The organism is Xenorhabdus budapestensis (assembly GCF_002632465.1).
In the GTDB taxonomy this organism is placed as follows: Bacteria; Pseudomonadota; Gammaproteobacteria; order Enterobacterales; family Enterobacteriaceae; genus Xenorhabdus; species Xenorhabdus budapestensis.
On the sequence record NZ_NIBS01000015.1, the window covers coordinates 1 to 57,671 of the forward strand.

The following is a 57,671-nucleotide window of genomic DNA, read 5'->3' on the forward strand; positions in this document are numbered from 1 at the left end:
TTACAATTTAACACGATTGCACACGGCCAATAATGATTTAACACCCGTGGAATATGAAATGGCCTTCGTAAAAGTGTCCGATTTTTCTTGAGCAGAACAGTTTCCAGCGCGGGAGTATCTGACGTTCAAAATATTCAGCCGCGAGATCTGATACTTTGATGGAGTTCTTTTCAGCTTCAATTTTTGCCAGTGCTTCAGCTTTGCGTTCCTGCTTTTCCCCAGCAACGTCATAGCCCAACGCAACACGGGCTGATAGCTCTCTGGTGAATTCTCTTGCTTTTGATAGTGATAGAGCAATGTATTAGCCTAGAGTTATCACTCTGGGCGTACCTGCGAACTTATACCTAAAACGCCATATAGGGTGTTTAAAGGTTTTTCGATAGCATAGATATAGCTCGTTACCGTCCGCTCTTCCCTCGAACCTTTCACCGGATTTTATCCATGCTCTGATCTCTTTGTCAGTGAGCTTCGGCATTTGTGCAATTTCCAATGTAAAAAAATGACCGTGTACCACTAAATGAGTTTCATGATCTCTAGTGGTACACGATAACCATGCGCTACTGTGATTCGTTCTGCAATACTCTGATAACAAAAAAGCCAGATATAACAATATATATCTGGCTTTGTGATTTTCTCTGAAATGCTAAGAAACGTTATTCAATATTTTGAATCTGTTCCCTCATCTGCTCAATCAATACTTTCAATTCAATCGCAGAATTTGTTACATCTGCATTAATTGATTTTGACGCCAATGTATTCGATTCGCGGTTAAATTCCTGCATCATAAAATCCAGCCGACGGCCGACGGCTTCTTTCTTTTTCAGAATATTGCGTGTTTCTTTGACATGGGCATCCAGACGATCCAGCTCTTCTGCCACATCAATACGCTGTGCCAATAGAATCAGCTCTTGCTCAAGACGGTTATTTTCCAACTGGATCTGGGCTTCTTCCAGCTTGGTTTGTAACCGTTCGCGTTGCCATTGTAGGATGGCTGGCATCTGTACACGGACTTTGCTGATTTCCTCAGTTACTGCATCCAAACGTTGCTCAATCAGTGCCTTAAGCGCCTGCCCTTCAGTTTCTCGGCTTTGGATAAAGGCATCCAGTGCCAGATCGAGCTCCGCAAGCAGTTGTGCGCTGATGGCATCCAGATCTTGCTCTTCGGCAGCTATCATACCCGGCCAGCGCAGAATATCTACGGGATTGATTTCTCCTTCATTGCTGTGTTGCTTAATCCAGCCTGCTGCTTCAACAAGTTGTTTGGCCAGATTTTCATTAAGAATCAGTGTGCCCTGAGTGCGGGTATCCAGTTCAAAACGCAGGTTACATTCCACTTTGCCGCGAGTCAGGCGGGAACGGATACGCTCGCGGATGACTGGCTCCAGACTTCTGAGTTGTTCTGGCAGACGAATATAAGTTTCCAGGTAACGTTGATTGACAGAGCGTAGTTCCCAGGCTGCATTTCCCCAATCTGCCTTGATGTCTCGCCGCGCAAAAGCGGTCATGCTACGGATCATAACTCATTCCCAATTTATAAAATGATGAATGATTATAACGCTCCATGCAGATGCAGGATAGGCATTCGCCGCGTTAGGCCGTATAATGCGCCCCCAATAAAGTATTAACAGCGGAGAGAACACTATGAGCCTAGTGGGAATGCGTCCGGCAGGAAGAGCGGCGGGGCAGGTTCGTCCTATTAAAATAACCCGTCATTACACTAAACACGCGGAAGGTTCGGTGCTGGTTGAGTTCGGGGATACCAAAGTGTTATGTAATGCCTCCGTTGAAGAAGGAATTCCACGTTTCCTGAAAGGTCAGGGGCAGGGTTGGATCACGGCAGAATATGGTATGTTGCCACGGGCGACAAATACCCGTAACGCCCGTGAAGCCGCTAGAGGCAAGCAAACTGGCCGTACTATGGAAATTCAGCGCCTGATTGCTCGTTCACTGCGTGCAGCAGTAGATTTGAAAAAACTGGGTGAATATACCATCACGTTAGATTGTGACGTTATTCAGGCAGATGGTGGCACTCGTACCGCAGCGATTTCCGGCGCATGTGTAGCTCTGGTGGATGCGTTGAATAAACTGGTTGCCGATGGAAAACTGAAAGAAAGCCCGTTGAAGTCAATGGTAGCCGCAGTTTCTGTTGGTATCGTTGATGGTGAAGGTCGCTGTGATTTAGAGTATGTAGAAGACTCTGCGGCTGAGACTGATATGAATGTCGTCATGATGGATGATGGCCGGATGATTGAAGTTCAGGGCACGGCAGAAGGTGAACCGTTTAGCCATGATGAATTGCTTTCATTACTCTCCCTTGCGAAAGAAGGATTGGCAACTATTTTTGCCGCGCAGCGGGATGCGCTAAAGCAATATTCTTCAAAAGAAGATTCTCTAAAACAAGATGAATTGAAAAAATAAATGGATCAGGCGGCCGAAGAGTCGCCTTTTTTATACCTGCGAGAATGGCGATAAGAATCATAATGATGTACAAGAGGAGAACCCTATGAAAGCCTATCAGCGCGAATTTATTGAACTGGCACTGGAAAAAAAGGTGCTGAAATTTGGCGGATTTACGCTGAAATCCGGTCGCCAGAGTCCATATTTTTTCAACGCAGGGCTGTTTAACACCGGACGTGATTTGGCGTTGATTGGCCGTTTTTATGCCGCGGCATTGAAGGATAGTGGTATTCCATGTGATTTGTTGTTTGGGCCAGCTTATAAAGGTATTCCAATCGCAACTACAACCGCAGTGGCGCTGGCGGAGCATCACAATATTGATATGCCTTATTGCTTTAACCGTAAAGAAACAAAAGATCATGGGGAAGGAGGAACACTGGTCGGCAGTCCATTACAAGGAAGAGTTGTGGTCGTTGATGATGTGATCACAGCAGGAACCGCTATTCGTGAATCAATGGAAATTATCAAACAACATGGTGCAACGTTGTCTGGAGTTATTTTATGTCTGGATCGTCAGGAGCGTGGACGGGAAACACTTTCGGCTATCCAAGAAGTTGAGCGTGATTATCACTGTAAAGTCTTCTCTATCATCACATTGAATGATTTAATTACCTATCTGCGTGAAAACCCAGAAATGCAGTCTCATTTAGAGGCTGTGGAAGCTTACCGCAGAGAATACGGTATCTGACAGTTCGTTCTGTTTGATTGCTCTGTAGAAATTACAGACTAAAAAAAATCCCTCGCCCAATGGTGGGCGGGGTGAGTAGTAGAAATGACATCCCGCAGATAATGTGGAAGGAATGTCATTACTGAGCGATTGGGTAGTCAACTCAGCTAGCCAAAGCATGTTAACACAAATTTATACAAAAAACGTTAGTGAAAAACGCATGTTATCATTTCTATATTCTGTAATGAAAAGATCCCCAGAATAAAAAATGTGCATAGCAGGTTTGGGAAATTTATTGTAGTTGGGTCAATATCAAGGGCCAGCGTACTTCAAATTCTTTCATTGGTCGATAGCGGAATTCAGAGCGAACAAAACGAGAGAGCATCCCTTCACAAAAAGCCAATAATTGTGATGCCAGTATGGTTTCGTCATAACTGAAACCCTGACTATCCCGTATTTTTTTCTCTTTTAAGATTTGGCGAAGCTGTACCTCAATACGCTCAAACAGTTGATTGATACGGTTTTGCAATCTGTCTTGTTCAAACATCAAGGCATGGCCTGTCATGATACGGGTTAAACCTGGATTTTTTTCTGCAAAGCCCAAAATGAGGATCAGAATTAACCGAATTCGAGGGATGGTCTCTTTTTCATCTTGCAAAATCAGGTTGATGCGAGAAATTAAAGAGTTTTCAATAAACTCAATCAGGCTATCAAACATCCGGGTTTTGCTCGGAAAATGACGATAAAGTGCAGCTTCAGAAACCCCAACGTTGGCGGCAAGTTTTGCAGTTGTAATACGCTGGCTGCCATCGCTGGATTCAAGCATATGTGCCAGTGCCTGCAAGATTTCTTCACGTCTGTTTTTCTTTTTTGTACGTTCTTTTTCTGCCATGTGTGGTAGTACCCCTGCTAAGACAGCAAAACAAATCCAGCTATACCCTTTATCTTCCAAGTGTTGGCTTGAAATTTATGGATATACATTTTGCCCATGCTGATGATGGGCAAAAATATAAAAGTTGGTTGATGGTATCAGACTTTATGAAAAGTTATTGACGACCGGAATGACCAAAACCACCTGCTCCGCGTTCTGTGCTCTCAAAATCTTCAACCAAATTAAATTCAGCCTGTACAACGGGCACAAAAACCATTTGGGCAATACGTTCGCCCGGTTTGATGGTGAATGTCTTATCACCACGGTTCCAAACAGAAATCATCAGTTGCCCTTGATAATCAGAGTCGATGAGCCCTACCAGATTACCTAGCACCACACCATGTTTATGACCCAGACCAGAGCGGGGAAGAATGATCGCAGCCAATTGTTCATCCGCGATATGGATAGCAATCCCCGTTGGCAGAAGTTCGGTTTGACCAGGTGCCAGTTCCACTACGTTATCCAGACAAGCACGTAAATCTAAACCCGCAGAACCAGGAGTAGCATAGGCCGGTAAAGGAAATTCTTGCCCGATGCGGGGATCAAGGATTTTAACGTCGATTTTTTTCATCATAGCGTTTGAATATCTCGTCTAATAAGCGGTGGCTGAGTTGTAATTTACCATTGTGCGGTAAATTAATGCTGCCATCGTGCCAGAATAGATGTAATGCATTAGTATCACTGTTGAAGCCATGTTCAGCCAGAGATACATCATTCGCGCAAATCAAGTCTAGATTCTTCTGCTTGAGTTTTCCGCGGGCGTATTCTTCCACATTCTGGGTTTCGGCTGCAAATCCAACGACAAAGGGACGATGTTTTTCCATTGCCGCAACATTCGCTACGATGTCAGGATTTTTGACTAATGTATAGGTGATTTCATCACCCTGTTTTTTGATTTTTTCAACTGATATTTGTTTGAAGCGATAATCAGAGACGGCAGCACAGCCGATGAAAATATGCTGTGAAGCTGCGATTGCCTGCACTTGCTTGTGCATTTCTAATGCGCTGGTTACGTCAATACGTTTGACATTTTGAGGAGTAGTCAGATTGACAGGGCCTGCAATCAGTGTGACTTCAGCTCCACGTTCTGCGGCTGCCTGTGCGATGGAGAAGCCCATTTTACCGGAGCTATGGTTGGTAATAAAACGGACAGGATCTAAGGCTTCACGGGTTGGCCCGGCTGTAATTATTATTTGCAGGCCTATTAAATCTCGAACAGGGTTAAAATATTGCGTTGCCAGTTCGACAATCGCCATGGGCTCAATCATTCTGCCCGGCCCTATGTCGCCACAGGCCTGACTTCCCTCATCTGGCCCCCAAATCAACACATTACGTTCTCTCAGTATCCTTAGGTTATGTTGGGTGGCTTGTGCACGGTACATTTGCTGGTTCATTGCAGGAACGACTGCCAGGGGGGCTGCTGAAGCTAAACAAATAGTTGTGACTAAATCATTTGCCATACCAGTAGCTAACCGAGCCAACAGATCTGCCGTCGCAGGGGCGAGAATAATCAAATCAGCCCATTTTGCCAGCTCAATATGCCCCATCGCTGCTTCTGCTGCCGGGTCTAAAAGATCGTCAGAAACCGGATGACCTGATACAGCTTGTAATGTCAATGGGGTGATAAAAGCCTCTGCTGCCGGAGTCATTACGACACGTACCTGGGCACCACGATCACGTAAACGCCGTACTAACTCTGCTGTTTTATAAGCAGCAATGCCTCCACTGATGCCGAGCACGATATGTTTACCAGAAAGCCCTTTGCCGGAAAGTTCTGCCATTCTGATTGTCCACCTGTAAGTTACAATTACTCAGGATTCTATCATAAGAAAATAGGGTGTTGAGAATATGGCGTTGAGAGTTCCCGTTTTGTCACTGAGAAATACTAAGTTTGCGAAGCGCTACGCAAACCATACGCACAGGACTGGCGGTGATTTTTTCATCATGGGATATTGATGATGTGGATATCGAAGCTATGGGGTGTCATCTTCATGGCGGTTAGCCAGCCAGCAAAAGATATTTAAGGGAGGAAGTAGAATGGATATCACAATAGTGGAAAAAGACGATGAATTGCATTCAGATCTTGCTCCCCGGGAGAAATTGCTGGCGTATGGTGCAATTACTCTGACGGATGCGGAGCTGTTGGCCATATTTTTACGTACAGGGGCTAGAGGTGTGCCTGTTGTGCAAATGGCGGAACATCTGCTGCAATCATTTGGCTCATTGTACCACTTGCTTTCTGCCGATTATGCTGATTTTTGTGCACATAAAGGAATGGGCGTGTGCAAATATGTTCAGTTACAGGCAGTTTCTGAATTGGCAAAGCGTTTTTTCTCCAGCCAATTTATTCATGAAGATGTTATGAGCAGCCCTGCCGCGACTCAAAGTTATTTGCAGGATTTATTGTCTTGGCAGGATCGGGAAGTTTTTGTCGTGCTGTTTTTGACAAATCAGAATAAAGTGATTTGTCATGATGAGATGTTCAAGGGAACGATAAACAAAGTTGAAGTTCATCCGCGTGAAATTGTAAGACAGGCGGTTAAAGTTAATGCAGCATCCATTATTCTTGCCCATAATCACCCTTCCGGTAATCCAGAACCTAGTTTGGCAGATAAACTGGTGACAGAAAAAATCATTGATGCGTGTAATTTAGTCGGTGTTAAGGTTTTGGATCATATTGTCATAGGCAAACAATATTGCGTCTCTTTTATGGAAAGAGGTTGGATTTAATGCGGTTTTTCCACGAACCAGTCAGATCTTAGTTGTTCGGGACTTGAGCATCAGCGAATGAGGGCGTATACTACGCCACCTTTGAGGATCTTGGGCTTGGCGAGAAGAGCCTATCTCAGTGAGTTTTTTGCTGAGAAAATGTGAGTCTTTTCAGTAACGTTCTTTATCAGTATAGAGTAAAGAAAATTTACTGAGATGGGCTCCTAAGCCTGACGAGGCGGCCATACCCAATACAAAGCTCGAGCTGATTTGATTTTTGGAGAATAGACATGTCCCGAGTCTGCCAAGTTACTGGCAAGCGTCCTGTGAGTGGTAACAACCGCTCTCACGCATTAAATGCGACCAAACGTCGTTTTCTGCCTAACCTGCACTCTCACCGTTTCTGGGTTGAGTCTGAGAAGCGTTTTGTAACTCTGCGTGTATCTGCTAAAGGTATGCGTGTGATTGACAAAAAGGGTATCGATACAGTTCTTGCTGAACTGCGTGCCCGTGGTGAGAAATACTAAGGAGCTGAAAAATGGCTAAAGGTATTCGCGATAAAATTAAACTGGTTTCTTCTGCTGGTACTGGTCACTTCTATACCACTACGAAGAACAAGCGTACTATGCCTGAAAAACTGGAAATGAAAAAATTTGATCCAGTTGTTCGTCAGCATGTAATGTACAAAGAAGCTAAAATCAAATAATTTTAGTGGATAAAAAACCCAGCTCTCGCTGGGTTTTTTTATGCCTGAAATACACCAATCTTTCCTTATCTTAAACCTGATTATCGGTTACCCGTGAACGTAACATGACGTTCAGTTATACTAACACTTTTTGATATATGAACCGTCAGGCGTGGCTCAGAAAATGACTAGAAAGACCTTGAATATCTTACATACGGAATCGTCACGTGGTTGGGGAGGGCAAGAGATTCGTATTCTGACGGAATCTCAGGGGATGATGCGTCGTGGGCATCATGTTGTTATCGTTTGTTGCCCAACTTCGACACTTTATCGTGAAGCTCACCATTATGGTGTTCCTGTCGTTGCGTTGCCAATTGAAAAAAAGCGTCTTCCATGCTTTATAGCAATGCGCCGTTGGTTAAAGGCTGAAGGCCATCGGTTTGATATCATTAATACCCACAGTTCTACTGATTCTTGGTTGGTGGCTGCGGCATGTTCCACATTAAGGGGGATGCCACCAATAGTCCGGACCCGCCATGTTTCCACTAATGTTTCAACCTCCATAGCGACCCGTTGGCTCTATTTGAAATCCTGCCAGCATATTGTGACGACAGGGGAGAAGTTACGCCAATATCTACATACTAATAATGGCTATCCGTTATCTCATATGACCTCTGTACCGACAGGTATCGACTTGACACGTTTTCACCCTGAAAATAAACAACAGTGCCGCCAGGGTATTGGAATTGCAGATAAACCGACGCTGGGTATTGTGGCGACAATGAGAACCTGGAAAGGGCATCGTTACCTGTTGGATAGCTGGAAAATACTTCATCAACGCTATCCTGATTGGCAATTACTGTTTGTAGGGGATGGCCCACAACAAAAAAATCTTGAACCTAGGGTTAAACAAGAAGGGCTGACGGATAGTGTCATTTTTCTTGGTAATCGTCAGGATGTTCCGGACTGTTTAAATGCGATGGATATTTTTGCGTTACCTTCGTTTGGAAATGAGGGGGTTCCACAAGGTATCATGCAGGCAATGGCGTGCGGATTACCAGTGGTCTCTACATCAGTGGGCGCTATTTCTGAAGCTGTGATTGACGGTGAAACTGGTTATGTTATTGAACCTAAATGTGTTGAACAGCTAACTGAAAAATTAGATCTGTTAATGAGAAATGCAGATATACGTTTGCAGATGGGAGATGCTTCACTTAAACGAGCCACACGCTTATTCGGTATGGATAATATGTTAGATAAAATGGAGTCTATTTTTGTTGTTAGTGACAGTTGTTAGTGACAGTTGTTAGTGACAGAAGGTATTGTTTTGTACCCATATTATCGCTTTATCTAAAATGGGACTAATATACTATAAGTGAAATAAGACAAGTGAAATAAAACTTTTGTTTGGCTTCTGCATGGAACAATCTGTATCAAGATATCTTAAGTAACTTTGATGTATGTTTCGTAAGCCAGTCTCTGAGTGGATAATTTTATAATTCATTATTATGCAACCTAAAAATATTTTGATTATCAATATTGCGCGTTTTGGCGACACGTTACTTGTAACACCAGTGATTCGGGCTTTAAAGTTAAACTGGCCAGAAGCCAATATTGATGTATTGGCGCATAAGAGAACAAAAGAGATCCTTGAGAATATTGATGAAATCAATTCAATAAATGCTTTTTCAAAAGGAAAAGCGAAGTGGGTTGGTTGGTTTTCTTGTCGTAGTTATGATTTGGCATTGGTATATAATCATGATAAATCTTTACTACAATATGCCAGACGAAAAGCAAATAGAGTTGTTTGCTTTTCTGATACATCCCGCAAAACCCCAAATGAATTGTTTGTAGAAAAACCCCAAAAACTTATGCAAGCTCAGCAGGAAAGGGCTTTGTTAGCTGATGCGTTAGGGATTGAAATTCATGACTGGCGGTTGCAGTATTGTGTGAGTCAAAATGAAGCAGAATATGCGAGTTCTTTTCTCCGGCATCATGGTTTGGAAGATAAACTAAGGATTGGCTTTCAATTACAGAGTTTTCCTGCGAAAGCTTACCGTGATTGGCCAGTAGAATCTTTTTATGAGTTAGCCCGGCGCATTTATGCTCATTATCCTGCTGCCCACATTTTACTGTTGGGTAGCCAGGATGGGGCAGCGGCGGCGGAAAGATTATCTGAAATGTTGGGAGTACAAAGATGTACATCTCTGGCGGGTAAAACGACAATGCGCCAAAATGCGGCGATTATGAGCCAACTTAATTTGTATGTCGGTGTGGATACCGGGACGACACATTTGGCAGGAGCATTGGGGATCCCAATGGTTGCCATGTACCATAGTTTTCATCCTGGTCGTTTTCTTGCTCCACAACAGCATGAGAGATTGGTTGTGATTGAACATCCGATAGATTATCAACAGGCGACTCGTCAAGACAACATGTCAGACATATCGGTGGAACAAGTCTGGCATTCAGTGAAAAATATACTGAAAATTCAATAAAAGGATAATGAAAACGATGAAAATAGGGTTTATTGATGTCACCGTTACCATGTCCTATGGTGGTATTCAAACGGCGGTCTGGGAGCTGGCTAAGGCTTTAACAGATGCAGGACATGAGATCCATATTTTCGGCGGAACAGGTGATATCAGACCTGAGTTAGGGGATCGGAATATCCGTGTTCATACTTTCCCATTTATCCCCAGAGAACGGGTAATCAATATTGGTCGTCGTTTTCAACGTATTGTTGAACGCTACTCATTTGCCCGTCATGCCTGTGAAACGGTTATTGCTGAAAATTTTGATTGGGTGATATTAACTAAGCCTTTTGATTTCTTCTGGCCCAGAATGATGCCAGCCAACTCCCATACTAAGTTTTGCTATATGAGTGGGGGGACCAGCTTTTTTAAAGGTGACAGAATATTAGGAAGAAAAATATCGGCATGGGTTGCTTGCAGCCATTTTAATGCCTGGCAGATCCAGCATCATTTCAAACAATTTCCAAGTGTTATCTATAATGGTGTAGATATTGATAAGTTTAAGCCTGCCAATTCTGATGTTCGGAGCAGATTGGGTATCCATGAAAATACGTTTCTACTGACTTTTGCTGGTAGGTTGGTCGGATGGAAAGGCATGAAAATCGCTATTGATGCGATGGACTTGTTACGTGATATAGATGTAAAACTGTTAATTATTGGAGCAGGTGAAGAACTAAAGCGACTTGAAAAAAAAGTTGCGGAATTGAAGTTAGAACAATCAATTATTTTTCATCCTCCTGTTGGTCATGATCAGTTACCTGAATTTTATGCTGCTGGAGATGCTGGGATCTTCCCGAGCATCGGTGACGAAGCATTCGGTATTACTATTGCGGAAGCAATGGCGTGTGAACGACCTGTTATTGCCAGTTATATTGGTGGTATACCTGAAGTGGTAGGCAATGAAAATCAGTCCGGCATTCTAGTGACACCTGGTAATGCAGCGGCTATTGCCGGAGCTGTAAATCAGCTCTTGTCCTTACCAGACAGAGGAAAAGAAATGGGTAAACATGCTCGCCAGAGAATTGAAACTATGTATACCTGGAAGCATTCGGCAGGCCGTTTATTGGATACTATAAAAAAGTCATGAAGATTGCTTATATTGATCCTTATCCTGTACCTGACTTTCGTGTTGCCTCACTGCAAATTTTACAGAATGTGGATGCTTTTGCCCGTCAGGGTCACCAAGTCTGTCTGATTACACCTGCAGGGCAAAATGGTGTTGAGGAAATCCTTGGCAGAAAGTTACCACCGTCTGTTGAATTGATCGCTCTACGTGATATGCGGCGTAAGTGGTATTTCCCAATCAATACGCAAAAATTATTTTATTTTCAGGTTTCCCGTTGGTTGCAGGAACATCAAGTCGATGCCATTTTTACTCGTAATATTAAAATGGCAAATTATCTCTTGCATAAGCATCCTGATATTCCACACTTTTTTGAAAGTCATGAAATTTTTTCTCAGTCTTTTAAAGAGTCCCATGACTTGAATAAACGTGCTAATAAACGCAAATATTCTAGGCTCAGAAAAATTGAACAACAGGTTTATTATCGTGCCCGGACTGTTTTTGTTTTGACTTCATTACTACGTGACGATATTTATACAGAATATGGGGTTAAAACTCCGATTATCGTTGCACCTGACGGTGTTGATTTGTTAGCAGTTGAAGCGACAAAGATGGTATCTTCAGGCAAGCAATATCAGAAAGGAGAAACAACACAGGTATTGTATCTAGGCAGTTTGCATCGCTGGAAAGGCGTACCTACTGCTATGAAGTCTATGTGTCACCTTAATAATGTTGTATTGAACATTGCCGGTGGAAATAGTACGCAGATTGAACAACTCAAATCTGTAGCTCAACAAATTGGCGTAAGTGATCGGGTTAATTTTCTGGGGTTTATCCATCCTAAAAACCGTTTCCAAATCATTGCAGATAATGATATTTGCATCCTGCCATTGACAAAAACCAGTATCGGCAGTCGTTATACTTCCCCTCTTAAACTTTTTGAATATATGGCGATGGGAAAACCCGTTGTTATTTCTGATCTTCCTTCTATTCGTGATGCGGTTGATGAAAACTCAGTCAGCTTTGCAGACAGTGAAAATTCGACAAGTTTCGCACAACAGATTCAGTTACTGATTGATAACCCGACTGAAATAATGGCTAAAGTAGAACACTCTCAGCGATTAGTCGCGGAACAATTCAATTGGGATCAACGGGCAAAGTTGATTATACAAGTGATGGAAAAAATCTGTTTTGATAAGTGAAAGTCAAATAGTGGGACACCAGCCCGTCTCATTTATTGGATACGGGCTGGTGGATTTGAAATTAGTGGTTTTTCTGTTCTATTCTGATTTCTTGTTGGGCGCTGTATAGGGCGATCATTAATCCCAATAAGATACCTATTTCATTAATATAAGCATTTTCAAACATTCCCCTGACGACGAAAATACCAATAAATGCGGTAAGAATAATGATACCCGCTTGTCGGATTATGCCACTATTTTGACGTATAATTTGGCTTCCGGTAAATATTGCTGAAAGTGTCATTAATAGTGAGGTTATTAGGCCCAGGACGCCACCAGCAAACCAAAGTGATAAAAATACATTATGTGGTCCAATGGAGGTTCTGTATGTCCAGTCGGGATAATCGGCAACACGACTATTATAGATTTGGTGATATACCTGATTACCGAAACCATAACCTTTGACAGGGTTTTCCATAATCAACTGCCACGCAGAGCCTTGGGTTCCATTGCTATAGCGGTGACTGCTATCAGTTTGGGTAAGTTTATGGAGCAGTAATTTTGTGTCAGGATTCGATGCCGCTGACCAATGAGTGATCCCGGCCAATAATCCCAGACATATTGCAGCAGCAATGGTGATTTTCCATTCTCTATTAATTGTAATAATAAATACTGTAGCTACTACAATGGCAACCCAGGCACCACGAGAAAGTGTTCCAAGTAATAAGAATAGGCTGATGGCTGAAGCGATAATCAGCAATAACCAACTCAGTAAAGAATGTTTTTTCCATAATGCCCAAGTACATAACAACACAGGAAAATAGAAAATAAATCCGTATGAAAACTCCCGATGATTATAATTAGTAAATGGCATTTCACCTGTTGAATCGTAATTGATAATGTATTTCGCGAGTTCGGTCAGTGAAATAGCTAACATACCAATAATAAAAGCAATCAGGATCATTTTTGCAATGTGTTGTTTACTTTCCTGATAGAGCACAATGGGAAGTGTGAAACTAAACAGCAGCAGGCCATTTAAGATAGGCTTATTCATCTCTTTGAAACTCAATGCAGGATCAATCGAAACTCCAATAGAGTAGAACATTGCCAGTATAAACAGCAAAATGGATAAAAAGAGAGAATTTCTCAGTGAGTTTACTACCTGACGAAAATCCGTTACCAGATAACACAGTGCTGTTATGCAGATAAGGATCATGACAAGATTTTTATATCTTGTAATATCTGGCAGATAAACAAGAATAATGTACAGTCCAATAATAGATAAGTTCCACAGGGACTTTTTATTTTCAATCATGTTTAGCCTATTTTTGATATCAAAAAGCATGGGGCCTATTCTCTCAACGATTTCGACTGGATTTGACTGTAAATAATACATGAAAACGGTATCGTAATCTGCTGAAATAGGGTGTTGTAGATAGTTTATTCAAGGAGTCCGTATGCCCGAATTACCAGAGGTTGAAACCAGTCGCAGGGGAATTGAGCCACATTTGGCTGGTAATGTGATTCAATATGTTGAGGTGAGGAATTCACGTTTGCGCTGGCCTGTTTCTGAACAGATCATGAAATTATCAGATCAGCCAGTGCTCAGTGTGCAGCGTCGGGCAAAGTATCTATTGCTCGAATTGGTTGATGGATGGATTATTGTTCATCTTGGGATGTCCGGTAGCTTACGCGTCTTATTGCATGAATCTCCTCCTGCAAAACATGATCATATCGACTTGGTGATGGCAGACGGTAAAATTCTCCGTTACACGGATCCACGGCGTTTTGGTGCCTGGCTATGGAGTGATGATCTTGAGAAGTGCTCTGTACTGGCTCATTTGGGTCCTGAGCCCCTGTCTGATGTATTTAACGGTTCATACCTTTATACTCTTTCGCGTAATAAGAAAACGGCTATTAAGCCTTGGTTGATGGATAACAAAGTGGTTGTTGGTGTTGGTAATATTTATGCTAATGAAGCTTTGTATGTTGCCCATATCTTACCTGAGCGCCCTGCTTATTCCCTGACACAGGAAGAGGTTTATCTATTAGCAGATACGATAAAGCAGATTTTACGTCGTTCTATTGAACAAGGGGGGACTACGCTGAAAGACTTTCTGCAATCTGATGGAAAACCGGGATATTTCGCGCAGGAATTATTTGTTTATGGTAAGAAAGGCGAGCTTTGTCCAATGTGTGGAGAAAAAATAGAGAGCATAAAATTAGGGCAACGCAGTACATTTTTTTGTCGGCAGTGTCAGCATTAATTGTATTTTTGGGGGGCTTAATTGCCCCCGACGAATATTATTTATCTAATTTTTTTAACATTGCCAGAGCAACAGGCTCCGGTAGGAATGATGAAACATCACCATCATGACGTGCAACGTCTTTGATTAAGGATGATGAGACAAAGGACAAGCTTTGAGAGGGCAATAGAAAGACGCTTTCCAACTCAGACATAAAATGTCGATTCATATTGGCAAGCTGCCATTCATATTCAAAATCAGAAACTGAACGCACCCCACGAATTAAGATCGTCGCCTGTTGTTTTTTAGCAAAATTAGCCATTAACTCACTGAATCCTGCAACCTCAACATTATCCAAATGAGCAGTGACTTCTTTTGCTAATGCGACACGTTCTTCAAGATTGAACATGGGGTTTTTTCTGTCACTACTGGCGATGGCAAGTAAAACATGATCAAACATATTTGCCGCACGGGTCACGATATCGAGATGACCATAGGTAATAGGATCAAAAGTACCGGGATAAATTGCTTTTTTTTTCATTTTTTTGACTCTCTGTTTGGGTCAACTCCCAGAGTGCTGCATATTTATTGAATGTGTATTGAGCATTGACAATCGCTAACATTAGCCCTTGTTTACCATCAAGGAAACCCGCTCTTAACAGCCATGTTTTGAAAAATGCTCCCAATGTATGGCCGATAATAGAAAAATAACGGGTTGTTTTACCCTGCTCATAGTGATGTTTGGCCCAATCTTTCGCGTAATTCAATTGTTTTTGCTGGAATTCCATAAGATTGCGGCAAGTTAAATGACGTAAATCGCCTTTCAATGTCACTATACGAGCACCTTGGGTATCCAGTGATTCATGAACCTGATTATCGTTATATTGATAACGTTCACGGCAATAGAGACGAATGACTTTATCAGGATACCAGCCGCTGTGCTTCATAAACCGATGCATGAATAAATTAAAGCGTGCGCAGGCATAGACTTTATTGTCGTCGGGATTTTCCAGAACTTGTTCAATTGAAGCCTTTAGCTCAGAAGTGACTCGTTCATCTGTATCAATCATGAAAATGTAATCACCACTGGCATAGGACTGTGCGAGTTGCCGCTGAGGGCCAAAACCATGCCATTGAGTATTAGTGTAAACTTTGGCTCCCATTTCTTTGGCTATTTGACAGGTTTCATCAGTACTACCAGAGTCCAGAACGATAATTTCATCTGCCCAGTTTACAGATAGCAGGCAATCACCAATCAAGTCGGCGGCATTTTTGGCAATCATGACGACGGACAGACGTTTTCTCGTACTCATCAATGGCTCCGTGGCGGGAGATAAGGTTCCAGTAATTTTAACAATCGTTGCAGTGCGCCCTGATTTTCGTGTAAGACTTCCGCGGCATGACGACCGTAATAAAGGCGGTAGTCTTCATCCGTCAGCAGGCTATTGACCGCGGAACTCAAAGATTGGCTATCTGTCACAGTAATAAGCCCATCAGCTTTATCCAGCTTGGCACAGATATCCTTAAAATTGAATGTATGCGGCCCCATAATGACAGGGATTGCATGAGCCGCGGCTTCCAGTGGATTATGACCTCCACGTTCGATTAAGCTGCCTCCGACAAAGGCTAAATCCGCAATACCGTACAGTAGCATCAGTTCGCCCATAGTATCACCTATTACGACCTGAATATTGGCATCGGGTATGGTGCCAGAACTTCTCAATACCGAGTTTAGCCCCGCTTCTTGAGTTAATTCTTCTGCTTTGGCAAAACGTTCAGGATGGCGGGGAACCAAAATCAGCAATAAATCGGGATGTTGTTTCAATAAATTTCGATGCGCATCCAGTATGATAGTTTCTTCACCATCATGGGTACTGGTTGCAATCCATACAGGCCGATGTGCAGCCCATTGACGACGCAGAGTTACCGCCTTAGCGGCCAATTCAGGTGTGACAGAAATATCGAATTTGAGACTGCCTGTGACAGCCAGTTGGGTACGTTTCAGCCCTAATTCAATAAAACGTTCGCCATCTTCCTGATTTTGTGCAGCGATCAATGTTATTTTATTTAAAATGGCTTTAATAAAACTGTTAATTTTCTGATACCCAGCGGCGGAACGGGTTGAAAGCCTTGCATTGGCAATAACCAGCGGGATACCACGTTGGTGCAATTGAGCTATCAAATTAGGCCATAACTCGGTTTCCATAATAATTACTAACTTGGGATTGACGTTATCAAGGAAACGACTCATAGAGCCAGGCAAATCATACGGCAGGTAAACGTGGTTAACGTCATCTCCTAGTGCGGAAAGCACCCTCTCGGAGCCAGTTGGTGTCATGGTTGTTACAGTAATTGGCAGAAAAGGATAGTGATGTCGTAAAATCCTGACGAGAGGAATCGCAGCTAATGTCTCTCCAACTGAAACCGAATGGAGTAATATCCCTCCAGGAGTAACTTTTTTGGCGCAAAAACCATAGCGTTCACTCCAGCGTTTACGGTACGCCGGAGATTTACGGCTACGCAATAATAAGCGCAACCAGACAATAGGTTGGATAAGGTAGAGAAGTACCTGATATAAGCGAAGCAACATTCTATCAAATTCACTGAAATAGATTGCGGCTATAGTATCACATTGGCTTGAAGAAAGTGTGCAAAAAGCGGATAGGTTGTTCGTATTCCCTTAAAAAGAGCATGCCTGCTTTATGATAAGTATTGGAAATCGAATGGGTACAAAAACTACTCAATGTAAAAAGATTCTGATCATTAAACTAAGACATCGTGGTGATGCGTTACTCATCACTCCCGTGATTAATACTCTGAAAGAAAATCTCCCTAGGCGGCAAAATCTGTTGTGGAGAGCTTGTCTGACGGATTTAGTGTCTATTAAGGGTGAGGGAGCTTTGCATGTCGTTGAGCAAAAATAGGGCAGATAACATTACCATAACTGGGTGTTCTTATTGACCATGCGAAACTATTTATTGGCGTTGATTCTGTTCCTATGCATTGGCTACTGCATTGAAAACGCCTTGTGTTGCGTTATTTGGGCTATCTAAGATGGTCTTTTGGTATCCATGGCAGGGCTATGGGGAAGTGATCTGGGCAAGAAATTACGGTAAATTATCGAACCCTGATGAAATTGATACTAAAACAGATAATCGCTATTTAAGTTTGATCCCGACAGATGTTGTGATTAAAACTGCTCGGAGATATTTATCATGAAACCTGTTCGTCTTGCCATTGTCCGACAAAAATATCGCCCTGATGGTGGCGCTGAACGTTTCATTTCCAGAGCTTTAGAAGCATTGGGTAATGAAAATCTACAATTAAATATTATTACCCGTTCTTGGCAGGGAAGTATAAATCCAAATTGGCATGTGCACTTGGCTAATCCTTTGAAATGGGGGCGCATTAGCCGTGAGAAGGGGTTTGCTGATGCATCCAAGGCTCTTTGGCAAAAGGAGCAATTCGATATCGTCCAAAGTCATGAACGAATAGCAGGATGTGATATTTACCGGGCTGGTGATGGTGTACATCAACGGTGGTTGCAGCAAAGGTCAAGAACTCTGCCAGCCTGGAAAAGTAAACTGCTTTTTGTCAGCCGTTACCACCGTTATGTCATGGATGCTGAGAAAAGAATGTATTTGTCTCCAGAGTTGAAGAAAGTTATCTGTAACTCAGAAATGGTCAAACGGGAAGTTATGGAAGATTTTGATCTACCAGAAGAGAAAATTTCTGTGATTTATAATTCTATTGACCGGTCACAGTTTTTTCCTGTCGGAGAAGATGAACGAGTAGTCTTGCGACAGCAATATGCCATCCCTGCACGGGCTAAATGTCTCGTATATGTTGGGTCGGGTTTTGAAAGAAAAGGACTGAAAGCTGCAATTGAAGCAGTTAGTAAGACGGAAGCGTATCTATTGGTGATCGGGCAGGATAAGGAAGAAAATAAATATCAGCAACTAGCTCATTCGCTTGGTTGCTACACTCGTATTAGGTTTCTAGGCGTACAAAAAAAGACACTGCCATTTTATCAAATGGCTGATGGATTATTGTTACCGACGTTATATGATCCTTTCCCGAATGTCATTCTGGAAGCAATGGCATGTCGCTTACCGATTATAACCAGTAAAACCTGTGGCGGAGCTGAGTTCATTGACTCAGGAGTAAATGGCTTTGTATGCGATGCCTTGGATATAAAGGGATTATCTGAGAGAATTTCCTTAATACCTTCAGATCATTTGACCAGTAAGATCGCTATGTCAGCAAAAGAAAAGATAACGGGTTATACTCCGGCTTATTTATCTCAGCAGCTTACTGAGCTGTATAGCAAGGTGCTTTCTTTATGAAAGGGCATATCCTGTTTATCATTGATGGATTGCCGGGTGGTGGTGCTGAAAATGTCGTAGTACGCTTATGTCGTGGATTGCAACAAAAAGGTTTTGATATCACATTGCTATCGTTGTCTGATAAATGCGAATATTCGATTCCTGAACATGTTGATTTGGTTATTGATGCTGATAAATATGCAGGTCCTTTTAGAAGACAGACTGAAATTTTTCGTAGAGCAAAGTCTATGGATAAGGTTTTGGAAAAAATATTGCGGCAAAAAGGAATTCCTGCGCTGGTAATATCCAATTTACACAAAACCGATCGTATAGTTGCAAAATCTAAGGTATTAGAAAATTTGAATGTGTGGTTTTGTATTCATGGTGTATTTTCTAAATCTTACCTCGAAAATAAAACAGGCCTGGCACGTTGGCTTAAAAAACATAAAATTCAGCGTGTTTATCAGGATCGTAATTTGATTTGTGTTTCTGATGCAGTTGGCTTGGATTTACAGGAAAATCTAGCTATTACTGCCAGAAGAATGGTCACTATTTACAACCCATTCGATATAACTGAAATTAAATTGAATTCATTAGAAAACAATCCATATTCAGGTCAAGATTATATTCTCCATCTTGGACGATTTCACGAGGTGAAACGCCATGATCGTTTGTTAGAAGCATTTGCCATGGCTGTTATTCCTTGCAACTTATTAATTGCAGGTCATGGCGATGAAAAAATGACTGATAAAATTAAACAGAAAATTGTGGAACTTGGTTTACAATCCAGAGTTAAACTAATTGGATTTTTAACAAATCCTTTACCTGTGATACGTGAAGCTAAAGCTGTTGTTTTGAGTTCAGATAGTGAAGGTTTAGGCAATGTATTAATTGAGGCTTTGATCTGCCAAACTCCAGTTGTCAGCACAAATTGCCCTGGTGGTATCGGTGAGATTATGATGGGGGAATTAGAACAATATAAATCTGAACTTACCTCAGAATCATTGGCAGAGAAAATGCGTTTGGTTTATCAGAATCCTCCTTTAATTACGGAAAACATGTATAAGAAATTTGATCTGGATGTTGTGGTCAGTGAATATTTATCGTTGATTGAACAGCAATAAATCTCAGAATGATTATGCCGTTGAAACCTGAATAGGCGACTTGTGAGTTATTATCTTATTAAGCAATTATTTACTCTTATTTTTGGGCACATATCTCATGACTCAACCAGCATTCATCATCACAATTGATACTGAAGGTGATAACCTTTGGCAAAATAGCGATAAAATTTCTACCGAAAATACTCAATATCTACCAAGATTTCAAAGCCTTTGTGAACGTTTTGGATTCAAACCCGTCTGGCTAACAAACTATGAAATGGCGATGGATGATAGTTATATCGAATTTGCTAAGGATATAATTGCCAGAAACACAGGTGAAATTGGTATGCATTTGCATGCTTGGAACAATCCACCTATTGTGTCTCTGACTGACGATGATATGCGCTATAAGCCTTATCTGATTGAATACCCTAAAAATCAGATGAAAGCAAAAATTGATTTAATGACAAATCTTCTTGAAGAAAAACTTCAGACCAAGATGCTGAGTCACCGTGCTGGTCGCTGGGCATTCAACGAATATTATGCTCAATTATTGGTTGAGTATGGTTATCAGGTAGATTGTTCAGTTACTCCAAAGATTAACTGGTGTTTTACCAAGGGAGATCCGAATGGAAATGGCGGAACAGATTATAGCCGTTTTCCATCTCATGCTTATTTTATGGATTTGCAGGATATTGCTAAAGAAGGTAACTCTTCTTTGTTGCAAGTGCCAATGAGTATTCAGTATAAGCATTCTCCGATCATGAATTTTATTAAACAAAAATATGATCATTTGCGAGGGAAGCAACGTTCTCCATCGGTTAATTGGTTACGCCCAAAGGGTGGAAATTTGGAGCAGATGAAAACTGTAGTCCGGCAAACTTTGGCATCTGGTAATGATTATGTTGAGTTCATGTTGCATTCATCAGAATTTATGCCTGGAGGAAGTCCAACTTTTCAGACGGAAGAAAAAATTGAGTTTCTTTATAAAGAGTTAGAAGGATTGTTTGGATTCTTGAAACCATTGGTTCATGGTATGACATTGTCGGAGTTTTATAACTATAAAAGTAATACATTTTTATAATTAATAGCCTAAATTATTATTGGAAATAAAAAATATTTTTTGTTTTTTATAAAGTAGTAAAAAATTTAGTTAATATTAAAAAGCCATTTTATGGAATAGGATATGGGAAAAATAAAATCATTTTTTTGGGGATGGAAAAAATGCAATTTCGAACAATATAAAGAAGCCCACGCTCTTTTTGGCGGTTGTGTATTAACACATCCCAACATTGTCTCTTTTTTGAATAGACATATTGAAGGTAACCAACTCTCCTTCTATTTTAAAGAAAAAGGGACTGCCGTTAAGGGAGCTTGCTTCTTTGTTAAAAACCAAAAATTAGTAGAAAAAATCCAAGGCACATATCCACTCCCTTATGATGAAGTGATTTTCCCTATCGCAACTGATGCGAAGTTATTTTTACCTATAAAATCAAAGAGATTATCTCCTATTCATAAAAATAATTTTATAAATGCCAGCTATAAGGTTCCTTTGAGTAAACGTCAAATCTGCCTGATTAAAGAAAATTTCTCCTACAAAACCCGTCGTAACCGCAAGAATGAGATAAATAAATTCACTCGTGCAGGCGGAGAAATTCGTCTTTCAAGTGAATTCAGTGCTGAAGAATTGGTTGATATTTACATCGATCTGTATCAAAAGCGCTGGGACTATAATCATTCGCCAAAAGAACGTCAGCGTTTGCTTGAAATATACACAGAACTTCGAGAACATATATTTGGTTATGTGTTACTTATTAATGGTTCACCGTGTGCGTACGATTTTGTATTACGTGCCGATAGTCCTAAATGGATCTCATTTGATGCTATTAATGGAGGATATAATCCTGAATATGCACATCTCAGTGTTGGTAGCATTTTGATGTGGGTTAATACCCAGGAAGCAAAAGTATTATGTCAGGCAGCAAACAAGACTATGCGTTACTCATTGGGGAATCCTACTCTTGAATATAAAAGCCGTTGGTGTGAGACATTTCCACTAGGCAAGGTTCTTATTTAATATATTTTGCAAGAACAGGATTACTTCTGCCGGAGTAATACTCTGCATCGTACTATCCACTGATTTCAAAGTATGCTGTTCTTTTCCATACCCACCAATCAAGCCAGGATCTGTCGGGCCAAACAGAGTAATATTTGGACGATCAAGGGCGGCAGTGAGATGACTTAATCCTGTATCAACAGATACTACAGCTTTCGTGCCAGCAAGAACCTGTGCGACTTCTGCTAATGTTAATTTTGGTAACACGTCAACATGAGGAAAACCGTTTGCCAGCCGTAACGCTCGCTGATATTCATGTTCTGCTCCCCAGGGTAATTTGATGCGCATACCCGTTGGTTGAATCTCTGTGATCAGTTGTCGCCAGTGGTTTTCTGACCAATGTTTTTCATCACGAGTGGTGGCATGCAGGAATACCAGATAATCATTTCCGCTTTCTGACTGTTGGTTCAGAAAGTGGCGGGCGATAGAATAATCACCTGATTCTATAGGTTTTGGATAACCGAGACTCTCTGCAAATAATGCGCGAATTCGTTCTACAGCATGTTGCTGTTTGCTCACAGAATGGCGTTGATTGTAGAAAAAGCTGGCCAGTGGCTCACGAATGCTTTTTTTGTCATAGCCATGTTTTGGTCCATGGGTTAAGCGTGTCACCAAAAAAGCACTTTTTAACAGTCCTTGAGCATCAATAATTGCATCATATTTTCGTTGCTGTAATTGTTCCCTGAAACGTGCGCGTTCTTCACGGATATCTTTCCTGAACCAATTTTTTCTCCAGCGACGAATAGCAACAGGGATAACATTTTCAACCGCATTGTGCCATGTGGGTATTTGGGCGAATCCCTCTTCAACGACCCAATCAAATTGAATACCCGGTATGTACTGCATGGCATCTGTCAGTGCAGGCAGGGTATGTAACACATCGCCCATTGAAGACGTTTTTACCAGTAAAACACGCATTAACTCTGGTTCTCCGTCTGTAAAAGTTTTTCCAATGAGGCTAAAACCTGCTCTGGTTGAATATCAATAAGACTCTGATGATAGCCACCCGCACTGTCACCGTTCCTGATCTTATGGTAACCCGTAATCAGACGGATCACTTCGGCTTTGTCTGACAGTGGTGGAGTGAAATCAGGGCTACTCGGCCCGTATAATGCTACCAGAGGGCGGTTCAGGGCTGCTGCGACATGCATCAAACCTGAGTCGTTTGTAACAATGGCATCACACGCTGCAATAATATTGACCGCCTGTTCAAGGGAGGTTTGGCCAGCGAGATTAAGACAATCTTTCCGCGCATCTTCACTCAGAAGTGCCCGGATATCTTCACCAGCTTCATTATCCTTAGCTGAACCAAATAACAGTATTTGGTAACCTTTTTGAGTGATTAACTGTTCAGCCAGTGCGGCGTAATGATAGTGTGGCCAGCGTTTAGCCGGGCCAAACTCTGCACCGGGGCAAAAACCGATAATTGGGCGATGATCGGCGATGTTAAAAGCTGTTGTTGATTCTGCAATATCTTCGTCACTAACAGCTAACTGAGGCCATAACAGTGGTTGGGGAAGATCTTCAGCACTGTGTACAGTTTTCCTGTCATAGGCGAGAGCAACATAGCGCTGAACCATGAGTGGAAAGACACTTTTATTCAAAATGTGGATATCATTCAGCAAACCATAGCGCATTTCACCACGCCAGCCTGTACGCAGAGGGATATTGGCGAAGAAAGGCACCAAAGCAGATTTGAAGGAGTTGGGGAGTACGTAAGCGCGATCATATTCACTTTCACGCAGTGCTATCCCAAGGTGGCGACGTTCACCAAGAGCAAGCGCTCCGTGTCCCAGCGGCATTGCCAGCGCCTGATTAACTTCTGGCATTTTCGTGAGTAATGGGCGGCACCATGCTGGTGCCATCACATCAATTTCTGCATTTGGGTACAAAGCCTTCAAGGTGCGGTAGAGGCTTTGAGACATCATCATGTCACCCACCCACGATGGGCCGATCACCAATATCTTCATAAAGGTCGATTAATTATCCTGGTTGAGCCATTGCATATATTCGGTAACACCTTCAGCAACGGTTTTGAATGAGTTGTCATAACCTGCTGCGCGAAGTTTTGTCAGATCAGCCTGAGTAAAGCTCTGATAGCGACCTTTTAGCTTTTCTGGAAATTCAATATATTCTACGGCAGGAGATTTTTCCTTATGGAATTCAATAACGGCGTCAGCAACGGCCTGGAAAGACTCAGCCCGGCCTGTACCGCAGTTAAAAATGCCGGAAACACTATTTTTCCAGAACCACAGGTTTACCGCTGCAACGTCACCAACATAAATAAAATCGCGTTGGAAATGTTCGCTGCCTGCAAATAATTTCGGGTTCTGGCCTTGGTTAATTTGGGTGTTCAAATGGTAGGCGACACTGGTCATACTGCCTTTATGTCCTTCACGTGGCCCGTATACATTGAAATAACGGAAGCCACAAATGTGAGAATCTGCGTGTGGTAAAATATCGCGAACATACTGATCAAAAAGGAATTTTGAGTATCCGTAAACATTGAGAGGTTTCTCATACTGGCGTTCTTCAATGAAATTATCACTGCGACCACCATAAGTTGCGGCAGAAGAGGCGTACAGGAATGGGATCTGACGATCAAGGCAGTAATGCAATACATCTTTAGAGTACTGATAGTTATTGTCCATCATATACTTGCCATCCCACTCAGTTGTGGATGAACAAGCACCTTCATGGAAAATAGCATCAATATCGCCTAGATCATCACCAGCAACGATACTGGCAATGAAATCTTCCTTATCCATATAATCGCTGATATCTAAATCAACCAGATTTACGAACTTTGTACCGTCTTTCAGATTATCAACAACCAGAATATCCTTATAACCTTCGTCATTCAGTGCCTTGACAATATTGCTGCCAATAAACCCTGCGCCGCCAGTGACAATAATCATTTGGCCCACCTCTAAATAGTCAGTTCACTTTATTTTAATGCGTATCATATCATTTAACCCTACTGACGACAGCAGCTGAAATAGGGGAATATCCTGAAATCCTGCTGTATCGCAGTTTCAAAGCCGTGATCAGCTTTACAAAGTTGATATTATCTTTCTGACTGTGTCGTCACTGGCAGGATCTATAAGTAAAATACACCATACCTTTCACTTATTCAGGTATTCAGGAGAGAAAAATGTCAGCGTCGTTTTATCAGAAAATTAATGAGCAGTTGGAACAAGCTCGTGCGGAAGGGTTATTCAAAAGTGAACGTATTATTACCTCTGCGCAAAATGCCGATATTTCTGTTGCTGATGGTAGCAACGTCATTAATTTCTGTGCCAATAACTACTTAGGGTTGGCTAATCACCCTGACCTGATCGCTGCTGCAAAAGCAGGAATGGATAGCCATGGCTTTGGTATGGCATCTGTGCGTTTTATTTGTGGTACGCAAGACTCCCATAAAGAATTAGAAAATAAAATAGCTGAATTTTTAGGCTTGGAAGATGCTATTCTGTACTCCTCATGTTTTGATGCTAATGGTGGTCTGTTTGAAACATTATTCGGCCCAGAAGACGCCATTATTTCGGATGCACTAAACCACGCTTCTATCATTGATGGTATTCGCCTGTGTAAAGCGAAACGTTATCGCTATGCCAACAATGATATGCAGGAATTAAGAGCACAGTTGGAGAAGGCAAAAGCAGAAGGTGCTCAGAATATCCTGATCGCAACTGATGGTGTGTTCTCAATGGATGGTGTCATTGCGGATCTGAAATCCATCTGTGATCTGGCGGATGAATTTGGTGCGCTGGTCATGGTTGATGATTCTCATGCGGTAGGGTTTGTTGGCAAGCACGGGCGTGGTACTCATGAATATTGTGATGTCATGGGGCGTGTTGACATCATCACTGGTACACTCGGTAAAGCATTAGGTGGGGCGTCTGGTGGTTATACCGCCGCACGTAAAGAAGTTGTGGAATGGCTGCGTCAGCGTTCACGCCCTTACTTGTTCTCCAATTCCCTGGCTCCGGCTATTGTTGCGGCATCCATCAAGGTGTTGGAGATGTTGAAAGATGGAGACGAATTGCGTGAACGTCTCTGGAGAAATGCTAACTTATTCCGTGAAAAAATGACGGCTGCTGGTTTTACACTGGCGGGTGCAGATCATGCCATTATTCCGGTTATGTTAGGGGATGCGAAGCTGGCGCAGGAATTCGCCTCTGAGCTGCTGAAAGAAGGCATTTATGTGATTGGCTTTTTCTACCCTGTGGTTCCTAAGGGTCAAGCACGTATCCGTACCCAGATCTCTGCTGCTCATACCGAAGAACAAATTGAACGTGTTGTGGCTACATTTACACGTATAGGTAAGCAGTTGAATATCATTGCATAAGGTATCACTATGAAAGCGTTGTCAAAATTAAAGCCAGAAGAAGGTATTTGGATGACGGATGTGCCTACACCGGAATTGGGGCATAACGATGTGATGATTAAAATCCGTAAGACCGCGATTTGTGGAACGGATGTGCACATCTACAACTGGGATGATTGGTCTCAGAAAACCATTCCTGTGCCGATGGTGATAGGGCATGAATACGTGGGAGAAGTGGTCGCAATTGGTCAGGAAGTCAAAGGATTCAAAATTGGCGACCGTGTATCTGGTGAAGGTCATATTACCTGTGGTTATTGCCGCAACTGTCGTGGTGGACGCACACATTTGTGCCGTAACACAACAGGAATTGGGGTAAACCGGGCTGGCTCATTTGCCGAGTATCTGGTTATTCCGGCATTCAATGCTTTTAAAATTCCAGACAATATTTCGGACGAACTGGCTGCGATTTTTGACCCATTTGGCAACGCTGTTCATACTGCACTCTCCTTTGATTTAGTAGGAGAAGATGTACTGGTATCGGGAGCCGGCCCTATCGGTATCATGGCTGCGGCTGTGTGTAAGCATGTCGGTGCACGTCATGTTGTGATCACCGATGTGAATGAATACCGCCTTGATTTAGCACGTAAAATAGGCGTTACTCGTGCTGTGAATGTCAGTCAGGAGAACCTGACGAATGTTATGTCAGAACTGGGTATGACTGAAGGCTTTGATATTGGTTTGGAGATGTCTGGTGCTCCTCCTGCATTCCGTACCTTATTAAGCACTATGAATCATGGCGGGCGTATCGCTTTGTTGGGGATACCTCCTTCAGATATGGCGATCGATTGGAGTCAGGTCATTTTTAAAGGACTGTTTATCAAAGGCATTTATGGACGTGAAATGTTCGAAACATGGTACAAAATGGCGACACTTATTCAGTCCGGTTTGGATTTAACTCCAATTATTACTCACCAATTCCCGATAGATGATTACCAGAAAGGCTTTGATATCATGCGTTCAGGGCAATCTGGTAAAGTTATCCTGCATTGGGATTAATTGAATCTCTGACAAAATTTTAAGCAAGCCGTTAAAAACAAATTACTAAAAATCAGGGCAGACGCTTATCTCTTTATGGGCGTCTGTTTTATTTTCCATTGTTTTATCTTTTTGTGGTCTCAAATGACCTGCGCTATGCAACTTTTCTTGTTTTAATGTGGGGTCCTGCAATTTTTCAAGACCATCAACAATTAGACGGGGAACCAATGTTTCCCCAACCATCCTGAAATAATCCAATTTGGATTCTAATCCCGTTACAGGTTTGGTTTCAGGAGATTTAATGCATTTTTGTTTGGTTAGTGGGCTGATTTGTGAGTTGCTTTGTTTACTGGTTAGAGAATGATTGAGTAGCATACTGGGTGTTACCAGTTCAATATCATCTGGCAACGTTGCTAACCCTCGCTGTAATGCCCGAATAGTAGTTGGGTAAGGATGCCCAATGGCGATGGCAGAGCCTTGTTTGCGAGCCAGAGTAATAGCCCGATTGAGTTGGCGCAGCGCTTCTGCTTCTGTTTGTACATCGTCCAAGAAGATATTCCGGCGGAGCACTTGTACAGGTGTTCCCATTGAGGCTTTAGCGACCTGAGTATTACCGATAGTTACGCTGTCCAGAAAATAGAGACGATATTGAGATAATGCATTCATCACTTTTTTCATGCCAGCGAGATTGGAGGTCATCGCGCTGCCCATATGGTTGTTTATACCAATTGCATGAGGAACTTTTTTTATGGCATCGTGAATAATATCTTCAACTTCCTCATTGCTCATGGAAGGGTGCAGGGTATTTTTTTCTAATGATTGTTTACTAATTGGCGCCATTGGCAGATGGATCAAGACCTCTCTACCTTGCTTATGGGCTTTTTGCGCCATTTTTCGGCCATATGGAGAGTCAGGGAGTACGGCAATGGAAATTGCAGCAGGCATCTGCAATATCTTATTTTCATTGTGAACACGGTAGCCAAAGTCATCAATGACAATGGCTAAGCGTGCGGCACGGGCATTCAGAGTAAATAACAAGATAGTGATAAACGACAGAACCCAACACTTTGGTATCTGAAAGCGCAATATCCCAAATAATAGAGTGAATGAGTGAACGCACTTTATTAATAGATATTGCACAATTATTTCCTTCTCTTATTTTCCTAACCACGGTAATGGATTGACGGTACGCCCCTGACGGCGGATCTCAAAGTATAATGAAGGTTGCTGTTGCCCGCCGCTGCTACCAACCAGAGCTATCGGCTGACCTGCCCGGACTTGCTGACCAACACTAACCAACAGGCTTTGGTTATAACCATAAATACTCATATCTCCTTTACCGTGTTCAAGCACGACAACCAGACCATAGCCCTGTAACCAGTCTGCCAGTAATACCCGTCCATCTGAAATTGCTTTAACTTCCGTGCTTTCGGCTGAAGAGATAACCATGCCTTTCCAGCGTAACTCACCTTGTATTGTTTCTCCGAAGCTGTGAATAACCCGGCCACGTACAGGCCAGATTGCTTGCCCGGCAGGGCGACCAAGCCCACCTGTTCGAGCCATAAGTGCGCGTTCATCTTCCGTAGGTTTATAGCTGGAACCTTTTTGTTGAGCCTGTTTCTGCTTGGCTGCTATTTGCGCACGGACACGTGCAGCTTCACGCGCTTCACGCTCAGCGCGGGCTTTGGCTTCCCGTTCTGCTTTAGCAATTTTGTTACGCAGGCGAGTTTCGTTTTGCCGAAGCTCAGCCAGGCTTTGTTGATCTTTCTTCAATGAAGATTCAAGTACAGTCAGCGTTTTTTGCCGGGCAGAACGGACAACTTCCATTTTTTGCTTTTGTTGCTTTTGGTTGCTGAGTAACGCTTGTTGCTCATTTAGTTTTTCTTGTTGCAGCTTTTTTTGTCGGTTAAGCTTGTCAGTTGTTTTTTGTAGTTTAGTGATAGTTTCCTGACGAGCCTGATTCAGATAACTATAATAAGCGAGTATGCGTTCTTTGCGCTGCGTTTCCGGGCCATTAAACAATAATTCTAAACCCTGATGACTCCCTTGCCGGAATGCGGCATCTAATTGGCTGGCAAGTAGCTTACGCTGCTCTTTTTGCTGCATTTGCAGATGGTTAATACCTTTCGTCAATGACGAAATTTCATTCCCCAGCTTATTCAGGTGGGCTTGTGTACTATGGAGGGAACGCCCGACTTCTGAAATCGTCCCCTCTTGTTCCTTGAGCTGATTGAGGAGCTCTGTACGTTGTTTTTGTTGTTGTTTGACGCTTTTCTCTTTCTCAGCAATATTCTGTTGAATATCTTTAAGTTGGTTTTTATTTTCTGAGATTTGATTGGCAAAGGCTCCCGTGCAGAGAAAAGCAAACAATAAGGCACACAACAGTAATGCACTGTTTCTTGGTTGCCACTGTTTCCGCTTCTGCCGGTGATTACAGCTTTTGAAATCCTTATTATCAGCCATTTGATTCAATACCTTGCCCACGCTCTACTATATTTATAGTGCTTGCTTACAATATGTCTGTCGCGCCCGATTATTTCATGTGGAATTGCCTCTGACCAGAGAACGGCCTATTTTTTATCTTTCCGAACCATAATATAAATTTTAGTTAACTTAGCTCATTTATTATCGAAGATCCCGTATATGTCTAGTTTGGCATGAAATATTTTAATGATGTATGACAATCAAGTGATTAGTGCGGATTTTTTATTTTTTCTCGAAACTCTCCGCAAAATCTGCATTAGGTTGATGCTAATTGGCTGTAATTGACACAACACACAGGTATACTCTGTTACCTTAGATTTTTGTTATTAACTAATGGGAGTTGTTGCCCTCCATGCTGCAAGAAATCATGCAATTTATTAGCCGGAACACGATCCTGAGTCTTGTTTGGATTGCCCTGTTGGTGGCTGTCATTGTCCTGACAGTAAAAAGTGTGTTCTCCAAGAGTAAAGATATCACTCGCGCACAGGTCATCCATTTAATCAATAAGGAAGATGCTATCGTCGTTGATTTACGTTCTCGTGACGATTTCCGCAGAGGGCATATTATTGGTTCTGTTAATCTGACACCATCCGAGATTAAAGAGCATAATCTGGGTGAATTGGAAAAATATAAAAAGCAGCCTGTGATCATTGTTTCAGCGAATGGACTGGAATCTAAAACACCGGCAGAGAATCTGGTGAAAGCAGGCTTTGAACAAGTTTATACCCTGAAAGAGGGAATTGCCGGGTGGACGGGTGAAAACCTACCATTATCCCGAGGCAAGAAATAACGAATGTAGATGTAAGTAGTATATACCCAATAGATTTCCAGATGCAGCACGACGGCAAGGAAGTGAATCCCTGGGAGCGGAGCATAGATAACGATGTGACTAGGGTGAGTGAACGCAGTCAACAAAGCTGCAACTTGAAAGATGAAGGGTATACTTACATTATCAAGGTTTAATAAGGACGTATCAAAAGGTAAAAATTATTATGTCAGAACAAAACAACACCGAAATGGCTTTCCAGATCCAACGTGTATATACGAAAGACATTTCTTTCGAATCACCTAAGGCACCTCAAATTTTCCAACAAGAATGGCAGCCAGAGGTTAAATTAGATCTGGATACCGCTTCCAGTGAATTAGTTCAGGGAGTCTATGAAGTTGTCCTGCGTGTCACTGTTACGGCGACACTAGGAGAAGAAACCGCATTCTTGTGTGAAGTTCAGCAGGCTGGTATTTTCTCTATTGATGGTATTGAAGGAACTCAACTGGCGCACTGCTTAGGTGCATATTGCCCGAACATTTTGTTCCCATATGCTCGTGAGTGCATCACTAGCTTGGTGGGTCGTGGTACTTTCCCACAATTGAACCTGGCACCAGTTAACTTTGATGCTTTGTTCATGAATTACTTGCAACAGCAGGCTGATTCTCAGTCTGATGAGGCAACACAGGAAGCCTAATGAATACCGCTTCTATGACAGTCATCGGTGCCGGTTCATACGGCACCGCTTTAGCCATTACACTAGCCCGTAATGGACATGATGTTGTCCTTTGGGGCCATAACCCCGCACATGTCCATGCCTTGCAACAAGCCCGTTGTAATCAGGCATTCTTACCGGATGTTTCTTTTCCTGATAGCTTACAGCTTGAAGCCGATCTAAAAAGTGCGGTTTCAGCCAGCCGTAATATTCTGATTGTGGTTCCCAGCCATGTTTTTGGCGATGTATTACAACAGATAAAACCACATTTACAGCCAGACTCTCGTATTGTTTGGGCCACTAAAGGCCTTGAAGCGGAAACGGGTCGTTTATTGCAGGATGTAGCGCGTGAGATATTAGGTAATGAAATCCCATTGGCGGTAGTATCTGGCCCGACATTTGCGAAAGAACTGGCGGCGGGTTTACCGACAGCGATTGCGGTATCAGCGACAACACCTGAATTTGGTGAAGAACTCCAGCAGCTTTTCCATTGTGGCAAAAGCTTCCGGGTGTATAAGAACCCTGATTTTGTTGGCGTGCAACTTGGTGGAGCAACCAAGAACGTTATTGCCATTGGTGCAGGGATCTCAGATGGCATGGGGTTCGGTGCCAATGCTCGCACTGCATTAATTACCCGTGGATTAGCGGAAATGAGTCGCCTTGGTGCTGCTTTGGGGGCTGACCCATCCACATTTATGGGAATGGCTGGATTGGGTGATTTAGTGCTGACATGTACTGATAATCAATCCCGTAACCGTCGTTTTGGCATGATGTTAGGGCAAGGAGTCAATGTTGACGCTGCACAGCGTGAGATTGGGCAAGTCGTTGAAGGGTATCGTAATACAAAAGAAGTCCGGGCATTAGCCAAGCGGGTTGGGGTTGAAATGCCTATCACAGAACAAATCTACCAGATATTGTATCGCAACAAAAATGTAATCGAAGCAGCTCAGGCATTATTGGGAAGAGCTACAAGGGATGAAGGAGAAAGTTCCCGCGCTTAATTAGATTAAAATCGCCATAAATATTTTTTCCGGCATATGTCCAATAGATTCCAAGATGAAAGGCATAGTTCTGGGATAAATCAGGTGCGAATTCATTCGCGATGGTGAAAAACAATCACATGAGAATGATTGATATGTCTCAAGAAGAACTGAATGAAGTTTGGAAAAATATAAAAAATGAGGCGAGAGCGCTGGCAGATTGTGAGCCTATGTTAGCCAGTTTTTTTCACGCGACATTACTTAAACATGAAAACCTTGGTAGTGCCTTGAGCTACATGTTGGCAAACAAACTGGCGACACCGATTATGCCGGCGATTGCGGTCAGGGAAGTTGTTGAAGACGCTTACAGCAGTGAGCCAAAGATGATCGAATCGGCCGCTCGTGATATTAAAGCTGTCCGGTTGCGGGACCCTGCTGTAGACAAATACTCCACTCCTCTGCTTTATCTGAAAGGTTTTCATGCGCTACAAGCGTATCGCATCGCACATTGGCTGTGGAAGCAAGATCGTAAGGCGCTGGCGATTTACATGCAAAATCAGATTTCTGTTTCTTTTGGTGTGGATATTCACCCTGCGGCAAAAATTGGCTGTGGCATTATGCTTGACCATGCAACAGGTATTGTCATTGGTGAAACCGCGGTAGTTGAGAATGATGTTTCTATCCTGCAATCCGTAACACTCGGTGGTACAGGTAAAGCGTGTGGAGATCGGCACCCAAAAGTGCGTGAAGGAGTAATGATTGGTGCTGGTTCCAAGATCCTCGGCAACATAGAAATTGGTCGGGGTGCGAAGATTGGTGCGGGCTCAGTTGTGTTAAGACCTGTTCCGCCGCATACCACTGTGGCCGGAGTACCAGCACGGATTGTTGGTAAGCCGGAAAGCGATAAACCATCTCTGGATATGAATCAACATTTTAATGGCATGAATAATGGGTTTGAAAATGGGGATGGGATTTAAGATTTCTTATCTTTTGATAGCACAGAATTAAAAGCATTCAGCGCCTAACCGCGCTGAATGCTTATGTTTTAATCTCGCAACAGCGCACTCGGATATCCTAGTTGCCGCCACGCTTCAAACACGACCACTGATACAGAATTAGAAAGATTCATGCTACGACTATCTGGTAGCATGGGAATTCTTATTTTCTGTTCAGGCGGCATGTTATCCAGCACATAAGATGGTAAGCCACGAGTTTCCGGGCCAAACATCAGATAATCACCATCACGATAACTTACATTACTATGCGTCGGGGTGCCTTTTGTTGTTAGTGCACATAGGCGTGCTCCTGAAGGGGATTGTGAATTAGTTGGACTAAATCCTTCACTTTCCAAGAATGTATTGTAGTCGTGGTGTTGTTTGATATTGGCAAACTCGTGGTAATCCAGCCCTGCCCGACGCAGGCGTTTGTCATCCCATGTGAAACCTAATGGTTGGATTAGATGAAGTTGACAACCTGTATTGGCACACAGACGGATGATGTTGCCCGTGTTAGGCGGGATTTCCGGTTCGAATAGGACGATGTTTAGCATGGTGTTTCTAGAGGTTATTCGGAATAATAACCTAGTAGGTTATAGATAATATTGTTTACTCCATTGAATAAACTGTAAGAGATCTAGTTTTGACTGACAGATCATATTAAGCTCTTACTTTTCAAGTGAGCAGGCTGATTCATGGCGGGCTCTAAGCAGAATTGAAAAGCGAATTCATGCGTAAATATCGTTCTTTTTTGATGGATGGAGAGCAGTGGAATATAGTTTACCAATAGGTTCTATGATTATTTGGACAGAATATTATCTCCATAGATGTATTCACTGATCTTTTTCGTGGTAATACACAAAGAGAATATTTATGCCATAATGCCTTCAAAACACCGCAAAGAAACTCATATGAAAATAATACTCTGAATGGGTGTTTTGGAAGGCTTAATTCTTAAGATCCTGTATATGATTGGGTATATATGTTATATAGGAAATAATTACAGTTAAAGATTTCGATATGAGATTAATTAGAGTATTAAATTTTATCAAAAATAAAATCTAAATAATCATCTGCTAGTTTAGTATAATTACGATTTTTAATTATCCAATCCCTACCTTTTTCACCAATTTTATCTACTGCAAGTTTTCCCTGCTTTTGTAGTTCTTCTATTTTTTTTGCTAACGCTTCTGTATTATCTGATGGAAGAAAATAGCCACACTTAGCCTCATTTATCATAGATGGATATCCACTATATGAGGCTAATATTAACTTTCCAGATAACATATAGTCAACAACCTTATTAAGAGATTGCCCATAATCCCAAACTTTTGAATTAAAGGTAGAGAAATAAACAATATTTGCTTTTTGTAGTACGGAGGCAACCATTTTTCTAGGGACTTTAGGTGCAAAAATAACATTTTCAAGGTGTGAATATTGTTCTTGGTATGTTTTTTTTAATGCACCATCGCCAATTAAAACAAATTTAATGGTCTTGTTATTTCTCATTAATTCCGCAGTTTTAAAGAAAGTATTTAAGGCATTTGTAATGCCTATTGTTCCTGCATGTACTACATTAAAATAATCACTATTGAGATATTTTGATAGATATTTTTCATCTATTGTATCTTCTTTTTTTAGCATTGATTCATGAAACCCCATAGGGATGCATTTTACATTTTTCTTGTAGCCAATTATATTTTCAACATGTTCACTGAGATTAGGCATAGTACCGACAATAGCATCAGAGTATTTATATCCTATGTATTCTATAAAAGATAGAGCTATGACAAAAGGATTGTACTTACTAAATCCACCTTCCTCAATAATTGTAAGAGGCCAAATATCTCTGATTTCAAATATAAGTTTACATTTATATCTTCTCTTTAAAATTAAACCATTTAGTATTGTTAATAGGGATAAGCTAGAAACGATAATAGCATCTGGTTTATTAAATCTCTTTTTATTAATAAAGAATAAATTCAACTCAAAGTGGATCCATCCAATGATTCTTAAAAGGCTTTTTGGCGTTTTATATTTTAATGTTTTTAACCAATAGATAGAGAAATTTTCATACTTGTCTATTCTTAATCGATTATCTATCTTCGGCACATCGAAAATAGAATTAGAGTCTGACGTTATTACTGTAATGTTATGACCTTTTTGGGCTATTTCATTTACCAAAAACCAGTCTCTTCCTCCTAATGTATTTTCAGTTCTAGGCGAAAAGTATTTTGAAATTAGCCAGATGTTTTTTTTCATTATAGGTCCTTGTTGAAATAATAAATTCTTGGTATTGAATTTATTATTTTTATAACTTCAGTAAAATCCATTCCTAAAACATCTAGATACCAGCGAATATTTTCATATCTAGGTTGATTTTCATCTTCTATCAATTTTAATGCTTGATCACGAGTCAATTGTCCTTCACGAATTTGATTACTTCTGAATGTATCATGTTCTGTAAATCCCGCAACAAGATAATAAATATAATTATAAAAAGCAGCAGTGCCATCACCTATACGCCATGTTGTATTTGTATCGACAGCTGTTTCCCAATCATATTCATTAATAAGAGTATTATCTATCAGATTTTCATCCCAACGCCAATAGTCAAATATATGGTAGTAATCTTTCTTCTCGGTAAAACTACGATAGTATTCACCAGAAAGGGTATCCCACAATGAGCGGTTAAAGTAGCTAGGGCTGGCTAGCATAGCTTTAAATCTTAATTTTTGGTATGCCAGTTGTTTTTGCCAGCCATGAGTATAAACACGCTTTTCTTCAAAATCGGGAGGAATACCTAAAAAACCGGCTTTGAAATGTGTAACTTCAAGTGGATTAACTCCCCATAAATTTAAATCAATACCAGTCTGTTTCTTTACTGATTCTACATGCCTGAAAAAGTGTTTATCACCTGCTGTTAAAATACTTATCATACCTAGATGTGGGGACTTTAGCCACGCCTTCAGGTTCATTGTAATATTACGGCGCTTTTTATCTATATCAGCTGCGATGATTATATTTTCAACACCAAGCTTAGAGCACATTCTACTAATATTTCTGCGACCTAGATCTGTGACCATTCCCCAATCATAAGTGTATGTAACAGGATTCATCTTAAGTTCTTTAACAATAAGATGTAGTCCATAGCAACTATCACGGCCACCAGAAAATGGCACAAGACAATCAAGTTGATTTTTTTTACGATAGGGTTCAACTAATTTAAATAATTCTTCTTTCGGCTTTGGGTTATTACGAGGTTTATAGTTATTACAATAGTTACATACACCTTTTTCATCAAAAGAAATAAAGGGCATTGTTTCTGGGAGTATGCATTTAGTGCAGCGTTTTAAATTTGGTTTCGGATATTCTAGTAATTTTTTTTCCTCTCCAATATGTTTAAACTTTGGAATTATATCTCGCTTTCTCTGATGGTAATCAGAAACATTTAAATTATCTTTTTTCGGTATGTCAATAATAATTTCGTTATCTTTAACTTGTTCTACGTTTTCACAGTTTAAGCATTTAAGAGGGAATTCTTCTGATGAAAAATAAATATCTTTTCCTATTTTTCCAACATATAAACTACCATTATTTGAGAATATAGCCATTTTTCCTAATTTAGGAATAGCTACAGCACATGCAACAACACCCTGACATAGAGATAGTATGGAATGAGAAATACCATCTATACAACCTGTTGTCTCTATATGATTTTCTGCAATAGCTGCAATTACTTCGGTATCGATCTCGCAGTTTCTTTTTGAATGAATTTTATTCCATATGTCATTGTCATTTATGATAATGCCATTATGAATTACGCAAATTCCATTCCGAACTATAGGTTGGTTATCTGATAAACCATTCGTAATAAGTCTACTATGTCCAAGAGCAATTTTAGTTGTATTTAATTTTGTTTTTGATAGAAGTTTTCTAATATCATAGTCTGCTCTGTAAATATCATAGCTTATTTCTGTTTCAAATATTAAACCACTTGAGTCGCGACCGCGTTGACGAGCATGTTCTGCGAGGATTCTTAAGTTTTTTAGACTGACGGATGCTTGAGAAACTATGCCAAAAATACCACACATATTATTACCACCTAAAAACCAAATAAATTTTTAATCGAATATATTATAGAGTAATGAAAATATTGAATAACTGATATAACTATTTTTTTAAAACCTTAGCATATGTATCCAGCATGATTTTAACACAATATTCCCAATTGTAATTTTGCATTACATGAGTTTTTCCTGCATCTCCCATTCTCTGGCGCAGGTCAGGCTCTAAAATTAATTTTTTAAGTGCATTAGCCGCATCTTGAGGGCTTTCTTTAGGAACAACAATACCAGTAATACCATTTAGGATTACTTCTGGCAAACCGCCTACATTGGAAACTATAACAGGCCGACCAGCTGCACCTGCTTCAATAATAGCAACACCAAAGCTCTCATTCCTGCTTAACGCAATATATATATCTAAATGAGAGAGTTCATTAGGGACATTATGGTGAGGGACAGCCCCTATAAAATGGATACGCTCATGAATATTCAAATTAATAGCAAGTTGTTTTAATTTTTGGAGTTGAGAACCATCACCAACTAAACGTAGAGTAATTTGATTAGCAATAGCTGGGTACTTTTTCTCCAGATCATTATATAGTAAAGCGAAAGCACTTATTAAAGTATCGATACCATATTTGTAAGCCATAGTTTTTACAGTTCCAATTACTATTGGCTTATTGTTTGTATCTGAGACAGGTGCAATGGAAAGATAATTTTTGGTATCAACCCCAAATGGAGTTATAGGGATATCTCCAACATGGGGAGCAATTAAACGGGTTTGCTGTGCCATGCAATGACTCGTTGATGCGACCAAATCAGCTTTCATTATATTTGTTTTTACTAAATATTTATGTAGGAATGACTTATAGGGAAAGTCGTAAACATCACTACCCCATACTGACAATATCCAAGGATGGTACCCAACTAATCTAGCAGTAGTGGCATAACCACTAGCATAGTGAGCATTTACTATATCAGGTTTAATTTTTTGTAGTAGCTTCTTTACCGTTAGCACCATCGTGAAGTAACCAAGTATGCCTCGATAGGGAAGTATATGAAGATTTACATCTGATATAAGAGTATCAGTTGCAGGGTGCTGTGAAATAACATGAACTTGGTGACCAGCTAAGCTTAAACCATTAGCCCAACGAATTGTGTGAATAGATGAAGCCGCGGAAAGTAAAACTATTTTCATTTAAACACCTGTTTATCCATGACATTTTTTATTAGATTAATTCTGTCAATTTCTGGTATCTTTGTCGCTAGATTAAATGAACGATCTAATACAGCATCAAAATAGATAGTAAAGTTGTTTGGTTTATCAAAGTAATTAACCACTGGTTTATTTTGTAGAATATAATCAAATACTTTTGTGCCATACTCATAGTCTGGACTTCGTAATAAAGCAATTCCTAAATCACTTTTAGAAATAAGGTTAAATAATTCTTTTTTTTCTAAAGAGGGAAGGATGTCTAATGTTCCTCTGCCATTGGATATCTTATAAAAGTAATCAATGACCCACTGATTTGAATCTTTATTAGAACCTACTAGATGAATCTTTATTTTATTATTGGAATATCTTTCTAAAATGACATTTAACAATTTTTTGACGTTGGAAGTTCCATATTCTGAAAATTTTCCAGCACAACAAAAAATAAGTGTATCTTTATTTTTAAGGGCATCTTTATTTTTTTGTATTGTTTGAGTTAAATGGGAGGGTATACTAATATTTTTAATGTCAGTGAATAGGATTCCATTTGGGATTACTAGTATTTTTTTTGCTGATATTTCTTCTAGGTATTTTTGTAATCCGAGTGTACATGTAATAGTAAGATATGATCTTTTAATCATAATCCTTTCAATAACCTTAGCTATTTTAGCTTTAAATTTTTTCTTTCGAAAATCACCACCATAACCTGAACTAATTTCTATAGACCAACCATCTCGAATATCTAGAATTATATTTATATTAGGAATTAAAAAACTAAAGAAACCTCTAAATTCGGGCATTGATATTAGCAAATAAATGTTTTTGTTTCGAAGTAGAAATATTATTAATTTTATTTTCTCAAAAATAGTTTTAGGGCATTGACGTTTTAAAACTAACCAACTCTTATTTTCAAAGTATTCTTGAAATGCAGTAACTCTAGATTTAGCAGGACTTCCAGGTAATGCATGAGGCTCTAAGATTAGTATTTTTTTCGACGAGGTAAAGCTCATTAAATATTATCCTTATTTAATATGTTAAGTTTAAAGGCGATAAACATATAAACGCCTGCAGAAAAACCCAATACGGGCCAATAAATTGGTTTTGAATACATTAGCAAAATAAAACAATAGAGAGAACAGCCTAATGGAAGTAAAATATATTTTTTTTGTGTCTTGTAATATAAAAAAAGAAGCCTTATTAATGGATAAGATATAATTAGAATGAATCCCAAAAAACCAAATATTCCATACTGCTGCCATGCAGAATATATATCATGAATATAATTTCCTTTTCCTAATTTTAAGTGACTGCCATAGGCGCCCAATACTGGATTTTCAGCTATATTATTTATATTTATATCCTTTATTATTGCTCTCTCATTCCAAGATGAAGACTTTTTAAGTGAGAAGATTTCAAAATTTCTATTATTAAATGATAATTTTTTAGGTTCTTGGATAAAGGAAAAAAATACGACTGGAGCAATAATTGAAATAGTAATAAGATATACACTACTTTTTTTTAATTTGAGGTTTCTCACTATAGATACAATGTTTATATAAATCAAACAAAATAAAAAAGAAATAACTAAACCAAAGAATTCAGAGCGTCCTCCGGATGAAAAAACCATAAAAACACAGATAAAGAAAAAAAGATATTTATATCTTAGATCTGAATTAAGGATAAGGATGCTAAGTATAACGACTGAAAATGAAACTAATTGATAGTTTATAATGTTTTCAGAAAAATCGCCATATATAGAATATAATGAAACAGGGATTGTTGCGCCATCATTGTACTCAAATAAAAAAACACCTAAATAGAGTGCTAGCATGATATATAGTAGATAAGAATTTAGAGATTTTGTGAAAATGTAAAATCCTATAATAAAATAAGCTATAATATATATTTTTGAAATGAAGGATTCGTTGAATGCTATCAATGAATATGAATCATTTGAAAAAGAAAGATATGATAAATCATAGATAAACAATAGAAGCAAAAAAATAAAAAAGAAATAAAAAAATAAAGGATCAGATGATTTTATTTTTTTTATTTTTAAATAAAAAATAAAAAATAAAAAAATTAAAGAAATATGTGCATATAATGCAACACCAGGCCATACATGCTCACCATACAACTTATAGGCGTAGCCTAGGCTCCAAAAAAATGGGATAAAAATAATAAAAAAAATAGACAAAAATATAAAAAATACTATATATTTATTACTGTGCTGATGAATTGGTTTTTTTTTCATAAAAATAAATAAGATATTGATTAGATGAAAATCAAATTTGTATAGCAAATTTATACATTGAAAAATCCTGTTGACATGTAAATGAGCTATTGTGCCATAGTAAAGTAAAACAACCACTTACCTTTCGACATGTAGATTTTATTTTTTCGATTTTATCATATGCAGCTTGACTATACCCCATATTTAAATATCTAGATGTTAATATAGTACATTCCATAACAATAAGAGGCCGAATTTGTATTTTTAATATTTCCTGAGTCATGGGGTTAAATCCAGGATACTCATAACAAGTACCACAGCGGAAGCCTGGATGATCTGCATAACCCAGTGTCGTATCATAATCCATACCTGCATCATTCCATGCTTGCAGGGTAGTTGGGTGTTCCCAACGTAAGTAATGCATCCTGCCACCCCATACCGATTGCTTAATACCTTCTTCATCACAGATTCTTTTTAGTCTTTTTGCTTCTGAATCTATTAAATATGGTTTCTGATATGTACTATAGCTAGGATGTAATCCAATTTCATGACCTCTGGCATGAATACGTCGCATTAAATCACGAATGATCGGGTGATCTGGTTCATAATCGGCATCTTTGCTTGTATCAGTTCGACCACATATAAAGTAGAATGCACTTTGTAGTTTATTATTTTCAGATATTGTCATTAGCCAATTAAAGGTATTATAAATATCAGCAGAATGTAGTTTTTTTTGGCTTGCTAATTTGATATATGGAGCATTAATAAATGCTTTCAGGTCATGACGCTTTATTAAATGTCCTGCCATTATGCGTCCTATAGATGACCATGGTTGAAAGGCATAAAGACTTGGTGTATCGACATCATGAGAGATTTTGATATTAAATTCATGTTTTCTAAGTTTTAAATTTGGCCAAACTTTCTGTATAACTTGCCCCAATATATGCAACCATTCATCTACAATCGGGCGCTCAAGGTAGCCATATTTGTATGCGTGTGAGGCAATTGCGGGGAAACGCTGATGATTATCTAGATCTGTACGTCCGATTTCTTCTAGTCGGTTTAACATCCAGTAGATTAAACCTAAAATATCATAATTAATAATCGCAGATTGATTTTTCAATTCAATTAGTTGATTTGGAAAATTAGTAATCCCAGGAGCAGGAATAGATCGCTCTAATATACTTTCCCAACCACTTCCCATTGAGTCCCATAAAGAGCAAGGTATATCACCACCGAATTCAGTCAATTTTTTCTCTAATTTAGGAAATAAAATATACCCAGTATCCTGATGTTTTAACATTAATTTAAGTGAGTTATTTTCTTCAACTAGAAGAAAGTAATGTCCAAAATGATTTTTTAATACTAGGCAAAGCCAATCAAGTGAATTTTTTGTAAAGTTAGCCATGTAAGTACTCATTAAACTTTAATTGGTGGTGTTGAAATTAAATATTTTTAAGTATTTTAAATGAAATAGTCTGTTTTATGGTTGACTTCAATAGATTATAAAATAATTTAATATTTTTCTTTTTGATTGATTTAATAAACTGTGAGTAAATTAATTCAATATTAGTGGTTTTGTGTTTTTTAATTAATACTATTCTTGAACTCATAAGTGATGATTTAAAATCACCATTTCTTTTAAATTCAACTATTGCATTTCTTAAACATGAATATGTATGCGCATCTGAAGCGTAATATGTTTTTTTATTGTGTTTAGTTGATAAATTTTTCGCTTTTAAATTTTTACTATCGTCAACTCTAGAATTAAAGATCTCAATTAAGTCTGCATTTTCTGCTATTTCTTCAATATTTTTATGACCAACATATGGGTGAGGAAAAAGAAGTAAACCATTTTGATTTTTTACTTGTTGTATAAAGGAAGAGAACTTCATTTCAGTTATTTCATGTTCTATGCCAAGTGCAATAACATCACCATACTCAGTTTTATACTCAGCTGCGATAATAATTTCTAGATCTATATTTCTTTTTTCTACATAGTCTTTTAAATTTAATGAACCATTTATAGTATCATGATCAGTTAATACCAAAAAATTTAAATTATTTTTTAAAGAAAATTTAACTATTTTTTCTATTGATAAGATAGAATCAAATGAAAAACAAGAGTGAAAATGTATTAATCCTCTGTACACATTATCTCCTAAATAATCTTTTGATTAAGACTAATTTAATAAAACCATATACTAATTTGAAAGTGGGAAAAAAATCCGACATCCAAATGTTACTTTTCACCTTAGGATTAAAAGAGTCTTTTAATACATTTATTATAGATTTTGGGTTTTCTATGGCATGTAAAAAATCACCATCTAGAGGCCAATGATACTTCAGAGGATACTTATAATTATTATCATAGCTTATTTTTTTTCTTAGATAAATATCGATAAGCGCCTTAGGAAAATTAACATTAGCTTCTAAAGCCAGATCAGTAGAACCCCAGAATTTAGGATTAATCTCCATTAAAATAGGAATGCCTGAATCATTTAGTTTAAATTCAACCATTGCTACACCATGCCACTCTAGATGATCAAGTAATATTCTACCATATTTTTCAACAAGATCATTTTTAAAGCTTTCCGCACATACACTAGCACCACCACTAGCAGGGTACTCCCGAATTCGTTTATGTTGAAATGTGAGTCCACATTGTCCATTGTCATAGACAGCAAAAAAGGCACATCCAGCTCCAGTAATATATTCCTGGAGCATGGGCAAACCGTCGCTTTCTTTTATATTATATCGATTACATAAATTTTTATATTTTATTAGCAGTTCAGCTTCATTATATACATAGTCAACAATATTTCCACCGACTTCATATAGGCCTTTAATTACGCAAGGATAATTTATTTCATTCTTTAATATGTCTAATTCATCAAAGCATTTTGGATAAATCGTTTTTGGAATCGGAACTAGTAACTTTTCAGCAAGAGTATAGGTCGATGACTTATCAAACGTTATAGTTATAATGTCATTATCAACTGTAATTATTTCAATCTTATTTTTTTTTAATTCATCTTTCCTGGGAACTATTTTCTTAAATGAATTAGTACCAACTAAAATGAGTAATTCAATTTTAAAAATTTTTAATTTTTCTACTAGTTCTTCAAATGTATAATTATCATTTAATATTATTTCATTATTTGAATACTTAGACATTCCACATAGTGAAAACCTATTAAAAGTAATAACATAAGGACTAATGCCTAGTTTCCCTAGAGCTCGAACAATTCCTAATGAATGTTTATATTCAGCATCTGTAACTGCAATTCTCAAATTTTTATATTTTTCCATATTAAAATATACCTTAACCTTTAGCCATATTGCCTAGTATAAAACCATATAATATATAAACAAAACTGATACCGATTGTATAGCTGGTTAAGAAGTATTCGAATGAATTTCCATATGATATATAAAGAATTAATAAATTCATTGATAGCAATACAACATTAAATATCAAATAGATATTTTGTTTTTCCATGATTGTATCAATAGGGCTAACAGTTGATACAATAAACCTTATAAAAAATAAAGGACATATTAGTTTTGCATAATAACCAGCAATACGCCATTCTTCTCCAAATATAATAGAAAATAAATCCTCTATTGTTAAATAAATAGATATAAATAAAGGAATACCTATGAAAAGTAATTTTTTTATTGTACCAATAAAAGATTTAATTGCTTGACCTGTTTCCTTTTTTTCTTGAGCGGCTTCTTGGAAAAAGACTTGACCTATTGAGCCTCCTATCAATGAAGATGGCATACCAAGAACTCTTTGTACAAGAGAGTAAAATCCTAATGTCATAAGATTAAAGAGTGATGGAATGATAAGATTAATAAGGTATAGCGATAGATTATTACATAAAACTGCTAATACAGAGTAGGTAGGAAATATTTTATAACGCTTTGCTTGGTGAAGGATTTTTTTTGTTGATATGATCTTAATTATGTTTTCTTTATTAAAGACTGCCTTCAATAGCTTACCATTAGAAAATATATTTGACAGTAACTGGCCAAAAATTAAACCATTAGCACCAAACTTTAGTAATCCTGAAGTTAATTGTATTATGGCAGATATAAGAGATTTAATAATAACTGAATTTCTTAGAGTTTTGTAGTTTTTAATTCTTGTATTAAAATAATTTAATAAATTAAATAGGCCAGTAAAAAATACAGCTAATGGAATAATATATAGCCAGAATCCTATTTCTTCATTATTTAACAAAGTTATTATTTTACCATGAAAAATTATAATTAATAACATTAGTGTTAGTGACAAAAAAGTATTAATGATTAACCCTAAGGTAAATAAATTGATAGCATCTTCATCATTTTGAGGTAGCATAATAGCTAATTCATACCTGGCATTAATGATGCCTCCAATTATAGCCACAATAGACATAAATAGAGCTAATACCCCAAAATCACTTGGGGTATAGATTCTTGTTAATATAGGACTTATTGCTATAGGTATCGCTTGTGCTACTGTTGTACCTGTCATTAATGTGATTACATTTCGTGTAAACTCACTTCGGATGGTTAATTTCCTTGGCACGCTATGATCTCTTTTAATTTGTTAACTATTTTCTTTTGATCTTCTTTGCTCAGGTATGGATGCATAGGTAAACTAATTACTTCTTCTGCAATTTTATCACCAACTGATAAAATCATATTAGAATCAGCTACAGCTGGCTGTTTGTTTAAAGGTATCGGATAATGTACAGCGGTGGGAATTCCTAAATTTTTCAATTTTTGTTGTATCTGTTCACGATTTGATACACGAATAGTGAATTGAGCCCAAGCAGAAATATTATGGTCGGCGACAAATGGTATTGTATCTAGACCAATTTCATTTAATAAGTGAATATATTTAGAGGCAACTTGATTGCGTAGTGTAATTTCTTCCGATAGAATTTCTAACTTAGGTAGCAATATCGCTGCTTGCAAAGTATCTAAACGACTATTCACACCGATCCGAATATGATGATAACGACGATCTTGACCATGACGTGCAATCTGTCTCATTAATAATGCTAATTTATCATCATTAGTAAATATGGCTCCACCATCACCATAGCAACCTAAAGGCTTACTTGGGAAAAAACTTGTACAAGCAACGGTACTTAAATTGCAGGATTTTTTTCCTTTATAAGATGCACCGAAACTCTGTGCTGCATCTTCAATGACAGGAATATTATGTTTAGCTGCAATAGCATTAATTGCATCGAAATCTGCACATTGACCATATAAAGAAACAGGAATGATCGCTTTTGTCCGTGGAGTAATTGAAGCTTCAAGTTTTTGAGGGTCTAGATTATAAGTTTTAGGACAAACATCAACATATACGGGTTTAGCACCTAATAATGCTACTGTTTCTGCTGTTGCAATATATGTAAAACCAGGAGTAATGACTTCATCGCCTGGACCAATACCAAAAGCCATTTGTGCAATTTGTAAAGCATCTGTGCCATTAGCGACGCTGATGCAGTATTTCGCTCCTATAAATGCTGCTAGTTTTTCTTCTAATTCAGTAACTTCTGGTCCTAAAATATATTGACCATGAGATAATACACGTTGAATACCTTCATTGATTTTGTCTTTTATACGTGTTTGTTGTGTGTTTAGATCAATAAATTGCATAGTTTTACTCTTATCATTCTAATTAATTTATTCTAACTTACGCTTTTATCTGTTGAAGCGTATTTCCTTTTAATACGTATTTAATGCCTGTATGTTGGCAAACAGTTTCAGCTTCACCATTTAGAGGAAGATCTAGTTGTTCACCAAACTCACTCATCCAGCCTATTTGTTTGGCAGGTACGCCCACCATCAACGCATAATCGGGTACATTTTTATTAACTACGGCTCCGGCACCAATAAATGCAAATTGCCCAATTGTTACACCACAAACAATGGTACAATTAGCCCCCAAAGTAGTACCTTTTTTGACGAGAGTATTTTTATATTGATCTTTACGTTCAATTAATGAACGAGGATTATAAACATTAGTAAACACCATGCTTGGTCCACAGAATACACCTTCTTCAAGGGTAACATTATCATAGACTGAAACGTTATTTTGGATTTTACAATTATTTCCAATTATAACTTTATTACCAACAAAGACATTTTGGCCTAGTGAAACTTTTTCCCCAATTATTGCACCACTACATATGTGTACGAAATGCCATATCCGAGAGTTATTTCCTATTTTGGCTCCTTCATCAATGATTGCGCTTGGATGTTGATAGTAGTTCATGGTGTTTACCGTTAAATTATTTAATTAGTTGAGATAAGAATGGATGACCTTCATTAGTGTTAGCTGGTATTGGTTGTGCATTTCTTATCGTATTTACTGTTTCAATACAATGACGTGCATCTTCTAAACCATAGCCACGGCCAGCTAAGATTTCTTTATAGCTAGTAGTATGTAGATCAGTAAACCCTTTAGAAAACTCAATTTCTTCACTATTGATAGTAATTGAACGGAATGTAGTTTGTTTGCCTTTAACGGAATCTGGTAGGTCATAGGCATCTATAGATAAGAACCAGTGAACTCGGGCTTTTTCATATTCAAGGTAACCCGCAGCTTTTTGCTCATCTGCATAATGTAAATGATTTTTTTCTAATCGACCAAAGATAAAATGGAGCATATCGAAGAAGTGAACACCGATATTTGTTGCTACTCCAAATGATTTACGAGGATCACCTTTCCAGCTCTCCATATACCATTTACCGCGAGATGTTATATATGTTAGAACAACATCATACTTATCTTCTTTTTTTTCATTACTAACTTTTTCTTTTAAATCTAAAATGGCTTGATGATGTCTGAGTTGGAGAATGTTATATACTTTTTTTCCAGTTTCTTTTTCTACAAGTTCTAATTCACCAAGTTGCTCAGGTGTTGGAACTAATGGTTTTTCACAAATCACATCACAACCCAAACGAAGACCTGCTGTGATATGAGATAAGTGCAGATAATTTGGGGTACATATTGTGACATAGTTTAATTTTGTTTCAGTCTTTCTTTGCAAACGATATGCATAGTCAGAAAAACGTTCAAATTCTGTAAAGAATTCGCTTTGTGGAGAAATACTATCGATAATACCAACAGAATCATTTATATCATAGGCAACAGATAATTCATTATTTGTTTCTATAATTGCTTTCATATGACGTGGGGCAATATAACCAGCGGCACCAATTAAGGCGAACTTTTTCATAATATAATCCTTTATTCTAAAATTTTAGTATTAAATTAGGCTTTAATTATATTTTCTGAAGCTTCACGGTAAACTCCACGAGTATCAATTAGCAATTTTGCATTATTCTTGATCAAGGAGTAATCGAATTTATCATGATTAGTTGCCAAAATAATTGCATCGAAAGAGGCAATATTATTAGCCATGATTTCCTCACTACTCAAATCGAAGTGATGTTCACGCATAGAAGGAAATTCAGGTACATGAGGATCGCTATATGCTACAGTAGCACCTTTTTCTTGAATCATCTCCATTAGTTCTACAGAGGGAGATTCACGCATGTCATCAACATTTTTCTTATATGCAATTCCTAAGACGAGTATTCTACTATGGTTGAGAGCTTTACCTTGGTTATTTAGGCCATCTATCAATTTATTTAAAACATATTCAGGCATTGCTCGATTAATTTCACCAGATAGCTCGATGAATCTTGTATTAATGCCATATTCACGAGCTTTCCAAGTTAAATAGAATGGGTCAATAGGAATACAATGCCCACCTAAACCTGGACCTGGATAATAAGCAGTGAATCCGAAGGGTTTTGTTGCGGCTGCATCGATAACTTCAAATATATCAATACCCATTTTATCAGCAACAATTTTCATTTCATTAACTAAGCCGATATTAACTGCCCGATGGATATTTTCCAGCAGCTTAGTCATTTCTGCTGCTTTAGTTGAACTTACAGGTACCACTCTATCGATTGCTTTACTATAAATAGATTGGCCTATTTTCAAACATGAACTTGTATGTCCCCCGATAACTTTGGGAATTGTTCTTGTTTCAAAGTTAGGGTTACCAGGGTCTTCACGTTCAGGAGAATAAACTAAGAATATATCTTTTCCGACCTTAAAGCCTTGTGCTTCAATTCGAGGTAACAACTCTTCTTCTGTAGTACCCGGATATGTCGTACTCTCTAATGATAATAATTGTCCTTTGCGTAAAAAAGGTTGAATCATTTTTGTTGTATTAACAATAAAGCTAATATCGGGTTCTCTATACTTATTTAATGGAGTTGGCACACACAAAATAATAACATCACATTCGGAAATTTTAGAAAAATCAATAGTTGCTGTGAAACCTTTTTTCAGCGCATTATTGATCTTTTGAGTAGGAATATGCTCAATATAACTTTGTCCGTTATTTAATTGATTAACTTTCTCTTTATCAATATCAAACCCGATAACATTGTACCCTACTTCATTATAGCGAAGCATTAAGGGTAATCCTACATATCCAAGACCAACAATAGCTACAATAGCAGAAGAATCATTAATTTTTGATTCTAAAATATCAACAACTGACATAAATTAATCCTAAAATCTATAAAATAAAAGTTTTGAAAGACTTGGTGGAATAAAGTTAAATGATAGGCTCAGATAGCATTATTGTGTTGAAGACTATGATATCTAAGCCTAGGCTGTGTCCCTTAATATAATAATATTGATAGAACTCTATTTACCTCCTATCCACTGAGAGCGGGCAGGATGACTACATGTTGAACACCGCCGTGTGATGAATGGGATAGGTACTCTGCTCAAGCGGCTCTATGGCGTGATTTATCTGAGCGTTATGGCTCTTGGAGAGCAGTCTATAACCGATTTAACTGTTGATCAAAATCAGGCATTAGCATACAACGTAAAAATGGTTTCATGAAGCGGCGTGGCAAAGTTGTACTAGCAGATAAAGGTTATTTGGGAGGAAAATTCCGCGATTATTTACGTAAATTGAGAATCAAAAGTATTATTCCATATAAAGTCAATGAAAAAGGCAACACAGATGGTCGTACGCAATTTGATGAACAGGCTTATTGTAACCGCAATGCTTTTGAACTCTGTTTCGGTTTTCTCAAAGAGACTCGGTGTATTGCAATACGTTATGAAAATATTGAGTAGCAGATAATTACTCTTAAACACATCTAAATTAGTTAGTATTTTCGTGCTATTTACTGTATAGGCAGTATTAATCACATATTATTACATTTATAAATTGACAAGATTTGATTGTCGAGTTTTGAAAGGAAATTTTATGGGATTTATTTCTATGCTTGACCAAAGCTACCGCACTAGGTTACGGCTCCCAGAATGCCTATTATTAATCGTGTATTTTTTATCTATTTGATATATAGGTATTTTTTTCTAAATGTAAATAACTATATGAGTAATTTTCATTAACCCGCGACGAGAGTAGATTCTCAATGCCTCAAGGTCAAGTATAATAGTCTTTTTTTTTAAATTATTACATACTGTTATTAACTAAATTTCGGTCAAGACGCCATCTATCTACCTCCCGTGCAACGGTAACCAAATCACCAACCGTAGCCCCCCTAAAGGACTATCTTCTGCCTTCACCCAGCCTCGATGTTGTTCCACTGCGGTTTCAACTATCGCTAGTCCTAGCCCTGTACCGCCTGATTCTCTATCCCTCGCTTCATCTGTCCGATAAAATGGGCGGAAGATATGTTCACGGTCTTCAGGGTTGACTCCAGGGCCATCATCATCAACTGTAATTGTCACGCCATGATTATCAGCTTTAAATGTAACGGCGATATGGTTGCTGGAATAGCGAAGGGCGTTGCGGACAATGTTTTCCAGTGCACTACCAAGTACTGCCGGGTTGCAGTAAATAGTCCAGGAACCAGGGGGAGAAACGATATCCAGCGTTTTGTTCATCTGCTCGACTTCAAATTTGGCATTCTCCAATATGTCATTCCATATCTCGCTGGCTTTGATGTTTTCACGCAGTAGTTCATTTTTATGCTGGTTGCGGGAAAGTATTAAAAGGTCATTAATCATGCCATCCAAGCGCTGGGTTTCTGTTTCAATGCGCTCCAGTTCTTTGCTTTCTCCATGGCGGCGGCGTAGTAATGCTGTCGCAAGTTGTAAACGGGTAAGGGGGGTGCGTAATTCGTGCGAAATATCGGATATTAGCCGTTGTTGGGCGGTTACCATTCTTTCTAATGCACTAATCATCTGGTTGAAGCTGCTGCCAGCAGCCAGAAATTCTTGTGGGCCTGACTCCAGCTCAGGATGCTGTCTTAAGTTACCTTTTGCCACTTCATCTGCCGCGTTTTTTAACTTACGGGCAGGTTTTGCTAAACTCCATGCCAGCCATAGGAGTAGAGGTGCACTTATTAACATGGTCGCCGCAGGTAGCAGGAAAGGGCGATCAAACATCAAATTAATAAAATCTGATTGTGGACTGCCTGCTGGCCGAAGCTGGTAGAGGTGATAATAATCTCCGCCATCACGTATTGAAAATGGCCCAAGTATTTCTATACGACCATATTTTTTCTTTTTAGGATGGTCTGTATTGTCAGATTGGCCGAGGAAATTGCGAACAACCTGCATAAAATTTTTCTCATGACCAACGACACGCCCTTCAGCAGTAGCGAGATATAAGAATTGATCTGGTGGTGCCCATTGGGCAATGGCACGATCTAGCCTTAGCCACCAGAATAGATCATTGGGTGGATAGCGAGTTAATTCTTCTCCAATATGTCTGGCTATCTGGTTGCCTTGTTGATATTCACTGTCTAATAGTGGGGTTAATTGCCTTGAATCCAGTTTAGGCACCATTAGCGCGACCATCAAAACGAGCGCCAGCGTTAGCCAGAAAATGGCAAATATGCGGGCTGTTAGGCTATTGATCATTTCGCTGAAACCATTAAATATCCGCGTCCACGTAACGTTTTAAACCAAGGTAATTCATCAGTCCGGTTGGGTAATTTACGACGAAGGTTAGAAATATGCATGTCTATGGCTCTGTCAAAAGGTGTTAGTCGTTTTCCTAATACTTCTTGACTTAAATGTTCACGGGAAACAACTTGCCCCAAATGTTGAGCCAGTAAGTAGAGAAGTGTGAATTCTGTTCCGGTTAAATCCAGAATATTGCCATCGAAGCTGGCTTCCTGGCGCCCTGGATTGAGTTGCAGTTTATCGACTTCGAGCACAGGTGTACCGTTGTCAGCTTGTTGTTCGTTCCAGTTGGAACGACGCAAAATCGCACGTATACGGGCTACCAGTTCACGATCGTTAAAAGGCTTAGGTAAGTAATCATCTGCTCCCAATTCTAGCCCCAGAACGCGGTCTAAATCGCTTCCTCGAGCCGTTAACATAATAACGGGAGTTTGGTGGTATTGACGTAGCTCCTTCAATGTCTCGATGCCGTTTTTGCGTGGCATCATGATATCCAGTAGTAATAGGTCAATTGAAGAATCGATAAATTGTAATGCCTGTTCACCATCATGGGCGATCACTACACTGAATCCTTCCATTTCTAGTAGTTCTTTTAACAAAGATGTTAGTTCGCGGTCATCATCAACTAATAATATCTTATGCATTCATTATTCCTCCAAGAGCAAAATACGATAACAAATTTTGCTATTCCATGACTTTACGTACTTTTACATGCTCTGACGCTAGTTTGCAGCCATAAGGCTATATTACCTGCACTGAATCGAATAGTGCTATTCGATAAAGCGAGGAATTATTAAATGCGTAAAATAGCAACATTAGCTTTAGCGTCAATGTCTGTGTTTGGAACGGCAATGGCCTTAGCTGAAATTGCTGATGCGTATAATGCCTCCGAGGCTGATTCCTCGCTGTTTTGCCTGCCATACGACAAGGGTGATTCTGGTTATTACCAACGTAACTATAACTATAGTTGTGTCTTTGGGGGAATTACATTAACTGAACAGCAACGACAGCAGATGTGGGATTTAGTCAAAAAACGGCATCTGCATGATCAAGTAAGGGCAGACATACAGGCAGAGCGTTGGAAGATGTATGATCTTCTGACTGCAAAGAATTTTGATGAAGCTGCGGTAAGAACGCAGCTTGAAAAAGTAGCAAAGCAGAATATTGATCTCAGTGTAGAAATTGCGCGTATTCGTCATCAAATGTATCAATTGCTGACATCGGAGCAAGAAGAACAGCTCCAAAAGTGTTATAAAGCGCGAATTATCCGGGAGTTAAATTGATTCTGTTATATCTATGTGACGTGAAGTAACATCAATAACGATTTTCCTTGCCATAGACACCATCCCTGTCTTTCAGCCCCCGAGCGGGGCTTTTTTTTGTCTTCACATAGGGTATATCATAAGTTGTTTTCCTACTGACAACTTATGAGAAATTGTTTGCGGATTTACTGGATTTATTTGAATTTATTAGCTGTTTACGCATCATGTATAGGCTATCTAAAGCGCTGTCATACCTGAATAAGCTATAGGCCTGTTGTTATCTCAAACAATCTTGATTATCTTACCTTCTTGCAAGCCATTAATTAAAAAAATCTTATCACTGTTACTCTACATAAAAATAAATAGGGATAGGGATACCCTGTATGAAAAAAACTCATAAAATTAGCTTCCTGTCAAAATGCATGGGGGCGATGTTGTCGGGCCTATGTCGTATCTTGACTGGTGTGCGGGTGCGATGGATAGGTTGCCAACCTTCGACCAAAAGTCGTATTTATTATGCTAATCACACCAGCCACCTTGACGGATTAGTAATTTGGTCCGGGCTTCCTTCGGCGTTGCGTCATCTGGTTCATCCAGTTGCGGCCCGTGATTATTGGGATAAAACCCGTCTACGTCGCTATCTGATGTATAAGATATTTTGTGCAGTTTTAATCGAGCGCCAAGGTGAGAATACTCACAAAGAAGAAGTTCTTGCGCCGTTGGAGGGAATTCTGGCGCGAAGAGAATCTTTGATTTTCTTTCCAGAAGGGACTCGCGGAGATGGTGAACAAATCAATCCATTCAAGAGTGGCTTGTATTATTTGGCCCGTAAGTATCCTGATGCTGAACTCGTTCCGGTTTATCTGGAAAATTTAAATCGCGTTTTACCAAAGGGAAAGATATTGCTGGTGCCAATTATTTGTTCGGCCAGATTCGGTCAGCCATTAGATAAATTGGTTGAGAATGAAAGTAAAGCCGCATTCTTGCAACGTGCCCAGGCTGCATTGGAGGAGTTAGTGTTATGACGGGGTTAGGCTATAATTTGATGCTGTTGTTTGGCGGTATATTTGGTGCATTAATTATTGCCAGCGTAATTGGTGGGGTTTTGTCATTCCATTATGCGGGGGAAAAGCATAATGCGACTATCGATAACCTGAATGCCCGTATTCGTGGCTGGTGGATGATGTGTATCGTCTGTGTACTGGCTGTGGTTGTTGGGCCTGTCGGGTCAGTTATATTATTTGCTGTTATGTCTTTTTTTGCCCTGCGCGAATTTATCACTTTAACTCCGACTCGCCGTAGTGACCATGAAGCTTTATTCTGGTGCTTCTTCTGCTTTATACCTGTGCAGTATGTTTTGGTGGGCATGGAATGGTATGAGCTGTTTTCAGTATTTATCCCTGTTTACGTATTTCTGTTTTTACCTGCCCGCATTGCTGTGGTCGGTGATACCACTCGTTTTCTGGAGCGCACCGCAAAAATTCAGTGGGGTATGTTGGTCACTGTATTTGCCATTAGTCATGCGCCCGCTTTGTTGATGTTGGATATTCCTGAGTATCAAGGTCAAAATATTGAGTTGTTGTTGTTCCTGATGATCGTGGTGCAGATGTCCGATGTTTGGCAGTACGTGTTCGGGAAATTATTTGGTAAGCGGCCAATTGTGCCGAAATTAAGCCCCAAAAAAACGGTTGAAGGGTTTATTGGCGGCATTTTGGCTTCGGTATTGCTGGGGATGTCACTGTATTGGGTGACGCCATTTTCTCCGTGGGAAGCCGGACTGATGTCATTGGCTATTACACTGATGGGATTTATTGGTGGGTTATGTATGTCTGCAATTAAGCGTGACAGCGGAGTGAAAGACTTCGGTGAAATTATTGAAGGTCACGGAGGTATGCTGGATAGAATCGATTCTCTTTGTTTCTCTGCTCCTATCTTTTTCCATCTAACGCGCTATTTTTATACCTGAAATAGACCATCCTGAATCATCCTAAGGGCTGTCGCCGATAAACATAAATTATGATTTATTGTTCAGTATTGCTGCATTGGCTGCGACAGTACTGGACTGTGTATTGTTGATTGAAAAAATTTTTGCGTGATAAGTGTTTCAGTGCCGATATTATTATTCACCAGGATCCTTGCCTATTGTGCCAGTGGCACGTAAAAATTGTTGGGATTGATGGGAGAATTTATTCATAATCAAAAAATCGTCAAAAAGTAGACAAAATATTAATGCAGACTGAGTGTTTTTCCGTATCATGGGCGCTGTTGAATCAATTCAGCTATTGAAGTGACAATCAGGTTTGGTAAAACCACCATAAATCTTCCCGTCAGGGAAGGCAGTCAGCAGATTGGCAAATATTACACCTATAAAATCAGAGGTCATCATGATCAACAAGATTAAAAGAATCGGAGTCTTAACGAGTGGCGGAGATGCTCCGGGTATGAACGCCGCTATTCGTGGAGTTGTTCGGGCCGCTTTAACCGATGGGTTAGAAGTTTATGGTATTTATGATGGCTATCTGGGGTTGTATGAAAATAGGATGAAGAAGCTCGATCGTTTTAGCGTTTCCGATATGATTAATCGTGGTGGAACGTTTTTAGGATCAGCGCGTTTTCCTGAGTTCAGAGATGATAAGGTGCGGGAAATTGCTATAGAAAACATGCGTAAAAGTGAAATTGATGCGCTGGTGGTGATTGGTGGTGATGGTTCTTATCTGGGAGCGAAAAAGCTGACTGAGGCAGGTTTTCCATGTATCGGTCTGCCCGGTACGATCGACAATGATGTGGCGGGAACAGATTATACTATCGGTTATTTTACGGCACTGGAGACGATTGTTGAAGCTATTGATCGTCTGCGCGATACCTCAACTTCCCACAAACGTATCTCTATTGTTGAGGTAATGGGGCGCTATTGTGGTGATCTGACACTATCCGCAGCGATTGCTGGTGGATGTGAGTTTATTGTCCTGCCTGAACGTGAAGTTCCTTTTGATCGTGAAGAATTGTTAGCAGAAATTAAAGTCGGCATCCAGAAAGGCAAGCGTCATGCCATTGTCGCTATTACTGAATATGTTTGTGATGTAGATGAGCTGGCAAAATATATAGAAACAGAAACACGCCATGAAACTCGGGCAACGGTATTAGGGCATATTCAGCGTGGCGGTGCGCCAGTGGCTTATGACCGCATTCTGGCATCACGTATGGGTGCTTATTCTGTCCAGTTGTTACTGGAGGGTTATGGAGGCCGCTGTGTTGGTATCCAGAATGAGAAACTTGTCCATCATGATATTATTGATGCGGTGCAAAATATGCAGCGTATCTTCAAGAAAGATTGGCTGGAAACAGCGAAAAAACTCTACTGACTCCGGCTGTTCTTCTTCCTTACTAATAAGTTCATTTTTCAGATACAGCCATATGATGTCTATATGGCTGTTCTTTTTGTTAGTTCGTCATATTCCTGTTGTGAATAAGTGGAAATTTTAAATTATTTCTGCGTCAGAACGCTTTCTGTCAGTTTTTATGGAGAAGATCATAAATAATTTAGGAGAGCATTTTACGATGATTACGCAATGGGAGGTTATGAAATGGAAGATAATGAACTGGAGCACGAAAAGGTATTCTGCCCTGATAATGTTATTGCTGATCATGCTGACAGGAGGAGAGTCGTGGGCGAAAGATGTGCAACTCTTGAATGTTTCTTATGATCCGACGCGTGAGTTGTATCAGCAATATAATCAGGCATTCAGTCAATATTGGCAGCAGAAAACCGGGAAACAGGTGACGATCCGACAATCGCATGGCGGTTCAGGCAAGCAGGCAACTTCAGTGATTAATGGACTTAAGGCAGATGTCGTGACATTGGCGTTAGCATATGATGTGGATGCGATCGCAGAGCGCGGCAGCATTGCCAAAAACTGGCTCCAGCGTTTACCGGATAATTCCGCGCCTTACACATCAACGATTGTTTTTCTGGTGAGAAAGGGGAATCCCAAACAGATTAAAGATTGGTCAGACTTGATCCGTCCTGATGTTTCTGTTGTAACACCGAATCCCAAAACATCCGGTGGTGCACGTTGGAACTATCTGGCTGCCTGGGGATATAGCTTGGTGCACAACAATCAGGATCAAGCTAAGGCAAAGGTGTTTGTGAAAGCGTTGTATAAAAATGTTGAAGTATTGGATTCTGGTGCTCGTGGAGCAACCAATACTTTTGTTGAACGCGGGATCGGCGATGTACTGATTGCATGGGAAAATGAAGCATTGCTGGCGATTAATGCTTTAGATAAGGAAGGTAAAGGAAAATTCGAAATTATCACTCCAGGCATTTCTATTCTGGCAGAGCCAACGGTGGCTGTTGTCGATAAAGTCGTTGATAAACGGGGTACACGCGAATTGGCAACTGAATATCTGAAATACCTTTATTCACCGATTGGACAGGAAATTGCCGCAAAAAATTATTATCGTCCCCGCGATAAAGCCATTGCAGAAAAGTACCGTACTGTTTTTCCTGAGTTGAAATTATTCACAATTGATGAGGTATTTGGTGGCTGGAAAAAAGCACAGAAGGAGCATTTTGTTACTGGTGGC

At 39.4% G+C, this 57,671-nt stretch carries 56 protein-coding genes and 2 pseudogenes (1 of these 58 running past the window's edge); 28 read left to right on the plus strand and 30 right to left on the minus strand.

From position 1 onward, the window contains the following. Positions 1–100 precede the first annotated feature (100 nt). Positions 101–475: pseudogene (locus Xbud_RS13015) on the minus strand (Arm DNA-binding domain-containing protein); the annotation flags it as partial. A 178-nt stretch (positions 476–653) separates the two neighbouring features. Beyond that, the gene (locus Xbud_RS13020) at positions 654–1,517 is read right to left on the minus strand and encodes a YicC/YloC family endoribonuclease (RefSeq protein ID WP_099136466.1); all 864 of its coding nucleotides are present in this window, start codon (positions 1,515–1,517) and stop codon (positions 654–656) included. Positions 1,518–1,656: 139 nt separating this feature from the next. Here Xbud_RS13020 and rph point away from each other — a divergent pair, with 139 nt between their 5' ends. Beyond that, entirely contained in the window at positions 1,657–2,418 is a 762-nt protein-coding gene (gene rph / locus Xbud_RS13025) for a ribonuclease PH (RefSeq protein ID WP_099136549.1), read from the plus strand. Positions 2,419–2,503: 85 nt separating this feature from the next. Next, on the plus strand, positions 2,504–3,145 hold the full coding sequence (gene pyrE, locus Xbud_RS13030) for an orotate phosphoribosyltransferase (protein WP_099136467.1): 642 nt from the start codon (positions 2,504–2,506) through the stop codon (positions 3,143–3,145). Between the two features lie 271 nt (positions 3,146–3,416). Here the strand turns inward: pyrE and slmA are convergent, their stop codons facing one another. The 3 genes from slmA to coaBC all read right to left on the minus strand — a co-directional run bounded on the left by slmA (position 3,417) and on the right by coaBC (position 5,836). Beyond that, positions 3,417–4,016: a nucleoid occlusion factor SlmA gene (gene slmA / locus Xbud_RS13035; protein WP_099136468.1), complete on the minus strand. Its 600-nt coding sequence runs from the start codon at positions 4,014–4,016 to the stop codon at positions 3,417–3,419. A gap of 154 nt (positions 4,017–4,170) precedes the next feature. Further along, a complete protein-coding gene (dut, locus tag Xbud_RS13040; RefSeq protein WP_099136469.1) occupies positions 4,171–4,629 on the minus strand; it encodes a dUTP diphosphatase in 459 nt (152 codons plus the stop codon). Continuing rightward, complete coding sequence (gene coaBC / locus Xbud_RS13045) at positions 4,607–5,836, minus strand: bifunctional phosphopantothenoylcysteine decarboxylase/phosphopantothenate--cysteine ligase CoaBC (protein ID WP_099136470.1); 1,230 nt, start codon at positions 5,834–5,836, stop codon at positions 4,607–4,609. Before coaBC ends, dut begins: the two co-directional genes overlap by 23 nt. Before the next feature lie 256 nt (positions 5,837–6,092). Here coaBC and radC point away from each other — a divergent pair, with 256 nt between their 5' ends. From radC to Xbud_RS13085, 7 genes are all read left to right on the plus strand, one after another. After that, positions 6,093–6,785, plus strand: a complete 693-nt coding sequence (radC, locus tag Xbud_RS13050) for a RadC family protein (protein WP_099136471.1) — start codon at positions 6,093–6,095, stop codon at positions 6,783–6,785. A gap of 269 nt (positions 6,786–7,054) precedes the next feature. Beyond that, on the plus strand, positions 7,055–7,291 hold the full coding sequence (rpmB, locus tag Xbud_RS13060; protein ID WP_038239873.1) for a 50S ribosomal protein L28: 237 nt from the start codon (positions 7,055–7,057) through the stop codon (positions 7,289–7,291). 11 nt (positions 7,292–7,302) lie between these two features. Then, positions 7,303–7,470, plus strand: a complete 168-nt coding sequence (gene rpmG, locus Xbud_RS13065; protein WP_010847629.1) for a 50S ribosomal protein L33 — start codon at positions 7,303–7,305, stop codon at positions 7,468–7,470. Positions 7,471–7,633: 163 nt separating this feature from the next. After that, positions 7,634–8,746: a glycosyltransferase family 4 protein gene (locus Xbud_RS13070; protein WP_099136472.1), complete on the plus strand. Its 1,113-nt coding sequence runs from the start codon at positions 7,634–7,636 to the stop codon at positions 8,744–8,746. A gap of 211 nt (positions 8,747–8,957) precedes the next feature. Then, positions 8,958–9,947, plus strand: a complete 990-nt coding sequence (locus Xbud_RS13075; RefSeq protein WP_099136473.1) for a glycosyltransferase family 9 protein — start codon at positions 8,958–8,960, stop codon at positions 9,945–9,947. Between the two features lie 16 nt (positions 9,948–9,963). Beyond that, positions 9,964–11,070, plus strand: coding sequence for a glycosyltransferase family 4 protein (locus Xbud_RS13080; RefSeq protein ID WP_099136474.1), 1,107 nt, complete (start codon positions 9,964–9,966; stop codon positions 11,068–11,070). Then, on the plus strand, positions 11,067–12,248 hold the full coding sequence (locus Xbud_RS13085) for a glycosyltransferase family 4 protein (RefSeq protein WP_099136475.1): 1,182 nt from the start codon (positions 11,067–11,069) through the stop codon (positions 12,246–12,248). The genes Xbud_RS13080 and Xbud_RS13085 overlap by 4 nt, the downstream gene beginning before the upstream one ends. A 61-nt stretch (positions 12,249–12,309) precedes the next feature. On the opposite strand, the gene rfaL is transcribed toward Xbud_RS13085, so the two are convergent. Continuing rightward, the gene (gene rfaL / locus Xbud_RS13090; protein WP_169923072.1) at positions 12,310–13,542 is read right to left on the minus strand and encodes an O-antigen ligase RfaL; all 1,233 of its coding nucleotides are present in this window, start codon (positions 13,540–13,542) and stop codon (positions 12,310–12,312) included. A 142-nt stretch (positions 13,543–13,684) separates the two neighbouring features. Between rfaL and mutM the strand changes: the two genes are divergently transcribed. Continuing rightward, positions 13,685–14,494 carry a bifunctional DNA-formamidopyrimidine glycosylase/DNA-(apurinic or apyrimidinic site) lyase gene (gene mutM / locus Xbud_RS13095; protein ID WP_099136477.1) on the plus strand — a complete coding sequence of 270 codons (810 nt, stop codon included), beginning with the start codon at positions 13,685–13,687 and terminating at the stop codon, positions 14,492–14,494. Positions 14,495–14,531: 37 nt separating this feature from the next. Here mutM and coaD read toward each other — a convergent pair whose 3' ends face one another. Genes coaD through waaA form a run of 3 tightly spaced genes read right to left on the minus strand, consistent with a single transcriptional unit; the run spans position 14,532 to position 17,063 of the window. Continuing rightward, positions 14,532–15,014, minus strand: coding sequence for a pantetheine-phosphate adenylyltransferase (gene coaD / locus Xbud_RS13100; RefSeq protein ID WP_099136478.1), 483 nt, complete (start codon positions 15,012–15,014; stop codon positions 14,532–14,534). Further along, complete coding sequence (locus Xbud_RS13105; protein ID WP_099136479.1) at positions 14,980–15,786, minus strand: glycosyltransferase family 2 protein; 807 nt, start codon at positions 15,784–15,786, stop codon at positions 14,980–14,982. Before Xbud_RS13105 ends, coaD begins: the two co-directional genes overlap by 35 nt. Further along, positions 15,786–17,063, minus strand: coding sequence for a lipid IV(A) 3-deoxy-D-manno-octulosonic acid transferase (waaA, locus tag Xbud_RS13110; protein ID WP_099136480.1), 1,278 nt, complete (start codon positions 17,061–17,063; stop codon positions 15,786–15,788). The genes Xbud_RS13105 and waaA overlap by 1 nt, the downstream gene beginning before the upstream one ends. Positions 17,064–17,196: 133 nt before the next feature. On the opposite strand from waaA, the gene Xbud_RS19575 reads away from it, so the two are divergent. The 6 genes and pseudogenes from Xbud_RS19575 to Xbud_RS13135 all read left to right on the plus strand — a co-directional run bounded on the left by Xbud_RS19575 (position 17,197) and on the right by Xbud_RS13135 (position 21,978). Then, positions 17,197–17,397, plus strand: a complete 201-nt coding sequence (locus tag Xbud_RS19575; RefSeq protein ID WP_145956636.1) for a hypothetical protein — start codon at positions 17,197–17,199, stop codon at positions 17,395–17,397. 20 nt (positions 17,398–17,417) lie between these two features. After that, positions 17,418–17,692 (plus strand): annotated as a pseudogene (locus Xbud_RS19580) (glycosyltransferase family 9 protein); the annotation flags it as partial. Continuing rightward, entirely contained in the window at positions 17,689–18,819 is a 1,131-nt protein-coding gene (locus Xbud_RS13120; protein WP_099136481.1) for a glycosyltransferase family 4 protein, read from the plus strand. The pseudogene Xbud_RS19580 and the gene Xbud_RS13120, both read left to right, overlap by 4 nt. Beyond that, entirely contained in the window at positions 18,816–19,922 is a 1,107-nt protein-coding gene (locus Xbud_RS13125) for a glycosyltransferase (protein ID WP_099136482.1), read from the plus strand. The genes Xbud_RS13120 and Xbud_RS13125 overlap by 4 nt, the downstream gene beginning before the upstream one ends. 97 nt (positions 19,923–20,019) lie before the next feature. Next, on the plus strand, positions 20,020–20,985 hold the full coding sequence (locus Xbud_RS13130) for a polysaccharide deacetylase family protein (protein WP_099136483.1): 966 nt from the start codon (positions 20,020–20,022) through the stop codon (positions 20,983–20,985). A gap of 102 nt (positions 20,986–21,087) precedes the next feature. Continuing rightward, complete coding sequence (locus tag Xbud_RS13135) at positions 21,088–21,978, plus strand: GNAT family N-acetyltransferase (RefSeq protein ID WP_099136484.1); 891 nt, start codon at positions 21,088–21,090, stop codon at positions 21,976–21,978. Here the strand turns inward: Xbud_RS13135 and rfaC are convergent. From rfaC to rfaD, 3 genes are read right to left on the minus strand one after another with little or no spacing between them, the layout of a single operon-like run. Beyond that, complete coding sequence (rfaC, locus tag Xbud_RS13140; RefSeq protein WP_099136485.1) at positions 21,958–22,935, minus strand: lipopolysaccharide heptosyltransferase RfaC; 978 nt, start codon at positions 22,933–22,935, stop codon at positions 21,958–21,960. The two genes, Xbud_RS13135 and rfaC, sit on opposite strands and share 21 nt — an antisense overlap. Next, a complete protein-coding gene (rfaF, locus tag Xbud_RS13145; RefSeq protein ID WP_099136486.1) occupies positions 22,935–23,987 on the minus strand; it encodes an ADP-heptose--LPS heptosyltransferase RfaF in 1,053 nt (350 codons plus the stop codon). The genes rfaC and rfaF overlap by 1 nt, the downstream gene beginning before the upstream one ends. A gap of 9 nt (positions 23,988–23,996) precedes the next feature. After that, complete coding sequence (gene rfaD / locus Xbud_RS13150) at positions 23,997–24,935, minus strand: ADP-glyceromanno-heptose 6-epimerase (RefSeq protein WP_099136487.1); 939 nt, start codon at positions 24,933–24,935, stop codon at positions 23,997–23,999. A 236-nt stretch (positions 24,936–25,171) separates the two neighbouring features. Between rfaD and kbl the strand changes: the two genes are divergently transcribed. Continuing rightward, positions 25,172–26,368, plus strand: a complete 1,197-nt coding sequence (gene kbl / locus Xbud_RS13155; RefSeq protein ID WP_099136488.1) for a glycine C-acetyltransferase — start codon at positions 25,172–25,174, stop codon at positions 26,366–26,368. Positions 26,369–26,377: 9 nt separating this feature from the next. Further along, complete coding sequence (tdh, locus tag Xbud_RS13160) at positions 26,378–27,403, plus strand: L-threonine 3-dehydrogenase (protein WP_099136489.1); 1,026 nt, start codon at positions 26,378–26,380, stop codon at positions 27,401–27,403. A 45-nt stretch (positions 27,404–27,448) separates the two neighbouring features. Here the strand turns inward: tdh and Xbud_RS13165 are convergent, their stop codons facing one another. Next, positions 27,449–28,525 (minus strand): divergent polysaccharide deacetylase family protein, encoded by a 1,077-nt coding sequence (locus Xbud_RS13165; protein ID WP_099136490.1) that lies wholly within the window; start codon positions 28,523–28,525, stop codon positions 27,449–27,451. A gap of 12 nt (positions 28,526–28,537) precedes the next feature. Then, entirely contained in the window at positions 28,538–29,845 is a 1,308-nt protein-coding gene (gene envC, locus Xbud_RS13170) for a murein hydrolase activator EnvC (RefSeq protein WP_099136491.1), read from the minus strand. Between the two features lie 373 nt (positions 29,846–30,218). On the opposite strand from envC, the gene Xbud_RS13175 reads away from it, so the two are divergent. From Xbud_RS13175 to cysE, 4 genes are all read left to right on the plus strand, one after another. Continuing rightward, positions 30,219–30,656, plus strand: a complete 438-nt coding sequence (locus tag Xbud_RS13175; RefSeq protein ID WP_099136492.1) for a rhodanese-like domain-containing protein — start codon at positions 30,219–30,221, stop codon at positions 30,654–30,656. Positions 30,657–30,858: 202 nt separating this feature from the next. Further along, positions 30,859–31,329: a protein-export chaperone SecB gene (secB, locus tag Xbud_RS13180; protein ID WP_047682727.1), complete on the plus strand. Its 471-nt coding sequence runs from the start codon at positions 30,859–30,861 to the stop codon at positions 31,327–31,329. After that, positions 31,329–32,348, plus strand: a complete 1,020-nt coding sequence (gene gpsA / locus Xbud_RS13185) for an NAD(P)H-dependent glycerol-3-phosphate dehydrogenase (protein WP_099136493.1) — start codon at positions 31,329–31,331, stop codon at positions 32,346–32,348. Before secB ends, gpsA begins: the two co-directional genes overlap by 1 nt. 134 nt (positions 32,349–32,482) lie before the next feature. Beyond that, positions 32,483–33,304: a serine O-acetyltransferase gene (gene cysE / locus Xbud_RS13190; RefSeq protein ID WP_099136550.1), complete on the plus strand. Its 822-nt coding sequence runs from the start codon at positions 32,483–32,485 to the stop codon at positions 33,302–33,304. Positions 33,305–33,372: 68 nt separating this feature from the next. Here cysE and trmL read toward each other — a convergent pair whose 3' ends face one another. From trmL to Xbud_RS13260, 14 genes are all read right to left on the minus strand, one after another. Beyond that, positions 33,373–33,876 carry a tRNA (uridine(34)/cytosine(34)/5-carboxymethylaminomethyluridine(34)-2'-O)-methyltransferase TrmL gene (gene trmL / locus Xbud_RS13195; protein ID WP_099136494.1) on the minus strand — a complete coding sequence of 168 codons (504 nt, stop codon included), beginning with the start codon at positions 33,874–33,876 and terminating at the stop codon, positions 33,373–33,375. A gap of 484 nt (positions 33,877–34,360) precedes the next feature. Next, a complete protein-coding gene (locus Xbud_RS13200) occupies positions 34,361–35,584 on the minus strand; it encodes a glycosyltransferase family 4 protein (protein WP_099136495.1) in 1,224 nt (407 codons plus the stop codon). Next, positions 35,584–37,416 carry a glucosamine 6-phosphate synthetase gene (locus tag Xbud_RS13205; RefSeq protein WP_099136496.1) on the minus strand — a complete coding sequence of 611 codons (1,833 nt, stop codon included), beginning with the start codon at positions 37,414–37,416 and terminating at the stop codon, positions 35,584–35,586. Before Xbud_RS13205 ends, Xbud_RS13200 begins: the two co-directional genes overlap by 1 nt. Positions 37,417–37,495: 79 nt before the next feature. Further along, positions 37,496–38,587: a glycosyltransferase gene (locus Xbud_RS13210; protein WP_099136497.1), complete on the minus strand. Its 1,092-nt coding sequence runs from the start codon at positions 38,585–38,587 to the stop codon at positions 37,496–37,498. Further along, on the minus strand, positions 38,584–39,612 hold the full coding sequence (locus tag Xbud_RS13215; protein ID WP_099136498.1) for a glycosyltransferase family protein: 1,029 nt from the start codon (positions 39,610–39,612) through the stop codon (positions 38,584–38,586). The genes Xbud_RS13210 and Xbud_RS13215 overlap by 4 nt, the downstream gene beginning before the upstream one ends. Further along, positions 39,612–40,856, minus strand: coding sequence for an O-antigen polymerase (locus tag Xbud_RS13220; protein WP_145956637.1), 1,245 nt, complete (start codon positions 40,854–40,856; stop codon positions 39,612–39,614). The genes Xbud_RS13215 and Xbud_RS13220 overlap by 1 nt, the downstream gene beginning before the upstream one ends. 31 nt (positions 40,857–40,887) lie before the next feature. Further along, positions 40,888–42,243, minus strand: a complete 1,356-nt coding sequence (locus tag Xbud_RS13225; protein ID WP_099136500.1) for a polysaccharide deacetylase family protein — start codon at positions 42,241–42,243, stop codon at positions 40,888–40,890. Between the two features lie 37 nt (positions 42,244–42,280). Further along, positions 42,281–42,988, minus strand: coding sequence for a PHP domain-containing protein (locus Xbud_RS13230; RefSeq protein ID WP_099136501.1), 708 nt, complete (start codon positions 42,986–42,988; stop codon positions 42,281–42,283). 1 nt (position 42,989) lies between these two features. Then, entirely contained in the window at positions 42,990–44,147 is a 1,158-nt protein-coding gene (locus Xbud_RS13235; RefSeq protein WP_099136502.1) for a carboxylate--amine ligase, read from the minus strand. A 13-nt stretch (positions 44,148–44,160) separates the two neighbouring features. Then, entirely contained in the window at positions 44,161–45,414 is a 1,254-nt protein-coding gene (locus Xbud_RS13240) for an oligosaccharide flippase family protein (protein WP_099136503.1), read from the minus strand. Next, a complete protein-coding gene (locus tag Xbud_RS13245) occupies positions 45,399–46,499 on the minus strand; it encodes a DegT/DnrJ/EryC1/StrS family aminotransferase (RefSeq protein ID WP_099136504.1) in 1,101 nt (366 codons plus the stop codon). The genes Xbud_RS13240 and Xbud_RS13245 overlap by 16 nt, the downstream gene beginning before the upstream one ends. Before the next feature lie 37 nt (positions 46,500–46,536). Further along, positions 46,537–47,118 carry an acyltransferase gene (locus Xbud_RS13250; protein WP_099136505.1) on the minus strand — a complete coding sequence of 194 codons (582 nt, stop codon included), beginning with the start codon at positions 47,116–47,118 and terminating at the stop codon, positions 46,537–46,539. A 16-nt stretch (positions 47,119–47,134) separates the two neighbouring features. After that, on the minus strand, positions 47,135–48,085 hold the full coding sequence (locus tag Xbud_RS13255; RefSeq protein ID WP_099136506.1) for a Gfo/Idh/MocA family protein: 951 nt from the start codon (positions 48,083–48,085) through the stop codon (positions 47,135–47,137). Positions 48,086–48,120: 35 nt separating this feature from the next. After that, positions 48,121–49,431 carry a nucleotide sugar dehydrogenase gene (locus tag Xbud_RS13260; protein WP_099136507.1) on the minus strand — a complete coding sequence of 437 codons (1,311 nt, stop codon included), beginning with the start codon at positions 49,429–49,431 and terminating at the stop codon, positions 48,121–48,123. 345 nt (positions 49,432–49,776) lie between these two features. Between Xbud_RS13260 and Xbud_RS13265 the strand changes: the two genes are divergently transcribed. Beyond that, entirely contained in the window at positions 49,777–50,019 is a 243-nt protein-coding gene (locus tag Xbud_RS13265; protein WP_099136508.1) for a transposase, read from the plus strand. A 387-nt stretch (positions 50,020–50,406) separates the two neighbouring features. On the opposite strand, the gene cpxA is transcribed toward Xbud_RS13265, so the two are convergent. Together cpxA and cpxR are read right to left on the minus strand one after the other, a co-directional pair. Then, entirely contained in the window at positions 50,407–51,777 is a 1,371-nt protein-coding gene (gene cpxA, locus Xbud_RS13270) for an envelope stress sensor histidine kinase CpxA (RefSeq protein ID WP_099136509.1), read from the minus strand. Continuing rightward, positions 51,774–52,466, minus strand: coding sequence for an envelope stress response regulator transcription factor CpxR (cpxR, locus tag Xbud_RS13275; protein WP_047682683.1), 693 nt, complete (start codon positions 52,464–52,466; stop codon positions 51,774–51,776). The genes cpxA and cpxR overlap by 4 nt, the downstream gene beginning before the upstream one ends. Positions 52,467–52,619: 153 nt before the next feature. On the opposite strand from cpxR, the gene Xbud_RS13280 reads away from it, so the two are divergent. The 5 genes from Xbud_RS13280 to Xbud_RS13300 form a co-directional block, all read left to right on the plus strand. Beyond that, positions 52,620–53,105, plus strand: a complete 486-nt coding sequence (locus Xbud_RS13280; protein WP_099136510.1) for a Spy/CpxP family protein refolding chaperone — start codon at positions 52,620–52,622, stop codon at positions 53,103–53,105. 362 nt (positions 53,106–53,467) lie between these two features. Continuing rightward, a complete protein-coding gene (locus Xbud_RS13285) occupies positions 53,468–54,109 on the plus strand; it encodes a lysophospholipid acyltransferase family protein (RefSeq protein ID WP_099136511.1) in 642 nt (213 codons plus the stop codon). Continuing rightward, on the plus strand, positions 54,106–55,050 hold the full coding sequence (locus Xbud_RS13290) for a phosphatidate cytidylyltransferase (protein ID WP_099136512.1): 945 nt from the start codon (positions 54,106–54,108) through the stop codon (positions 55,048–55,050). Before Xbud_RS13285 ends, Xbud_RS13290 begins: the two co-directional genes overlap by 4 nt. Positions 55,051–55,468: 418 nt before the next feature. Continuing rightward, positions 55,469–56,446, plus strand: coding sequence for a 6-phosphofructokinase (gene pfkA / locus Xbud_RS13295; protein WP_099136513.1), 978 nt, complete (start codon positions 55,469–55,471; stop codon positions 56,444–56,446). Between the two features lie 268 nt (positions 56,447–56,714). Further along, positions 56,715–57,671, plus strand: the 5' portion of a protein-coding gene (locus tag Xbud_RS13300; protein WP_244589955.1) for a sulfate ABC transporter substrate-binding protein. The gene runs 27 nt beyond the window's last position; the window shows 957 of its 984 coding nt (coding positions 1–957); it begins with the start codon at positions 56,715–56,717; the stop codon falls past the right edge of the window.

Bases quoted from the DNA above. Each gene is read 5' to 3' on its own strand.
- Xbud_RS13255 (WP_099136506.1), bottom strand. From the start codon at position 48,085: ATGAAAAAGTTCGCCTTAATTGGTGCCGCTGGTTATATTGCCCCACGT.
- rfaF (WP_099136486.1), bottom strand. From the start codon at position 23,987: ATGAAGATATTGGTGATCGGCCCATCGTGGGTGGGTGACATGATGATG.
- cysE (WP_099136550.1), top strand. From the start codon at position 32,483: ATGTCTCAAGAAGAACTGAATGAAGTTTGGAAAAATATAAAAAATGAG.
- rfaC (WP_099136485.1), bottom strand. From the start codon at position 22,935: ATGCGTGTTTTACTGGTAAAAACGTCTTCAATGGGCGATGTGTTACAT.
- Xbud_RS13285 (WP_099136511.1), top strand. From the start codon at position 53,468: ATGAAAAAAACTCATAAAATTAGCTTCCTGTCAAAATGCATGGGGGCG.
- Xbud_RS13070 (WP_099136472.1), top strand. From the start codon at position 7,634: ATGACTAGAAAGACCTTGAATATCTTACATACGGAATCGTCACGTGGT.
- secB (WP_047682727.1), top strand. From the start codon at position 30,859: ATGTCAGAACAAAACAACACCGAAATGGCTTTCCAGATCCAACGTGTA.
- Xbud_RS13135 (WP_099136484.1), top strand. From the start codon at position 21,088: ATGGGAAAAATAAAATCATTTTTTTGGGGATGGAAAAAATGCAATTTC.
- Xbud_RS13125 (WP_099136482.1), top strand. From the start codon at position 18,816: ATGAAAGGGCATATCCTGTTTATCATTGATGGATTGCCGGGTGGTGGT.
- coaD (WP_099136478.1), bottom strand. From the start codon at position 15,014: ATGAAAAAAAAAGCAATTTATCCCGGTACTTTTGATCCTATTACCTAT.
- Xbud_RS13175 (WP_099136492.1), top strand. From the start codon at position 30,219: ATGCTGCAAGAAATCATGCAATTTATTAGCCGGAACACGATCCTGAGT.
- dut (WP_099136469.1), bottom strand. From the start codon at position 4,629: ATGATGAAAAAAATCGACGTTAAAATCCTTGATCCCCGCATCGGGCAA.
- Xbud_RS13290 (WP_099136512.1), top strand. From the start codon at position 54,106: ATGACGGGGTTAGGCTATAATTTGATGCTGTTGTTTGGCGGTATATTT.
- Xbud_RS13250 (WP_099136505.1), bottom strand. From the start codon at position 47,118: ATGAACTACTATCAACATCCAAGCGCAATCATTGATGAAGGAGCCAAA.
- Xbud_RS13120 (WP_099136481.1), top strand. From the start codon at position 17,689: ATGAAACCTGTTCGTCTTGCCATTGTCCGACAAAAATATCGCCCTGAT.
- Xbud_RS13210 (WP_099136497.1), bottom strand. From the start codon at position 38,587: ATGAAAATAGTTTTACTTTCCGCGGCTTCATCTATTCACACAATTCGT.
- Xbud_RS13205 (WP_099136496.1), bottom strand. From the start codon at position 37,416: ATGTGTGGTATTTTTGGCATAGTTTCTCAAGCATCCGTCAGTCTAAAA.
- mutM (WP_099136477.1), top strand. From the start codon at position 13,685: ATGCCCGAATTACCAGAGGTTGAAACCAGTCGCAGGGGAATTGAGCCA.
- Xbud_RS13220 (WP_145956637.1), bottom strand. From the start codon at position 40,856: ATGAAAAAAAAACCAATTCATCAGCACAGTAATAAATATATAGTATTT.
- Xbud_RS13105 (WP_099136479.1), bottom strand. From the start codon at position 15,786: ATGAGTACGAGAAAACGTCTGTCCGTCGTCATGATTGCCAAAAATGCC.
- rph (WP_099136549.1), top strand. From the start codon at position 1,657: ATGCGTCCGGCAGGAAGAGCGGCGGGGCAGGTTCGTCCTATTAAAATA.
- trmL (WP_099136494.1), bottom strand. From the start codon at position 33,876: ATGCTAAACATCGTCCTATTCGAACCGGAAATCCCGCCTAACACGGGC.
- Xbud_RS13130 (WP_099136483.1), top strand. From the start codon at position 20,020: ATGACTCAACCAGCATTCATCATCACAATTGATACTGAAGGTGATAAC.
- kbl (WP_099136488.1), top strand. From the start codon at position 25,172: ATGTCAGCGTCGTTTTATCAGAAAATTAATGAGCAGTTGGAACAAGCT.
- Xbud_RS13235 (WP_099136502.1), bottom strand. From the start codon at position 44,147: ATGGAAAAATATAAAAATTTGAGAATTGCAGTTACAGATGCTGAATAT.
- envC (WP_099136491.1), bottom strand. From the start codon at position 29,845: ATGGCTGATAATAAGGATTTCAAAAGCTGTAATCACCGGCAGAAGCGG.
- Xbud_RS13080 (WP_099136474.1), top strand. From the start codon at position 9,964: ATGAAAATAGGGTTTATTGATGTCACCGTTACCATGTCCTATGGTGGT.
- gpsA (WP_099136493.1), top strand. From the start codon at position 31,329: ATGAATACCGCTTCTATGACAGTCATCGGTGCCGGTTCATACGGCACC.
- cpxA (WP_099136509.1), bottom strand. From the start codon at position 51,777: ATGATCAATAGCCTAACAGCCCGCATATTTGCCATTTTCTGGCTAACG.
- slmA (WP_099136468.1), bottom strand. From the start codon at position 4,016: ATGGCAGAAAAAGAACGTACAAAAAAGAAAAACAGACGTGAAGAAATC.
- rfaL (WP_169923072.1), bottom strand. From the start codon at position 13,542: ATGATTGAAAATAAAAAGTCCCTGTGGAACTTATCTATTATTGGACTG.
- Xbud_RS13245 (WP_099136504.1), bottom strand. From the start codon at position 46,499: ATGCAATTTATTGATCTAAACACACAACAAACACGTATAAAAGACAAA.
- coaBC (WP_099136470.1), bottom strand. From the start codon at position 5,836: ATGGCAGAACTTTCCGGCAAAGGGCTTTCTGGTAAACATATCGTGCTC.
- Xbud_RS13020 (WP_099136466.1), bottom strand. From the start codon at position 1,517: ATGATCCGTAGCATGACCGCTTTTGCGCGGCGAGACATCAAGGCAGAT.
- rpmB (WP_038239873.1), top strand. From the start codon at position 7,055: ATGTCCCGAGTCTGCCAAGTTACTGGCAAGCGTCCTGTGAGTGGTAAC.
- waaA (WP_099136480.1), bottom strand. From the start codon at position 17,063: ATGTTGCTTCGCTTATATCAGGTACTTCTCTACCTTATCCAACCTATT.
- radC (WP_099136471.1), top strand. From the start codon at position 6,093: ATGGATATCACAATAGTGGAAAAAGACGATGAATTGCATTCAGATCTT.
- Xbud_RS13225 (WP_099136500.1), bottom strand. From the start codon at position 42,243: ATGGCTAACTTTACAAAAAATTCACTTGATTGGCTTTGCCTAGTATTA.
- pfkA (WP_099136513.1), top strand. From the start codon at position 55,469: ATGATCAACAAGATTAAAAGAATCGGAGTCTTAACGAGTGGCGGAGAT.
- Xbud_RS13085 (WP_099136475.1), top strand. From the start codon at position 11,067: ATGAAGATTGCTTATATTGATCCTTATCCTGTACCTGACTTTCGTGTT.
- cpxR (WP_047682683.1), bottom strand. From the start codon at position 52,466: ATGCATAAGATATTATTAGTTGATGATGACCGCGAACTAACATCTTTG.
- Xbud_RS13260 (WP_099136507.1), bottom strand. From the start codon at position 49,431: ATGTCAGTTGTTGATATTTTAGAATCAAAAATTAATGATTCTTCTGCT.
- pyrE (WP_099136467.1), top strand. From the start codon at position 2,504: ATGAAAGCCTATCAGCGCGAATTTATTGAACTGGCACTGGAAAAAAAG.
- rpmG (WP_010847629.1), top strand. From the start codon at position 7,303: ATGGCTAAAGGTATTCGCGATAAAATTAAACTGGTTTCTTCTGCTGGT.
- Xbud_RS13075 (WP_099136473.1), top strand. From the start codon at position 8,958: ATGCAACCTAAAAATATTTTGATTATCAATATTGCGCGTTTTGGCGAC.
- Xbud_RS13215 (WP_099136498.1), bottom strand. From the start codon at position 39,612: ATGAGCTTTACCTCGTCGAAAAAAATACTAATCTTAGAGCCTCATGCA.
- Xbud_RS13265 (WP_099136508.1), top strand. From the start codon at position 49,777: ATGAAGCGGCGTGGCAAAGTTGTACTAGCAGATAAAGGTTATTTGGGA.
- Xbud_RS19575 (WP_145956636.1), top strand. From the start codon at position 17,197: ATGGGTACAAAAACTACTCAATGTAAAAAGATTCTGATCATTAAACTA.
- rfaD (WP_099136487.1), bottom strand. From the start codon at position 24,935: ATGATTATTGTCACTGGCGGCGCAGGGTTTATTGGCAGCAATATTGTC.
- tdh (WP_099136489.1), top strand. From the start codon at position 26,378: ATGAAAGCGTTGTCAAAATTAAAGCCAGAAGAAGGTATTTGGATGACG.
- Xbud_RS13280 (WP_099136510.1), top strand. From the start codon at position 52,620: ATGCGTAAAATAGCAACATTAGCTTTAGCGTCAATGTCTGTGTTTGGA.
- Xbud_RS13200 (WP_099136495.1), bottom strand. From the start codon at position 35,584: ATGAAAAAAAACATCTGGCTAATTTCAAAATACTTTTCGCCTAGAACT.